Raw genomic sequence first — 47,886 nt, 5'->3', positions numbered from 1 at the left:
ACCTTCATGATGTCCGGCGCGTGCCCGCCGCCTACGCCGACATGTTCGGCCCGACCGTCGGCGACCGCATCCGCCTCGCCGACACCTCTCTCGAGATCGAGGTCGAACGCGATTTCACCACCTATGGCGAGGAGGTGAAGTTCGGCGGCGGCAAGGTCATTCGCGACGGGATGGGGCAGTCGCAGGTGACGAACCGCGACGGCGCCGTCGACACCGTCATCACCAACGCCGTGGTGCTCGATCATTGGGGCATCGTGAAATGCGACGTCGGCATCGTGAAGGGGCGCATCTTCAAGCTCGGAAAAGCTGGCAACCCGGACATCCAGCCGGGCGTCGACATCGTCGTCGGGCCGGGCACGGAGGTGATCGCGGGTGAAGGAAAAATCCTCACGGCCGGCGGCTTCGACAGCCACATCCACTACATCTGCCCGCAGCAGATCGACGAGGCGCTCTGCTCGGGCGTCACCACGATGCTCGGAGGCGGCACCGGGCCGGCGCACGGCACCTTCGCCACCACCTGCACCCCCGGCCCCTGGCACATCGCCCGGATGATCGAGGCGGCGGACCACTTCCCGATGAACCTCGCCTTCGCTGGCAAGGGCAACGCCTCGGTGCCCGGAGCCCTGGAGGAGATGGTGCGGGCCGGCGCTTGCGCGCTCAAGCTCCACGAGGACTGGGGCACGACGCCGGCCGCCATCGACACCTGCCTCTCGGTCGCCGACGCTCACGACGTGCAGGTGATGATCCACTCGGACACGCTGAACGAGTCCGGTTTCGTCGAGGACACCATCGCCGCCTTCAAGGGCCGCACCATCCACGCCTTCCACACCGAGGGCGCAGGCGGCGGGCACGCGCCGGACATCATGAAGGTGGCGGGGCTGGCGAACGTGCTCCCATCCTCGACCAACCCCACGCGGCCCTTCACCAAAAACACCATCGACGAGCATCTCGACATGCTCATGGTGTGCCACCACCTCGACCCGTCGATTCCGGAAGACCTCGCCTTCGCCGAGAGCCGGATCCGCAAGGAGACGATCGCGGCCGAGGACATCCTGCACGACCTCGGCGCGCTCTCGATGATGTCGTCGGACAGCCAGGCCATGGGGCGCATCGGCGAAGTCGTCATCCGCACCTGGCAGACCGCCGACAAGATGAAGCGCCAGCGTGGAGCCCTTCCCGGCGACGCGAGCGGCAACGACAATCTGCGCGCCCGCCGCTACGTCGCGAAATACACGATCAACCCGGCCATCGCGCATGGCGTCTCCCGACACATCGGCTCGATCGAGCCCGGGAAACTCGCAGACCTCGTGCTGTGGACACCGGCCTTCTTCGGCGTGAAGCCCGACCTCGTCCTCAAGGGCGGCATGATCGCGATGGCGCCGATGGGCGACCCCAACGCCTCGATCCCGACGCCGCAGCCGGTGCATTACCGCCCGATGTTCGGCGCCTTCGGCCGCGCGCCCTACGCCACCGCGCTGACCTTCGTCTCGAAGGCGGCCATCGAGGACGGATTGCGCGAAAAACTCGGGGTGCAGAAGCAACTCGTCGCGGTGGAGAATACGCGCGGCGGAATCTCCAAGAAGAGCATGATCCTCAACGATGCGACACCGGTGATCGAGATCGACCCGGAGACCTACGACGTGCGCGCCGACGGTGAATTGCTGGTCTGCGAGCCGGCCGAGGTGCTGCCGATGGCGCAGCGGTATTTTCTGTTTTGATGATCCGCGCCACCCGCATCATCCGTCGCAATGCCCTGAACGGCGGCGAGATCGTCGATCGGATCGTCCTCGACCACGGCGACCGGCATCGCCGCCGCATGGCGATGCAGGGCGTCGGCGGTCTGGGCTTTCTGCTCGACCTCGCCGAGCCGACTGTCCTCGACGACGGCGATGCGCTGATGCTGGAGGACGGCCGGCTGATCTGGGTCGAGGCCGCGCCCGAACGGCTTTTAGAGATCCGGGCCGGTTCGGATCATGCCCTCAAGCGGCTGATCTGGCATATCGGCAACCGGCACATCCCGGCTGAGATAACGGCGGACGCCGTCTACATCGCGAACGATCACGTGCTGGCCGACATGGTGCGGGGCCTCGGCGGCAGCGCCGAGCCGGTGCAGCGGCCGTTTCGCCCGGAAGGCGGCGCCTATGCCGGTGGCCATGGGCACAATGCCGGACATTCGCACGGCCACGCGCACGGCCATGGTCACCACGACCACAGCCATGATTGACGCGCTCCGGCTGATGGCGTGGCTGTCGCCGACCTATCCGATCGGCGCGTTCGCCTATTCGCACGGGCTCGAATGGGCGGTGGAGACGGGCGACATCCGCGACGAAGCGAGCCTCTCGCAGTGGCTCGACGACGTGGTCGAGCGCGGGGCGGGCCGCAACGATCTGATTCTGTGCGCAGAGGCCCACCGGACCGCGTCGGCCGGCGATGCTGTAGGGCTCGCCGAGGTCAACGATCTCGCCCTGGCGCTGGCGCCGTCCCGCGAACTCCATCTGGAGACGAGCCAGCAAGGCCGCAGCTTCCTCGATGCCACGCTATCCGCCTGGCCCTGCACGGCGCTCGATAGCGTCGGTGCCGTGCTCGATGGTGCCGTTGCGCTTCCGGTCGCGGTCGGCACGGCGTCGGGGGCACATGGCATGGCTCGCCCGCCGACGCTCGCGGCCTACGGCCTCGCCTTCGTCCAGAACCTCGTCTCGGCGGCGCTTCGCGTCGCGCCCGTCGGCCAGAGCGCAGGCACACGGATCATCGCGCGCCTCGCACCGCGGGTCGCCGCCCTCGCCGAGGCGGTGCAGGATCTCGGGCTCGACGGTCTTGGCTCGGCAACCCTACGCCTCGATCTCGGCTCGTTCCGGCACGAGACGCAGTATTCCCGGATTTTCCGCTCCTGAGGACGCCATGGCATCGTTGAACGGCCCGCTCCGCGTCGGTATCGGCGGCCCTGTCGGTTCGGGCAAGACCGCACTGATGGAGCAGCTCTGCAAGCGCCTGCGCGACAGCTACGACATCTGCGCCATCACCAACGACATCTACACCAAGGAGGATGCCCGCATCCTCACCGTCGCCGGCGCGCTGCCGGAGGAGCGCATCATGGGCGTCGAGACCGGCGGCTGCCCGCACACGGCGATCCGCGAAGACGCCTCGATCAATCTTGCCGCGGTGGCCGAGATGCGCCGGCGTTTTCCGAAGCTCGACGTGGTGCTGATCGAGTCCGGCGGCGACAACCTCGCCGCGACCTTCTCGCCGGAACTCGCCGACATCACCCTCTACGTGATCGATGTCGCGGGCGGCGAGAAGATCCCGCGAAAAGGCGGCCCGGGCATCACCCGCTCGGACCTTCTGGTCGTCAACAAGACCGACCTCGCTCCGCTGGTCGGCGCGGATCTCGGCGTGATGGAGGCGGATACCCGGCGCATGCGCGGCACCCGGCCCTACGTCTTCGCCTCGCTGCGCGACGGCCATGGTGCCGACGAGATCGCGCGTTTCGTGAGGACCGCGGGCGGTCTGGCCTGACCAGAGCCGGCGCGACCCTGCTACCGGGCGAAGGTTAGGGTCATGTCGGCAGATGGATCGCCCAGGGTGCGTCGAAGACGTATTCCTCGAGGTTCACGCCCGGACCGCCGCGGTCGACCACCCAAAAATCCTGTGGCGCGCCGAACGGGGTCAGCACGCCGTGCCAGGTGCCGATGGCGTAGCTGATCCCCTGCCCCGGCGCTGTGACGAAGGCCTGCGGCCGGCCGGGCTTTCCGCCCTCGTCCGGGCAGACCACGACGAGGAACGGCGCCGTGTTCAGGGGCACGAAGGCCTGGGCGCCGAGGGGGTGGCGCTCGACGAGGCTCAGGGACAGCGGCATCGGATAGGCCTGCGCTTCGACGAGGCCGATCACGACCCGGCTGTCCTCTCCCCTCACCTGCACCTCGGCGAGATCGTGGAATCTGCGCGCCTTGCCGGCATTCATCGGGCGCGGATCGACGGCCGCCTTGTCGATGACGGTGCCGAACGGCGCGAAGGCCTCGACGGTCAGGGCCTGCGCTGTGATGTGGCGGTCGCTCACCGGGGCGACCGATGAAGCTTCAGGGCGGCGTGCCGGTTGACGTCCTTGTAGAGCAGGTAGCGGAAGCGGCCGGGGCCGCCCGCGTAGCAGGCCTGTGGGCAGAAGGCGCGCAGCCATAGGAAGTCGCCGGCCTCGACCTCGACCCAGTCGCGGTTGAGCCGATAGACCGCCTTGCCTTCGAGCACGAACAGGCCGTGCTCCATCACATGGGTCTCCTCGAACGGGATCGAGGCGCCGGGCCGCATGGAGACGATGTTGACGTGCATGTCGTGGCGTACGTCGTCGGGCGCGACGAAGCGCGTCGTGGCCCAAGCCCCGTCCGTGCCGGGCATGGCCACCGGGTCGACCTCGGATTCGTGCACGACGAAGGCCGGGGGCACCTCGATTCCCGGCACGCGCTCATAGGCCTTGCGGATCCAGTGGAAGCGGGCGGGTACGGATCCGTCGTTGCGCAAAGTCCAGGCCGCGCCGGGCGGCAGGTAGGCGTAGCTGCCGGCGCGGAGGTCATGCGCCTCCCCGTCGAGGGCGAGATCCAGGGTGCCGTCGACCACGAAGAGTACGCCCTCGGCTTCCCGGTCGGGCTCGGGCCGCGCGCTGCCGCCGCCGGGGACTACCTCCATCAGGTACTGCGAAAACGTTTCGGAGAAGCCGGAGAGCGGCCGCGACAGCATCCAGGCGCGAGATCCCTCCCAGAACGGCAGGACGCTGGTGACGATGTCGCTCATCACGCCCTTCGGAATGACGGCGTAGGCTTCGGTGAACACGGCCCTGCCGGTCATCAGCGCGGTTTGGGGCGGCAAGCCCCCGCAGGGCGGATTGTAGCTGGCGGACGGCGTGGCAGCGCTCACGAAATCTCTCCAAGGTCTGGCCGGAAGGCGTCGGGGAGCAGTCCTCCCGCTCCGTTCAGCCCGGCGGGTGTTTCGCAATCCAGTGCCGGGCGATATCGATGCGCCGCGTCAGCCAGACGCCGTCATGCGCGGCGACGTGGTCGAGGAAGCGCATCAGCCCCGCGATCCGGCCGGGACGCCCGGCGAGCCGGCAATGAAGCCCGATCGACATCATCTTCGGCGTCTTGGCGCCTTCGGCATGGAGCACGTCGAAGGCGTCGCGCAGATAAGCGAAGAACTGGTCGCCCGAATTGAAGCCCTGTGCCACGGCGAAGCGCATGTCGTTGGCCTCCATCGTGTAGGGCACGATCAGCGCCGGACCCTTCGGCCCCTCCATCCAGTACGGCAGGTCGTCCGCGTAGGAATCGGCGAGGTAGGTGAAGTCGCGCTCCATCGCGAGTTCGCGCGTGTGGACCGAGAACCGGCCCGTGTACCAGCCGAGCGGGCGCTCACCCGTGACCTCGGTGTGGAGCCGGATCGCCGCGTCCATGTCAGCGGCTTCCGCCTCGCGTTCGAAGTGGGCGTAGTCGATCCACTTGAGGCCGTGGCTCGCGATCTCCCATTCCGCCTCGCGCATTGCTGCGACGGCCTCCGGGTTGCGCGCCATGGCCGTGGCGACGCCGAACACCGTCAGCGGGATTTTTCGCGATGTGAACAGCCGCCAAAGGCGCCAGAAGCCCGCGCGTGCGCCGTATTCGTAGACGGATTCGACCGTCATGTGCCGCTGTCCGGGCCAGGGCTCGGCGTTCACGATCTCGGTGAGGAAGGCCTCCGAGGCCGGATCGCCGTGCAGGATGCAGTTCTCTCCGCCCTCCTCGTAGTTCAGCACGAACTGCACCGCGATGCGGGCGCCGCCGGGCCAGTCGGCCTGCGGGGGCGTACGGCCGTAGCCGATCAGGTCGCGCGGATAGGTCAAACCGTTCGCCTCGTTGCGACGGCACTCCGTCGTCCGTCCCATGAACCGAAGACCGGTCGGCGACCGGTTCGTCAAGGCGCGAAGCCCTGCCGCACGTCTTCGACTGGTGGCTGCGTCGCGTGCCCGGCGACGGCCTCCATCACCTGCCGAAAGATCCGGTCCGGCGCGAAGGGCGTCGAAGTCAGCCGAGCGCCGGTGGCGTCGCGGATCGCGTTGGCGAGTGCCGGGGCGACGGGATTGTAGGGCGACTCGCTCATCGACTTGGCGCCGAGCGGGCCGATACGGTCGTAGGTGTCGGCGAAGAGCACCCGGGTGTCCGGCACGTCGGCGCAGGCCGGGATGTGATAGTTTCGGAACGTCTGCGTGATCACGCCGCCCGCCCCGTCGAAGCGGTAATCCTCGTATAGCGCCGCGCCGAGCGCCTGGGCGACGCCGCCCTCGACTTGGCCGCGGCACTGCATCGGGTTGATCACGACGCCGGCATCGACGGCCTGGATGCTCGACAGGATGCGCACCTCGCCGCTCGCCGGGTGCACCGCGACCCGGAACGCCTGGACGTTGAAGGCGACCGAACGCGGAGAGCCGTCGGCCTCGGCCCGCGCCTCCAGCGGTGCGAGGATCGTGAGCGGGATCGGGCCGATGGGCGTCTCCACGACCTCGCCCGACAGGCGGCAGGCCGCCGCTTCGACACCCATCCGGCTCGCAGCGTCGATGGTGATCGCCTCGGCCAATGCCGTCGCCGCGCGAAAATTCGCCTGGCCCGCGACGACGGTGCCGGTGCTGCCATAGGCGCCGGTATCGTGGGCGACGGCATCGGTGTCGGCCTGGATCAGCCGAATACGGTCGGGGGTGGTGGCGAGCACCTGCGCGGCGATCTGTGCGTGCACGGTGCTGGTGCCGTTGCCGAACTCCGCGGTGCCGATCGCCAGCGTGTAGCCGCCGTCGGTCTCCAGGCGGAGATGCGCGTGGGCGAAGTGGCCGCGCGGCGGGATCGTGTCGATCATCGCCATCGCCATGCCCTGCCCGATCAGCCAGTGCGGCCCCGGCGGTGGTTTGCCCGGATCCTCGGCGAGGGCGGCTTGGGCGAGGTCAAGGCACTGGTCGAGCCCGTAGGAGCCGTATGCGACGTCGTGCGGCTCCAGGCTGGTGGCGACCATCGGATCGCCCGGCCGCACGGCGTTGCTGCGGCGCATCGCGAACGGATCGATGCCGAGCCCGCGCGCCAGCTCGTCGATCGCAGATTCCACCGCAAAGATCGTCTGGCTGAGGCCGTAGCCCCGAAACGCGCCAGCCGGCAGGGTGTGCGTGTAGACGCTATGGCCTTCCACCCGCTTGTTCGGGCAACTGTAGGCCGAGATGCACTCGTTGCAGCCGTGATGCAGCACGCCGCCGGCATGGTTGGCGTAGGCGCCGGTATTCGCGAGAACCTTCAGCGAGATCGCCGTCAGCGTGCCGTCGGCTCGGGCGCCCATCTTCACGCGCACCCGCATGGCGTGGCGCGTGGTGGTTGCCGTGAACTGCTCCTGGCGCGTCAGTTCCCACCGCACCGGCCGCCCGGTCTTCAAGACCGCGAGGGCGACGAGATCCTCCGTCAGCATCTCCTGCTTGCCGCCGAAACCGCCGCCGACACGGCCGCACAGGACACGCACCTGGGTCCGGTCGAGGTCGAACAGGGCGCAGAGCGCGTCGCGCGTCAGGAACGGCACCTGCGTCGAGGACCGCAGAACGAGCCGGCCGTCCGCGTCGCGCCAGCCGATGGCGCCGTGCGTCTCGAGATGCGCGTGCTGTACGCGCTGCGAGACGTATTCTTCTTCGTGGATCAGGTCCGCTTGCGCGAACCCAGCCTCGACGTCGCCGATGGCGCCATGGACCTCCGCGGCGAGGTTCGGGTGTGGCAGGAGCGGCGGCGCGTCCGCGCCTGGCGGCGGCGATGTGCGGTCCTGCGGATCGTGCACCAGCGGCGCGTCCGGCCGGAGCGCTGCGTCCGGATCGAGCAGGGCCGGCCGCGGTGCGTAGGCCACGACGAGGGCGGCGACGCCCGCCTCCGCCGCGGCCTCGCTCTCGGCCAGCACGGCGGCGACGCGCTGGCCGACGAAACGGACGATGGAATCGAGCAGCAGCGTGTCGGGCGCGTCGTCGGCCGGGTTCTCGTGACGCCCGGTGGAGAAGCGGCGCGGCGGCACGTCCTCGTGGGTGAACACCGCGACGACGCCCGGAACGGCGAGCGCCGCGTCCCGGTCGATCCGCAGGATTCGCGCATGGGCGTGCGGCGAGCGCAGCACCTTGAGGTGCAGCAGGCCCGGCATCGCGATGTCGAGGGTGTAGGGCGCCGTTCCCGACACGACGCCCGCACTCGCCGGCGCGCGCAGGTTGCGTCCGACGGGCTCGCGACAGGTCTGCGGCGCCTCGGCATGAGCCGTTCCGGCCACCGCGTCGCGGATGGCCCGATAGCCCGTGCAGCGGCAGAGGTTGCCCTTCAGCGCCGTGCCAAGGTCCTGACGTTGCCCCTGGTCGAGGACCGCGGCGGTCATGATCATGCCGGGCGTGCAGAAGCCGCACTGGAAGCCCTGCGCATCGAGAAAGGCCTCCTGCATCGGATGGAAGTGCTCGGGCGGTCCGCTGCCGGGCGCGCAGGGGCCGGCGAGGCCCTCCACCGTGGTGACGGCGCGTCCCTCGGCCTTGAAGGCCGGCAGCAGGCAGGAATGCACCGGCTCGCCGTCGAGATGCACGGTGCAGGCGCCGCAATCGCCGGCATCGCAGCCTTTCTTGACACCGAACCAGCCGAGCTCACGCAGGAGAGTCCGCAGGCACTGGCCGGGCCGCGGCGCGGCGTGCTGCGCCTGTCCGTTAACGGTCAGGATCATCGGCCGAGCTCCTGTCGGATTTCCTCGGCGACAAGCAGCGTGACATGCCGCCGCCAATCCGGCGCCCCATGCACGTCGTCGTACCAATCGCCGCCGGGTATCGTTGCTGCGAGCCGCTGCTGCATGGCGTCCGCAACGGGCGGTGCCTCGAACGCGATCCGGACCGGGCGGCGCGTCGCGGCCGTCACCGTGAGGGTGAACCGGCCAGCCGCGTCCAGCGTGCCGATCACGAGCGCTCCGGAGCGGCCGTTCGGGCTCAGCGAAATCCGGCGGAATGCAGCCCGCCGGCGCAACGCCGCCACCGGCATGGAGATGCTGCGGAGGATCTCGCCGGGCTTCAGCGCCGTCCGTTGGGGGCCGAGCACGAAGTCGCAGACGGAAACAAACCGGTCGCCCCCACCCGGCGTAAGGATTGTGCACACTCCGTCGAGTGCGGCGGTCAGCGCGATCATCGGTCCGGCCGGCAGGGCCATGCAGAGATTGCCGCCGACGGTCGCCCGGTTCCAGATCTTGAACGAGCCGAGCAGAGCCCGACAGCACTGGCCGACGAGAGGCGTTGCGATCCAGTCCTTCGGCAGTTCGAGCCGATCGAGTTCCGCAATGGTGCAGGTTGCCGACACGGTCAGGCCGTCATCGGAGATCGCATGCATCGGCCAACCCAGGCCGGCGACGTCGATCAGCCTGCGAAGCCCAGGTTGCGGCTCCGAGAACAGCCACGTCCCACCCGCCAACCAGGCATCGCCGTCCTGCCAGTCGGGCAACGCATCGGCTTTCCCCAGGGCGATGACGGATGTGACGCAGTTGAGATCCATACCTCAACCTGCAAGCAAAACTCCGTCCACCCCTATCTGGCCCATCCGACGGTGGCGAGCATGACCTTGTGTTGCTCCCGGCCATTCGGGGGAAGCCCCTCAGATCGGCTGGAGGATAGTCACCCAGCCATCCGCGGGGGGCGCTGCCTCCGATCGTTCAATCGACCCGACCTGCGGCCGCTGCTGGCGGCCGGCCCGCGAAATCCAATCGTCCGTAAGACGGCGCCAGCAGGCCCTGCACGCGCTCGCGCAGGTTGCGCGGAGCCGAGAGCACGCGGATGCGGGTCGGAACGGGGGCCACGCGCTTCACGAGTCTCAACATGGCATCGAAGGCGAGCCGGAGGTTGCAGGGGCTCGGTTCGAGCTTTGCCGAGGACAGCGCGGCGGCCGCATCCTGCCAGAGCTGCGCGTGGGGGCCGTTCCGGGCATCGTCGATGCCGTGCCGGTTGAGCGCGGCCAGCCCGTCCGGGACCGTGGCGATGATCGTGGTGCCGAAGTCCGGCCGCGATGGATCGAGCCAGACGACGACCGGTGCCGGCAAGCTCTGCGTTGGATCGGTGACGATCTCGGTCATGCCTGTATCTCCGTCATCAGGCGCCAACTCTGATATGGCTGAACCCGATGTCCAGACAAGAGCGCTTGTAGACTCTTGTCGATGTCAGATCTGTGTACCGATGAACGGGTGGTGGCGTCGGTAGTTTCTGTCGGTTTTGAGAAAGATCTTTGATTCAGCTTTGATTCTTGTGTGGTCACCATGCATTAACTCTAATGGTGTGCTTGGAGCGAGACTGCTGCGACCGAGGCCGCGCCCGAAGATGTCGAGGACTTGACGGGGTCGCCTGATCGCGTGGTGATGAGGGTCCGCCTCGCGGCGCAGTCGTACGCGTAGGCGCCGAAACCGATCTCGATCCGCAACTGATCGAGATCGGGGGCAGCCGATGCAGGATGGGTCGCGTACCTGCGCAGGGCGTTCATCACGTCCTGTCCCTGTCGGCGCTCTCCCGATCGATCAGATCGCGCTTGCGCGCCACCCCCCAGCGATAGCCCGAGAGCGCGCCGTCCGAGCGCACGACCCGGTGGCATGGGATCGCCAGCGCGACCGGATTGGCCCCGCAGGCCCGTGCCACGGCCCGCACCGCCGCCGGCTCGCCGATGGCGCGGGCGACGTCCGTGTAGGTCGCCGTGGTGCCCGCCGGGATCGCCCTGAGCGCTTCCCAGACCCGCTGCTGGAAGGCCGTGCCGTGGATGTCGAGCGGCAGCGCGACGCTGCGGCCCGGCGCCTCGGCGAGGCCGATCACCTGCGCCACCAGCGCCTCGAAACCGGCATCGCCCCCGGTCAGCTCGGCCTTGGGGAAGCGGTCCTGCAGCTCCCGCAGCAGGGCGTCCGGATCGTCGTCCATCATGATCGCACACACGCCCCTGTCGGTGGCGGCGACGAGGATCTGCCCGAGGGAGCACGGACCGACCGCGAATCTGATCACCGTACCTGTGCCGCCCCGGCGATAGGCGGTGGGGCTCATGCCGAGCCGCTCGCCGGCATCGGCATAGAAGCGGCTCGCGGCATTGTAGCCGGCGTCGTAGACGGCTTCCGTGACGGTGCGCGCCTCGCGCAGGCCGGCGGCGACGCGGCCGGCGCGGCGGGCGCCGGCATAGGCCTTCGGCGTCACGCCGGTGATCCGCTTGAATGTGCGGTGGAAGTGGTAGGGGCTCATGCCGGCGGCCTGAGCGAGCGTGTCGAGGGCGGGCGGCGTCTCGGCCTCCTCGATCAGCCGGCAGGCGCGCGCGACCGCCTGCGCCTGGACCTCGTCGCGCGAGGTCTCGTTCGGCCGGCAGCGCTTGCACGCCCGGAATCCCGCCGCCTCGGCATCCGCGCAGGTCGCGTAGAAGCGGACGTTCTCGCGCTTGGCGCGCTTGGCCGGGCAGCTCGGCCGGCAATAGATGCCCGTGGTCTTGACCGCGGTGACGAAGCTGCCGTCCGCGCTCTTGTCCGCCGCGCTGAAGGCGGCCCAGCGGGCCTCGTCGCTGCCGTCCGTCGCGCGGATGTCGCGCCGGGGCGGATTCTCGGGCTCGCGAACCTGCATGGCTCGGGTCGGCATGGCTCTTGTCTCCTGGCCGGCGTCGGCGACGCCCGCGATCGGCGCATCCTGGCCGAGGCCCCCGCCCCCGGCATCCCGGCTCTTGCTCGGCAATCTTCCGGTCGTCCGCACGCCTCTCATCGCCCGACCTTCGCTGCCTCCCGCTCCGCATCGCGCGCCCAGAGATGCATCGCCGCATAGGCCCGGTACGGCCGCCACACCTCCGCCCGCGCGAGAAGTTCCCGCGGTGTCGGCCGGCCGGAGCCGGCATCGAGCGCGCGCATGAGGCCGATATCGCCGGCAGGGAGCGCGTCCGCCTCCTTCAGCGCCCTCATGGCGATGTAATGCGCAGTCCAGTCGCCGATGCCGCGCAGGTTCTTCAGGCGCGCGACCGCCGCTTCCAGACCTTGTCCGACACCGAACAGATCGGGCTCGGCGATGACGGCAGCGGCCACCGCCCGGATCGCGGCTCCGCGCGCCCGCGGCATGTTCAGGACGCGCGAAACGTCGGCCTCGACCAGCGCCTCGGGCGAGGGGAAGACGTGGGTCAATCCGAAAGCGCCCTGCCCCGGCAGTGGCGCGCCGAAGGCCGCTACCAGCTTGCCCGCCAGCCGGGTCGCCGCCGTCACCGAGACCTGCTGCCCGAGGATGCCGCGCACCGCCAGCTCGAACCCGTCCCACGCCCCCGGTACGCGCAGGCCGGGCCGCGCCGCGACGAGGGCGGCGACGGCCGGGTCGGCTTCGAGCCGCACGGCGATCGCATGCGGATCGGCGTCGCAATCGAACAGGTGCCGCAGCCGCACGAGGATGGCGGGACGTTCGTCGGTGTCGGGAAACCGGATTTCCGCTGCCAGCGCCTCGCCATCTGCGGAGGGCGTCACCCTGACAGTGCCGTAGCGCCCATCGAGCGAGACCGTCCGGGCATAGACGCCCGGCTCCGTCGTCTCGACGCCGGGAATCGCACGGACGGCGAGGAAGCCATGGAGGGCCGCCCAATCGTAGGGCGCACGGTAGGGCAGTGCGATGCGGTGGGCTCGATCGGCGCTCATCGCAGCGATCTTCCGGCCGTGCTGCCCTCGAGCGCAACCCGCGAGGCCCGCAACGGTGCCGATACCACCCCCTTACGGTCGACCTAAGAGGACAGGTCGACCGTAAAGGGGTGGTATCGGGGCCTGCGCTGCGCGAGGATCGCCACCCCTGACGCACGCGGCGGATCCCGATGGCCACAGGCGATCGAAGCATGGCGCGACGCACCGTTCTCGGCGGCGGCGCAGCCGCGCTGGCGATGGGCGCTTTCCCGTTTCCGGCCGGCGCGGCTTCGCCGTCGGACGGGCTGCCGGCCTCGAAAGAGGCCACTTTCGCCACCGACATCCGCCTGCCCGGCCTGCTCCAAGCCGTCGTCGCCCGCCCGCCCCTGCCCGGCTGGCGGCTTGCCGGTTTCGACGATGCTGCGACCCGGCGCATGGATCGCGTCGTCGGCTTGATCCGGCTGGAGCCCACGTTCGCGGGCGGCATCGTCCGGCTCGGCGGCGTGGCGGTGCTCGCCCGCGACACCTGGGCGGCGCTCCGCGCCCGCGACGCGCTGCGGCCGGTCTGGGAGGAGACGGCGGAGATCGGCGGCGAACCGGCGCAATCGTTTTTCGTGCCCGAGACGGCCGAGCCGCTGATGGAGCCGCCATCCGCCACGGTCCGGGCTGGTCGCGACCGTTGCGCCGTCTGGACCCGCACGCGCGACCCGCGACGTCTTCGGCAAGAGCTCTCCGCGCTGCTCGGCCTGGCGCCCGACGCCGTCGCGCTTCACCCGACCCCGTCGGCCTGCGGGCAGGACGTCTCGAACCCTGCCTACGCCGTCGAGGCGGCCCTGCTCTCGCGGGCGATGGGCGGGGCCCCGGTTTCGCTGGCCTGGACGGCGGCGGACGACCTTCCGTTTCGCCACCGGGCCGCCTGGGCTTGACCTGCCGCCGTCCAGCCCGTGCAAGGAACGCAGACGATGCCCGACCCGGTCGACCGGCGCGCCCCGCCGAAGGCGGAAGACTTCGTCGTCGTGCCGGGGTCGGAGGGGCCGCGCCGCGACTTCCGCATCGCCGTCGGATTGCGCGAGGGCTGGGACGAGGAGGGCCGCGTCTACGACGTCTCGGAGGCGGTGCGCACGGCGCGGGCCTGGATGCGCCGCCGCGTGGCGGCAGGCCTGCCCGCCCTCTCCGGCATGTTCGGCCGCGCCGAGGTCACCTATGCCTGGATGCGCCCCGACGGCAGCGTCGGCTCGGACCGCGAGCCTGTGGCGCTGTTCACCGGCGAGGCCGTGCACGCCTATCTCGGCCACCTGCCGGATGCCGCCCTCGTCGGCATGCTCAACGAACTCGCGACCGAGCTCGGCGCGGCGCTGGGCCAGGAGCGCATCTACGTCGCGTTCGCGGATCGGACATGGATCCTCGACGCCGAGGGACGCCATGGCAGCTGAGCCCGACCCGCCGGAGATTTACCACGGCGCGTGCCGACCTTCGCCGTCGCCCGCTGCGTGCTGGCGTCGGAGCGCTTTCGGGGCCGCTTCGGCGCCTGCGTGGGGGCGAAGACGCAGGGGTTGTGAGCCGGCCCTACTTCGCGCCATCCATCAGACCGGTCACATGGACGGCCGCGCAGGCCGCAAGCGTGTCGAGCTTGTAGCCGCCCTCCAGCATCGAGACGACGCGGCCGCCGCAATGCCGATCCGCGACCGCATTGATGAGGTTCGTCGCCCAGGCGAAGTCCGCCGCCTGCAGGCGCAGCCGCCCGAGGGGATCGTCGGCATGGGCATCGAACCCGGCCGAGACCAGGATCAGGTCCGGCCGGAAATCGTGCAGCGCCGGCACGATCCTTTCGCCGAGCGCCTCGCGAAACGCATCGCTGCCGTCGCCCGCCTTCAGCGGCGCGTTGTGGATGTTGCCCACGCCACGCTCCGAGACGGCCCCAGTGCCGGGAAACCACGGCATCTGGTGGGTCGAGCCGTAGAAGAGGTTCTTGTCGCTCCAGAAAATGCGCTGCGTGCCGTTGCCATGGTGCACGTCGACGTCGACCACCGCGACGCGCTCCAGCCCGTGGCGCCTGCGCGCGTACAAGGCCGCGATGGCCACGTTCGAGAACAGGCAGAACCCCATGGCGCGGTCAGGTTCGGCATGGTGCCCGCACGGCCGCACCTGGCAGAAGGCGTTGCGCAGGCCTGAGTCCGGATCGAGCACGGCATCGACGGCGCGCAGCCCCGCGCCGACGCCCCGAAGCGCCGCCTCCCAGGTGCCGGCCGACATTACGGTATCCGGATTCAGATGCGTCGGAAGCGCCGCCGGATCGGTGGCGAGCGCCCGGAGCCGATCGCGATAGGCGGGTTTGTGCGCGAGCAGGATCTGTGCCTCGACGTCCTCGCGCAACGGCGCTTCCTCCCGCCGCAGGCCGGCGAAGGCGGGCACGGCCAGCGCCCGGTCGATCGCCTCCATCCGCGCCGGCCGCTCGGGATGGGCGGAGCCGGTATCGTGCCGGGCGAAGGCCGGATGCGTGAGCAGCAGCGTCTGCATGAAGGCCCTCGCGCGCTCCCATCCACACCCGTGGCAACGCGTCGGCCGGCTCCTCGGCGCCCATGCGCCGAGAAGACACGGCGGAGTGGCTCGGCATCCGTTGACACCGCCGAGCCGCATTCCCTATATCGCCCCTGTCCCACCGACGACCCCGTTCCGACGGGATTGCCGGGCGCGGCGCGTGGCGGGGTAGCTCAGTTGGTTAGAGCAGAGGAATCATAATCCTTGTGTCGGGAGTTCAAATCTCTCCCTCGCTACCACTCATATCGATGACGTAAGCGATTGCAGCCCTGGCCTCGGCCGGGGGTTTTTGCTGTACAGAGCCGTCAGGTTTCCCCGCCGTTCGACGAGAGCCTTCTGGCATCGGCAAGCTCCGCCAGGAGGCGTGTGGAGAGGAACGGCTGTTCGCGGTTGCTCAGTAGGTTCGGACTCTGGAAGCCGAACTGCGGTAGGGCATCACGGTAGCGGTCCCGGACCTGATCCCGTTCGCGGTGGAATCGGATGTTGTCCTGGGGCGAGGCATCGAAAGCCCTGGTTGCTCCTTCGTGGTGGTAGAGTTCGGCGTGGGGCGTCCAGACGGTGCGGTAGCCCTTGTCACGGGTCCGCAGGCAGAACTCCACGTCGCTCCAGGCGACCCGCAAGCTCTCGTCGAGGCCGCCGAGTTCGTTGAATAGGCTTCGGCGGAAGGCCATGCAGGCCCCTGTCACCGCCGACACGGTGCGGACGATGCGAAGCTGGTCGAGGTAGCCCGGCTCGCAGCGCGGCGCACCGGTCCAGACGTGTCGCGAAGTCCCGTCGGACGCCATCTCGATCCCGGCATGCTGCACCCGATCGTCGGGATAAAACAGCTTTGCGCCGACAACCCCCACGTCGGGACGTAGCGCTTGGGACACGAGTTCGTAGAGCCAGTCCGCATCGATCACGGCGGTGTCGTTGTTGAGCAGCACCAGCACGTCGCCGTCCGTGCTGGCCGCGCCGAAATTGTTGATTTTCGCCCAGTTGAACACCCCCGGACAGGCGACCGAGCGGAATCGAGGGTCCGAGGCGGCACTCGCCAGGAGCGACCGCATTTCTGGATCGGAACTTTCGTTGTCGACCACGAGCACCTCGAAACGCGAATAGTGCGTTCGCGAGAGCAGACTGTCGAGGCAGGGCCGCAGCAGGTCGAGCCGGTCCCGGGTCGGCACGATGATGGACGCCTTCGCGTTCCGGCTCGGGTAGCGGCACCGCAGGATGCCGGGTGCGGAGAGCGCCACCTCGACAGTCGAATTCCGGTCGGTCTCAGCCAGGAATCGCTGGACCACCGCGTGCATCATCTCGGACAAGGCCGTGAGATCGCGCGAATAGGCTTCCCGCCGGTGAGCCACGACCCAGTGCGCGTTCCCGATGCGGGCTGCGTCCAGGCGATGGCCGAGGCGCAGCAGCAAATTCCACTGCAGCAGCCGGCAGGCATGTCCGACGACCGACGGCCCGCGCCAGCCGCCGCAGGCCTCGATCAGGCTGGACCGGAACAGGATCAGCGCCGAGGGCGGGCGGGCGAGGCAGGCATCGGGGTCCCAGCGGCCGTTGAAGCTCGGATCGTGCAGGTGGCCACCAGCAGACCGGACATCCTCGTCGCAGACGAGGATGTCGACCTGCGCGAGCAGGGGAAGCGTCCTGGCGATCCTCCCGGTCGGCACGAGGTCGCCGTGATCGATGACACAGGTGAAGCTTCCCCGGCAGCGCCGTTGGGATTGGCCGACTGCATCCGCGGCCGTCCGCGCGTTCCAGGCGCCGACCACCGGCAAAACCGGATCGGGCTGGCCCCTCGCCATGCCGAGACAGAACTGCGTGCTGGCGGCGCTGGTCGGAGCGAGAACGACCTGACCGAAAGCCGCGATCTCCTGCGCGAATTCCAGCAATCCGGCGCGCTCGGCCTGATCGAGTGGCCTGTCGATCACGATGATCACCGAGATGGACTCGTCGTGAGCCATATCGCTCGGCCGCGCCGGCGGGACGCCGTTCAAGCGCTCGCGCTCGTCCTCCCACCAAGCGTAAAGGTGAGGCGTACTCGCCGGCACGCCATCCGGGTAGACCGCCGCTAGCACGGAATGCCGCTCCGCCACCTCGGGCGAGCGGATCAGTTCGACGGCCAGATCGACCAGCGGAAGACCGCGCTCCCGTGCATCCGGCAGACGGCCGGCCGCCTGCCGGCACAGGATATCCGCACCGTCCCCCGTGCCTTTCCGCGCCTCGAACTCGGGCGAACGAAGGAAGTCCGCCACGAGCGATCCGAGGCCGCGTCCTCGGGCGAGGTCATCGTGGCAGGCTCTGAGTCCGCCCGGATCAGCATCGCGCCCCATGACGACCCGATAGAGCAGGGCCGGATCGGTGAACGACCTGCACTCGGCCGCATTAGCCGGATAGGCGAAGCCCAGCGTCGCCCGCGCGCCGAGATCCGCGATCACGCGATCCCGCATCGTCAGCGCGCGCAGGCCGAAGGCGTCGATCTCGCCGGCATCGACGCGGAGCCGGTCGAAATCTTCTTGCCGCTGCGCGGTCTCGTAGAGGATCTCCAGGGCGAAGTGATTGTATTCGACGCGGGGGCTCCGCCGCGCGAGTTCCGCGATCCGCACAGGCACCGGCATGTCTGGCGGGAAGGCTTCGCCGCTTCCTCCGCCCGGATCCGGGCCGAACACCTCGTCGAAGGTGGCGGCGTCGAGTCGGGCGAAGTGCCGCAGCAGCTTCGTCATCTCGAAGGCCGAGCGAAGATGCGTGTCCGTCCGGGGCGCGCTCATATTGGCATCGCCCGCGCGGATACGGAAGGCCGTCAGTTCTTCATCGAGTACGTGGATTGTGTGGCCCGCAATCAGCATGCGGATCCACATGTCGAGATCCTGATAGTTCGTCAGGCGTGGGTCGTAGACGCCGACTGCCGCATAGGCCTCGCGCCGGATCATGGCGGTCGGCGCGCACAGGCAATTGCCCTCGAAGAAGAACTGCCTCAACCAGCTGCGGCGCGAGAAGTCCCCGAGCTGAAGCGGTCGGCGAAAGTCGTTGTAGGCGACCGTCGGATCCCCCGCCTCGTCGACGGGCTGCGGCAGGCCGAAGACCAGGGAGACGTGCGGTTTCTCGTCGAGAAACGTCACCTGACGAGCCAGCCTTCCCGGAACGGCCCAGTCGTCGGAATTGAGGATCGCAAGATAGCGCCCGCGCGCCCGAGCGATCGTTGCGTTCATCGCGCCGGAGATGCCCAGATTGGCCGGTAATACCTCGAGGCGGATGCGCGGATCGTCGAAGCCGCGCACGATCTCGGCCGTGGCGTCGCGCGAGGCGTCATCGGTGACCACGATCTCAAAATCCTGAAAGGATTGGTCGAGCACGCTCGCGATCGTCTGCGCGACGTAGGGCGCGTGATTGTAGCTCTTGACGAGGACCGAAACGGTCGGCGCATCCGCTGTCCGGACCGGATACGATGCCGCCGATGTCACGCGCGAGCATTCGCCGCGAGCCTCCCACCAGAGCGGTCCAACGCAGGCCCGGTCGGGTGCGAAGCCGTCACGCGCGAGATCCGACGATTCTCGCTCCATCTCGTCCCAGAAGGTGCGCAGCCGCCCGCGGCCCCAGAGGTAGTGCTGGCCGTAGCCTTGGGCGACATCGGTGGTGCCCAGGCGCAGGGCCTGCGCTGCCTCTCTCTCGGCATTTCGCTCGAAGCCGAGATGCTTGTAATGCCACAGCATCATGGCGTCGCGCGCCGGCAGGCGCAAATCGCCGACCGGCTCGGCGGCGTGGCGCCCGGGGCCGAACCCGCTCTCGCGGACGGCGTCGGGATCGAAGAGGCTGAGCTTGTTGAACGCGATCCGCGGCCGCCCGCGGGTCACGCGCTCGGTCAGCAGGCCATGGTCCTCCGGCATCACCGGATGGTTCATGTCGAAGCCGAGGGCCGGGACAAGCGTCACCCCCCGCCGCTTCTGCTCGGCTAGGTACTCCGCCATCGCCCGCCCGCGGACGTGCAAATGCTCGTCGATGGCCGTGACGACAACCCAGTCCGCCCTGCTCCGGCTCTCCTTCCAGGCCTCGTCCTGGATGGCCTTGTGCGACAGCACGAAGGAGGCGGCATCGATCCGGTCGAAATCGCGCAGTTCGACCTTCGGATGCGCCGTCAGGATCTCGCGGGAGCCGTCCGTCGAGCCGTCGTCGTAGACGACGTAGCGGTCGACGAAAGCGTCGTAGTGCCGGAAGAAAAAGCCGAGCATGTCGGCTTCGTCCCAGCAGACCGTGTAGAGATGGACGACGGGCTTCGTCACGGAACGGGCAAGCCCTTGTAGCCGCCGATGTCACGGCGCACGATGCGTGCGGGATTGCCGAGGACGACGCAGCCATCCGGTACGTCACGGGTCACCACGGAGCCCGCGCCGACGACGGCGTTCCGGCCGATGCTTCGTTCCGGCAGGATGGTCGCGCCCGCACCGATCACAGCACCCGTCGCGACGCGGACCTGTCCCGCTATGACGACGCCCGGTCCGACCGACACGAAGTCTCCGAACTGCGCGTGATGGCCGATGCTGGCGCCACGATTGATGAAGGTGAAGATACCGAACCGCGAACTGCCGCCAAGGCTGCAGCCGGCGTTCACGTAACTGCCGGGGCCGAGGTCCAGCCGGCGCGGTGCGGCGACGCTCGGATCGATGAGGGTGAATGCTTCGCCGAAACCGGCCGCGGCGGCCTCTCGCGCGGCCGTATGGCGATGGGCCGGTGTGAAGAGCGGAACCAGGAACGGCACGGCCTTGAGGCTCGGATCGAGGTCGTCCGTCGTCAGGTGACGCAGATCATCGGGCAGGTAGCAGATGCCGGGGCGGTTGCGCACGCCGGCTTCGACCCGCAAGCCGGCCCGATGCAGGCTTTCGTCTACGTCGAGCAGCACCGGCGAGCCGGTCCCGAACAGGATCACGCCGCTCACCGTGCCGCGTCCTTCTGAGGACCGAAACGACGAACCGCCTCCGCGATGCGCTCGACGTTCCCCGAGGCGATCTCGGGCTGGATCGGCAGGCTGAGAAGCCGCGCGGAGAGAGAGTCGGTGATCGGCAGGGCGCAAGACGCCTGCGTTGCGAATGCGGGATGTCGCTGCAGTGGCGGATTGTAGTGAACGGCGGTTCCGATGCCGTCATCGGCCAAGTGTCGCGCCAATGCGTTCCGCTGCGGATGGGTGATCGCAAACTGGTGATAGACGCAGCCGGGATCGTCGGATGACATGTCGGCGCCGCAAGACGCAAGCATGGTCCGATATTGCGCTGCGATCTCTCGACGGTCTGCGTTGTACTTGTCCAGATGCTCGAGCAGCACGAGAAGGACGGCGGCTTGAACCTCGTCGAGGCGCGAATTGAAGCCGAGGCGCTGGCTGATCCGGGAATCGGCGCTCCAGCCATAGGCCCGAAGGGAGCGCACGCGCTCTGCCAGGGAGGGATCGTCGGTGATCACGGCTCCCCCGTCGCCAAGTGCGCCGAGATTCTTTGTGGGATAGAACGAGAAGGCCGCGGCGTGACCGAAGGTGCCGAGCCGTCGTCCGGCGAGCGATGCGCCATGGCATTGGGCGCAGTCCTCGATCAGGGCGAGGCCATGGCGGTCTGCAAGGCTGTGAAGCCGCATCACATCGGCGGCGCGACCATACAGATGCACCGGGACGATCGCGACCGTACGGGAGCTGATCGCGGCTTCCGCGGCTGCAGGGTCCATGCAGAAGGTCACGGGATCGACATCGACGAATCGTGGTGTTGCGCCGCAATGAAGGATCGCCTGCCCTGTGCCTGCGGCCGTCAGGGCAACGGTGATGACCTCGTCGCCAGGTTTGACGCCCGATGCGCGCAGGGCGAGCGCCAGAGCATCGGTACCCGAGTTCACGCCGACGCACTGCGAAGCGCCGATGTAGCCGGCAAAGGCTTGCTCGAATGCGCTCACCTTAGGACCGAGCACGAGACTGCCGCTCTTGGCGACCTCATGGATCGCATCCGCAATGCTCGGCCAGAACCTTGCAATTCTCCTGGCGGGGTCGGCTTGTGGGATCGGCGCGTCGGCGTAATGCGACATTATTTGTTCATAATTCCTGATCTGGCGCTTGCATAATATTTCGTCTCGGAGAACAGCTCCGACGCCAAGACTAGTAGAACAGTATTAGAAGTATTTCCTGTCATCCGGATCCACAATCCCGGCTTAAGCCACAGGGCTTGTCTGTCGGAGTGCAATTCAATTGTCGCCTGATGGAAACCGTCGTCAATGTCGATCGACACCATGCCATGAAGCACGACGATCATCTGTTCGGACGAGCAAGCGTGTTCCGCTCTGGGAATCCCTGGCGAGGGCATCTTGATGAAGAAAAACCTTCGCGCTTCGAACGGCATGTTCGTAACGTCATCAAAAGCGGTCAGCGAGCCGCGCTTATCTTCGTGGCTCGTCAAATCATAAAAACGAGCTCCGCTCGGTAACTTCATCGTTTTTCCGCAGGCTTGCATTTCGTGCGGGGGGGGCTCTGGGTTTGGGGTAGCGCTTATTAGAATTTACGATTGTCACGAAGCTTGCGCAATACGTTTGGCAACGTGCTCGCAAGCGCCGCCGACCTTGGTAGTATGGCAATTTTTATGGGATCATTTGGTATTTTTATTGCTGAATCATCCCAATTTTATCTGTCTTCTATACCAGACGGTGACGAATATCTCTTGTCGTCATCTTCTCGCGCGACGGCGCGGCCGGTTTCGTCCACCGAACGCATTGATCCCGACCACCGGTCGGGATCAATGCGCGCCCGTATTTGTGAGCCGGCTGTGAAAACGGGATGTGTCGGGGGTGCTGATCGGCAAGGACGTTCGAACGGGGAGGAAGCGATGTGGTCCCGGCTCAGCGCTGGCTCGGCCCTTTCGACGGTCATGGCCGGCGACCTGTCGGTCATCGCAGGCGATTCGATCGACGGCGCTAGCCATGAGGGGGCAGTAGCGGAACTGTTCCGTCGGGCCCGACGGCTCGGCACCTGAATGCTGCTGCCAAATTCGCCTGCGGCGTGCCTTGACCAAAGTCGTGCATCGGATGCGCACGATCCCGAAGCGCCGTCCAATGCGCGGCGTCATAGACCATATGCCGGTGCGCCATCAGAAAGAGATGGACGAAGCAATCGCCTGAGAGCGTATCATGTGACGACGAGCTGGTATCCTCTTTGTTGGAGGATACGCTAAGCCGGCTCGATCCATCGGAGTACGGCCGCAAGGCGCTCCGCCTGCGGCCGGGTCAGTCCCGAGGAGACGGTGTCGCCGTTGCGGAGGATCATGCAGGTGCCGTCGTCGGCCACTCGGATCTTGATCGAAGCCATGACGCGAACCCCCTGGCCGCTTCGCGACCGTTGGGCTGAAGCTTAACCGTTTCTGAATGGGAGGCCAGCCCAAGCGTGGCCATATTCGCTCTCGGTCCCGGGATTCTTGGGAGCGCAGGCTTCGGGCTGCATGCTGGCCGCCGCCGGTCTTCCGTCGATGGCGCGGTCGTTTCGACTGTGGATTCCGTCGCCGGGCCCGGCCTTGCGCGGCCGTGTCCCACCGGTGACGGGTGCGGTGCTCCGACGTCACCGGTCGTCTCACGCCTGCTGCGCCGGAACCCGGTGAATCGCCCGAATTCCGCGCCATGCCGGCGCTGCCTGCGTCTTCGCCCCGCCGGGAGGGATGCCCCTGCCCGGCCCCATCTGGCTCGGGCCACATGGCCGGCGTTGCCGACGTCATGGCGGAGACGGAATCCTGATCGAATCATGCGAATGCCTGGGTGGCGGTCCGATCCCAGGGGCTTGATTGTCCTTTTTCAGTCGTTGGCCGCCGCCACCCGAGGACACGCGCTCCGGAAAACGAAAAAAGGATTGCTCACGGGAATGTGAAAAGCCGATAGGACTATGCGGGAGCAGCAGCCTGGGACGCCGGACGCATGAAGGAAGTGACCGATACCGACCGCGCGATCGGCGAACGGATCACCGCGGCCCGGAAGATCGCGGGCATCTCGCAGACCACCCTTGCGAATGCGATCGGCGTGACCTTCCAGCAGGTCCAGAAATACGAGAAGGGGCTTAACCGCATCTCGGCCGGCAAGATCGTCGAGATCGCCAAGCTGCTCGGGATCAGCCATTCCGAACTGCTCGGCTCGCCGGACGATGCATCGGGGCTGCCCTCATTGTCGCGGGCGGCGGTCACCCTGGCTCAGGCCTTCGACCGTCTTCCCGAGAGTGCGAGTAAAACACAGTTGCGCCGGTTCGTCATCGCGCTGTCTGAAGATTTCGATAAGTAAAGCGGCGCCCGTCGAATTTTCAATCCCACGCCTTCGGATCGACCTTGCGATCGGCAGTGTCATGTCCCGACCTACCGGTCCGCCCCATCGCAATCCTGATGCTTCGCCGCCGCACGATTTGAGCATTTGATTGAGTTTTTAGTCTAGTACAATTATCTGCTAGATAATTTCGACGCGTTCTTGAGTCGTAATTAAATATAATAATGAATTTATACATTGTATTAATGAAAGTTGAATGAAAATATTCTGCAAAATGTGTCGAGTGAGCTTTGGATGATTGCGGCTCTGCGCAATCCTGCCCTGCTACCGGGAGCGATAACGCAGGCGGTTTTTCGATCGGTGCCGGGCCGGCCATGGCCTCGGCCTCCGTAAGCCTGCTGCGTCGTCGCCGAGCACTGGGATCGGGCTCCTTGCACGCGCTCCACCCGCCCATTCCATGCCCGCGGGACAGCGGATCCGATGAGGCTGTCGACGTTTCGACCCTGTGCCTTGCCGCGGATGCCATCGGTCGCTCGCGGGCGACACAGGACGTGGGCGACCTTGTCTGGACGAGGCACGGAGGCCATGGAGGACGAGGCGGCGTCTCGACCGTCGGCCGGCGAGGGCATGTACGGTTGCACGGCCCTGCGCGGCGTTCCGAAGTGTTGAACGTGAGCGCCGTTTTACGACCGCATGAAGGTTCGATTGGGCGCAGCCGGATCGAAAGTGGAAACGCAATCGCAACCGTTACTCGACAAACTGTCGCCGATTAGCCATGTGACTGTTCGGTGCGTCATCACGCGCCGGCCAATCTCAAAGACATTAGGGAAAGCATGACTCGCAATCGCGAGCGGCGGTCGTTCACCGTCGCAGCCAAGTCGAGCGGCCATCAAGGCTTCGTCTCCATTCCCGCCAAAGCGCCGCGGGTGCCGCAAGCCGCGGCCCGCAAGCCCGTGGCGCTCGATCCATGGGCCGTGCCGTCCGAGGCCGCGTTCGCATCTGTTCCGTCGGCTCCGGCCGATGCCGAGCCCCGGCGCATCCTGCCGAATCTGATCGCCTGGGAAGCTCCGCCTCCGGAGCCCGAGCCAGACGTCGCTCCGGAGCCGCCGCTCCCTCGAGTCCGGCGCGTCACGCCGCAGGGTATGATCGAGGGTGCTCCGCGCCCGAGGGGACGGCCGCGAAAGGTTCCGCTGCCCGTCGAGCCGCCGGCCCCCGTCATCCGTACGCCGGAGCCTGCTCCCGTTCTCGCCGCGCCCAGTGTCGCGCCACGGGCGCCGGCACCCGTGGCCGCCCCGCGCCGGGACCGGCCCGAGAGCCAGAATCTGCGTCTCGGCGAGCGCTGGAAACGCCGCCTCCCGCGCTCCTGCTGGTAGCCGCAGGCACTCCCTTCGGGATCGTCGGTGTTGGTGCGGACTGCGGGAGACCGCGTGTACCGCCCCAGTCCGTTGAGAACGTTGGCGTTCTCCGAGCGCTATCGAAGGGCTTTCTAGCGGGCGGCGAGGGCCGTTCGATGCGCCGAAGCATGCCTATGCGAGCGACTGCTCATCGTCGCTGAAATCCGTTGCGTGTTTATCGGTTGAAGAAAGCCGTTCGCAGACCTCGGCAAACCGTCTGAGTTGTTCCTCGGGCGTCAGTGTGGTGCCCCGGTCTCCGGTGCCTCCACGGATCGTCGCCAGCCCTACCGCTTTCAGCATAAGCCGAATCATCTTCCGAGCCTCCGCGAGTTCGCGTGGACCTTGCGTCGGTAACCGTTAACGATAGCGGCATGGGACGCGCCCGTTTTCATTGGCTATGGCGAGAGCAATCTACCGAAGAGTGAGACAACGACCGTGTTTCAGGTGAAGGGCATCGATCCGACCGGTCGCAGCGTGACATTCGCTTGCGGCACCGACGAGCAGGCAATGGAACGGACGTGGGACCTGGCTCGGCGTGGCTTCCGGGACGTCACGGTGGTCGATTTGAAGGGCAAGGAAACATCCGCTGCCGCCTTCGAGCAATCGCTGGACATCGATTGGATGACTGACTGAGGTCGCGTGTGCGGCTCATTGGTCATGGACGGCCCGACATCCGCTATCCGCCCTTCCTGATTGAAGGCGGCAACCTGTAGGGCGGGGCCGGCAGGTCGCGCGCGATCACAAAGGACGATGTTGCTCGAAAGTGGGCAGTCTCATTCGGACGTTGTCATCACGGATGAACGATCCAGGGCAGGCTCGTGGGTCTCACGGCTTCGCTCGCTGCAGCATGGCCTCGTAGCACCTCATCCTGTTTTCTCGGCGGGGACTCGCGCGTTCTGTAAGGTCGATGCCCGCACACATTTTTCCGGCAAAACAAGGCGTCGCTTAGTCGTGCGAGAGCGGACAAACTCCGTGCGCTACCCGAGGCGATGGGGCCTGCCTTTAGGTGCTCAGCTGCTCTACGCGACGCTCACACCACTCGGCCTGTTCCGCACAGGCCCGAGCCGCTTGGGCATTGCCGTCGCGTTTCCAATGGCGTTCCGCAAGACGCCAGTGCACTGCGAGGCGCTGGCAGGATTGGAGAATTTCGACTCGGCTCATCGCACTGCAACGAACTAGGCTGCAATTGTTTCCGATGCGGAGCTATCTCGCCTGTGAACAGGCTCAGCCCTAACGAATAATGCAGGGTGCCCTCCGCGATCGACCGAACCATCCTTGCCGTAGCGTGTTCTTCTTTTGTTCCAATCTGGATCGAGAGATGCGCTGTGCCGAGTACCGCCCCTGCCTGGAAGGATGCCTCTGCCTCGTGCCCGTATCGTCTTTCAGCGAGTACGCGGACACGAAGCCGAAGAAGACGCCCGTTTGGTTCTCTCTGAACGATGTTCGTCCGTTGTTCGCCTCCGCGGGTATCTGGAACGGCCGTTGGCTGATGAGATGATGAAGGAGGTCGCTAGAGCGCTTTCCGACCGAGTGGATGCCGGTCGGTCGTAAGAAAGCGCGTCATAACAATAGCCTAGAGCCGCCGGCCTGATGCAATCAGGTCGGATACGGCTCTAGGGGCGAGCAAAGGGGCGGCGACTGAATACTCGCCTGCCCCTCCCGGCAAAGCCTTTAAGCGGCCTCGGCCATTGGTGCAGGGGCCGGCGCATCCATCGCACGCAGATAGACCTCTAGTAGAGTCTCCTGCTCGTCGCGCTCATCCTTGTCCTGCTTGCGCAGCTTGAGGATTTCCTTGAGCACCTTCACGTCCAGGCCCTCACTTTTGGCCTCGGCGAAGATCTCCTTTTTCCCTTCCATCAGGTCCTTTATTTCCTCCTCGACGCGTTCGATGCGCTCGATGATGGTACGGATGCGCTCGCCCGCGACGCCTACCGTGTCGATGCTATCGGCCATGCCCTGCCCTCTGTTGGTTCGGGTCGGCAACGTCGCGGTTCGAGGTAAGCGGAGGGTTAAAGCCCCGTCGCCATTTGGCTCGGTCACTCGCCCTCTAACACATACCTCGGGAACAGCTTCAGTTCCTCGGCCGTGTCCTCCACAACCGGTGTCTCGTACCCATTGCTAACGTTATCGGATGTCCCTCGGGATGCCCTTGCGGACGAACCAATCCCCATTCGGGGCACGACTTCACGACGTCATCGGAATGGCCATTTGTCGCGAGGGGCGCCGAAAAACACCTGCGTGCCAGGATCCTGCTGGCGCTGTTCGCGATTTCAAGAGATTGGTGCGGACGGCGGGACTCGAACCCGCACGGCCTTGCGGCCGCAAGATTTTAAGTCTCGTGCGTCTACCGGTTCCGCCACGTCCGCGCATCGAGAGCGGTAGCGTCGGCGCGGCGCCAGATCAAGCTGGGAACGGTCAGGCTGTGTCGGGCGTCCAGCCGTAGAGCCAGGCGTAACGCCGGCTCATGCCGGCCGGGCCTAGGCGGCCGAGCACCGCGTTGCGAGCGAGGCCGACGAGCGGGCCGGCATGGTAGGTGCGGCCATTGGACTGCGCCGCCTTCCAGACCCGGCGAACCCGGGCCGAGCGTTCCCTGCCATAGGCGTCGAGCGCGTCCGGCACCTCTCCTGCAGCGCCCAGGCAGCGGGTGAGTACGGCCGCATCCTCGATCGCCATGGCGGCGCCCTGCGCCAGGAACGGCAGAACGGGGTGGGCGGCGTCGCCGAGCAGCGCCAGCCGGCCCGAGGCCATCGGGCGCGCCGCCGGGCGGTCGACGAGGGACCAGACCATCCAGGTGTCCGGCACGGTGAGCAACGCCAGGAGCGGCCCGGCCGCATCGCGAAAATGGTCGCGCAGGACGGCGGGGTCGCCGAGCCGCCCCCAATCGTCGTCGCCCTCGCGCTCGGGCACGATCGCGACGACGTTGAGCCGCTGGCCCGCTCCGATCGGGTAGTGCACGACATGGCGGCCGCCCCCGAGCCAGAGGCCGGTCTCCTCGCCCTGGAATTCGGGCGGAGCCGCCTCGCGCAGGATCGTCGCCCGCCAGGCGGCCTGACGATGCGTCTGGAGCGGGCGGGTGTCGAAGCGCTCGCGCAGGGTCGAGCGGACGCCGTCGGCCCCGATGGCGAGATCGGCCGCGAGCGTGTCGCTGCGCCCGCCGGCGACGCTCTCCAGGCTCAGCCTGACGTCATCGTCCGTCTCCGCGACCGCGACGACCTCCCGGCCGACGACGAGACGGATGCCGGGGCGTCCGCGCACGGCGTCGAGCAGCAGCGTCTGCAGGTCGGCCCGGTGGATGACGTAGTAAGGCGCGCCGTGCCGATCGCGGATCGCCGAGCCGAGCTCGATGCCGCCGAGCTTGCGCCCGCTGGCCAGCGCCCGGATCGCCACCCCCGGCGGCTCGTTGGCGGCGCGGCGCAGGGCCGGCCCGAGGCCCAGTTCGATCAGGATCCGGCTGGCATTCGGCGAGATCTGCAGGCCCGCTCCCACTTCCGAGAAGCCGGTTCGGCGTTCGATCAGGGTGACCGAGTGCCCTGCCCCGCTCAGGGCCAGCGCAGCCGTCAGACCGCCGATGCCGGCCCCGACGATGGCGATGGAGAGAGGCTTCACGACGGGGCTTTCCTATCGGCGGATCTCGAGACCGACGTCTCGAGATCGATCCGCCGCATCAGCGGCGACGCGCAGTCGCGCTTGCTCAACGGCCGCTTGCCGAACGGCCGATCGCTGGAAGAGTCGAACGTCACGTCCGTCGGTATCACTCGGCCGCGGCTCTCGCTTGCGGTGCGTCGTCGTTCCAGACGCAGGAGGCGGGCTCCGCCCCGTCCGGCTTCAGCTTGGGATCGTGCACGTACAGCGTCGAGCAGTACTGGCAGATGATCTCGTCGCCCCCGCCCATGTCGAGGAAGACGTGCGGGTGGTCGAAGGGCGGCAGCGCCCCGATGCACATGAATTCGCGTGCCCCGACCCGGACTCGCGCCACGCCGGCCTGATTGTGGAAATGAGGGACCGCCTTGTCCGCCATCGCGTCGTCCTGCTCTCGGGGCGGGGGCTCGCAGGAACCGCGGACCCCCGCGAACCGTCGGGATGAAGGTGCACGGGTCTAGCCCGTCGCCGGCCGCACGCCTAGGGGCGAGTGGTGAAACGGGACGGCGGCGAGACCTGCCCCTCGCTGTCCACCTGAGCACGAGCGCAACGAAAAAGCCCCCGGATCGGCGAGCGACCCGGGGGCTTCGTGGCGATGGGTCCCGAGGGACCGGGTCTCAGAAGGCGTAGCGAACGCCGGCCCGGCCTGCCTGGATCGTGTCGCTGGAGGCGAGTTCGGCGTCGTAGTTCACGAAGCCGGTCCAGCCGGGAGCCAGCTGCGTGCCGATGCCGACGCCGACGAGCGCCCGGTCGCGGTTGAGGCGGCGGCCGTCGACCGTGAACGGCACGGTCGGAGCCAGGACGAAGCTCGACTGGATCGTCCGGCCGATGTCGGCGAAGTCGTGGACGTAGGCCGCCCGGATCGCCAGCGTCACCGCCCGTCCGCCGAGATCCACCGTGGATTCAAGGCGGCCGCCGACCAGCGTGCGGGCCGAGAGGAAGTCCTGGGCCGCGACGTTCAGGTTGAACAGGCCGCCGGTTCCCTCGGTCACCCGGTCCTGACTGAAGGTCGAGACCTGGGCGCCGACGAACGGCGTGAGGATCAGGCCCGGGGTGTAGGCGTAGCGGTAGCCGGCCTCGGCGGAGGACAGGAACTGGTCGCCGCCGATGGAGCCGCTGGCTCCGCCCGGCTGCAGGACCTGCAATCCGGCGAGCGAGCGGTTGAGCCGGCCGTCGGCGTGGGCGTAGCCCACGGTGGCGATGGCGTAGGCCGGGCCGTTCGTGATGCCGCCGTAGACGGCGACCTGGGCGTTGTCGGTATGCGCCCGCTCACCGGTCCGGTTCACCGACACGTCGACCGAACCGTAGCCCGCCGAGATGCCGAGCACGGTGCCGGCGCCCGGATGGAAGTCGATGCCGCCGGCGAAGCCCGCGATCGTCTCGTGGCGGCCGGCCGCGTTGGCGGTCGAGTCCACGGTGCCGACCTGGCCGTAGCCCGTGGCCCAGATTCCGTAGCCGCGGGTCGCCTCGATGAAGCGCGGCTCCGGCACCGGCCCGCGGGTCGGCAGGTCGGCGGCGTAGACCGCCGGGGGCAGGGTGAAGCCGGTCGGGCCGGCCTCGAAGAGGGCGGAGTACGCCCGGCCCATCACCGCGTCAGTGAAGGCGCGGCCGGCCCGGAGCTGCGGATCGGCGACGGAGGTGTAGCCCTGGCCTGCGACCCGGTCGAGAATACCCGCCAGCGCCTGGTTGCTCTGGTTGTCGAGGAAGGTCAGCGCCGCCGGGTTGGCCGCGAGCAGCGCATCGACGCCGGTGGCGGCGTTACGCTGGTTTTGGGTCTGCGCCACGCCGGTGAAGCTCTGCTGGGCGAGCGTCACGTAGGCGTTGTTGGCGTCTGTCGAGGCGACCGGCCGCAGCAGGAACGGCAGGTTGCTGGCCGTGGCCGAGGTGAAGGTGCCGGCCACGCCGGAATTGGCGGTCAGCACCGTGTAGCGGCTGTTGGCCGTGTAGGTGCCCGGAGCGGTGTTGAGCGCGACGGCGCCGGACAGGTTGGCGAAACCGGTGACCTGGAGCTTCGAGGAGGCGCCGGCCGGGTTCACGTTGACCGCGAGGGCTCCGGTCGACGACTGTGCGTAGTTCCCCGCGACCGTCAGGACGCCGTAGGGCGACGCCGCGGTGCCGGGGGCGACGATGCCGGCGTTGCCGAGGTTGCCGTTGATGCGGCCGACGCCGCCGAGCGTGCCGGCCACGCCAACGGCGGTGTTGGCGTTGAGCGTCGAGTCGACCTCGAGACGACCGCCCGACACGGTGGCACCGCCCGAGAAGCTCTGCGTCGAGCCGGAAGCCAGCGTCCAGGAGCCGTCCGCCTGGGACAGGGTCGTGAAGCCGGCGACGTTGCTCGTCAGCGTGCCGGTACCGGTCAGGACGAGGGCGTTGGTGCCGAGGCCCTGCGCGGTGATGTTGCCGCCGATCGACGAACCGGTGCCGAGGGTGAGGCGGTTCACGGTGCCGGCTGCGGCCCCGGCGGCTGCGACATCGAGGAAGTTCAGGCCGCCGCCGATGCGACCGGTATTGGTGACGGTCTGGTTGCCGTTGCCGAAGAGCAGGCTGCCGTTGATGGTGCCGGCATTGGTGAGCGTCCCGGAACGACGGTTGGCGGCGGTCACGACGCTCGCGGCGGTCTGGTTGTTGACGTCGGTGATGCGCACGTCACCGGTGATCACGCCGCCTGCGCGGTTGGTGAGCGTGCTGACGCCGCGGCCGTTGGTGGCGACGGCGACGCCGCCCGCCGGCGACGTGATCGTGCCCGCGTTGTCGATGGTGTAGTTCTGCGCCTGGCCGGCGATGGCGCGGGCGCCCGTACCCGTGGCGACGATCTGGCCGCCGGCCCGGTTGGTGACCGTGTAGGCGAGGGTGTCGTCATCGGCATCCACGGCCGAGACGGCTTGGGCGCTGCCGGTCGCGATCGCGGTAGCGCTGCGCGTCGCCGAGATCGTACCGCTGTTGACGACGCTCATCGAGGTGATGTTCTCGCCCGCATAGACGGCTTGGGCACGTGCGGCCCCGTTCTCCGTGATGGCGATGGTGCCGTTGTTGACGACCGAGACGTTGGCGTAGGCGGCCGGATCGGCGGCGCTGCTGATCACGGTGCGGAGGCGGCCGGCGGTCGTGGCCGCGGCCGTATCGGACTGCGTGATGGTGCCGTTGTTGACCAGCGTCGTGTTCGAATTCGACAGGTTCACCGTCTTGTTCGCGATCGTGTTGTTGACCGTGAGCTGAGCGCCGGAACCCGTCACCTGGATCAGGCCGCCGACGGTCTGGGTCGTACCGGCGCCGAGCGTCAGGTTGCCGCCTGCCACGGTGAGGTTCCCGGAGATCATCTGCGTGGCGTTGTTGCCGATCGTCCAGGCACCGGCGGTCTGGGTGATGTTGGTGAAACCGGTGACGTTGCTGGTCAGCGTGCCGGTGCCGGAAAGGTTGAGGTTGTTGGTACCGAGCCCGCGCGCGGTGATGTTGCCGCCGATGCTCGACCCTGTGCCGAGGTTGACCGTGTTGACGGTGCCGGCGATTGCGCCGGCGGTGGCCACGTCGAGGAATGAGATATTGCCCGAGATTCGGCCGGTGTTGGTGATGGTCTGGTTGCCGTTGCCGAAGCTCAGGTTGCCGTTGATGGTGCCGGCATTGGTCACCGTGCCGGAGCGGCGCAGGTTGACCACGGTGGCGCCCACCTGCAGGTCTTGATCGAAGTTGCGCACGTCGCCGTTGATGACGCCGGTTGCGGTGTTGGTGACCACCGTATTGTAGGCGCGCAGCGTGGTCGCGTCGCCGGCATTGCCCGCATTCAGCGCGAAGGTGGCGATCGCCGCCTCGCCGGCGGTGGTGTTGCCGATCGTGCCGCTGTTGTTGATCTCGTACTGGGCGGCACGGCCGCTGATCGCGCGGGTGTTGGTGCCGGCGGCGGTGATGCGCCCGGCCGCGGCGTTGTTGACCACGAGCCGGTCGGTGTCGTCGTCGGAATCGACGCCGGCGACGACGGTGGTGCTGGCCGTTGCGGTCGTGCCGCGCGTCGCCGAGAGCAGCCCGGTGTTGTTGATCGTGAACAGCGTCGTGTTCTCGCCCGAATAGATGCCGCGGGCGATGCCGTTGCCGTTCTGGGTCACACTGATCGTGCCGCTGTTGTTCATCGTCGTGCTCGCGTATTGCGCGCCGCCCGGCGCGCTCGAATACGCGCCGTAGACGCGGGTCGTCGTATTGCCGGCCGGTGCCGTCAGAGTGATCGTACCGGTGTTGTTGAGCGTCGACAGGTCGCCCGCCAGGTTCACACCGAAGTTGTCGCGGTTCAGCGGCGTGGTGTTGGCGATCGTGCCGGCATTGTTGACCGTGCTCGTGCCATTGACCCGAACGTTGGTGAAGCTCGGGTTGGCTCCGGCGCTGGTCTGCTGCGATCCGACGGTGGCGCCCGTCTGGATGTTCACGGTCAGCCTGGTGACGCCCGCAGGAGCGACGAAGCCGGTCGGCGTGGCGTCCGTGCAGGTCACGGTCTGGCCGTTCGCGGGAATGGCAGGCGCGCATGCGGCATGGGCCCCTGCGACGGCGACGGCCCAGACGGGCACGCTCAACAGCAGAGACCTGCGCAGAGATACTGCAAACCTGTTAGGATTCACGACACTTCCCCCGACGTTGATTGATTATTTCGAGTCACGCCCGGCGGCAATGTACGCACGGAGGTCGCTCGCTGCCTGAAGCTTAAGCATGCAGTCGTATTTTATTCCAGGGACCTATTGAGTTTTGCATAAGAGGATTCGTCGAGGTTGCAAAAATGAAACAACGGCACCGGCTTTTTGAAGAATAGCAAAAGTATTCGGGAGGTATAAGAAAGTTACTCTGGAAAATAGGAAGATAAAAACGGGATATTTAGGCAATCCTACGCGGGGGCGCGGAGGTCGCACGATCGGCATCCGGGCCGGGCACGGCGGCTGCAGCCCTCCCCTGCCCGCGATGACAGAAACCGGCTCGCCCGATTCTCGCCTCAACAAAACGCGGTTCCGCTCAGGATTCGTCAACCAAATGCCTTCTATGGATCGGCATAGCTGAGCGACTGCACAGACGACGTGGAGACGACAACGCTTTCCAAACGGATCGGATGATCGATCACCGATCGGCAGAGCCGGTCGTCACTCTATTTCGTCGCTCAAGGTGTTCCTCGTGAGTTTCATCGTTACCGCGCGCCATACCGCCCGCGACGTCAGCTTCCAGCGCGGCTCGATGCTTGCAGCGCTGGAGCAGGCCCTGACCCTCGTCAGCTCCGGCATGGAGGGCGTCCTCATCCGAGACAGCAGCGGCCGCAGCCACACCCCGGCCGAATTCAGCCGCGCTCTCCTCGATGCCCGCACGGGCAAAGAGACGGCACGGCCGATCTCGCGCGCGGCCTGAGCCTGCGCCGGTTTTTCCCGCACCGCCGTCCGGACCGTTCGGCTGCCCGCTACAGGTGGCCAGAGCTTGGTAGCGCGTCGCGCTTGGCGGGAGACATGCTGCCCCACGGTTCGGGCAGGGGCCTGGCGTTGAATCCGTCGACCCATGCGGGGGTAGCGAACGCGACGGTCATGGCGCTCCGCTCGGCGCTGCGGCGATGAATCACCTCGGCCTTGTAAGAGACCCGTTGATCGTCTCGGCAAGCACGGCACCGCCGAGCATGGGCTCGGCCGTCCCGCTCTGTGACAACATCAACAGGCGCTGGACAGCCTCGGACCATGGCCCCGTCGTTGCCCACGCTCGTGATGACGCGGGCGGCAGACGCCGGCCGTCAACGAGGGTGCCGAAGACGCCGGTTCCGGTGAGGGAGCGCCTCGGCTCCCATCAGAGAAGCCGCGTGGGCTCATGGCGGTGGTGATCCGCGCTCGGCGCTGCACTCGCCTGCGTCGCCTCCACAGGGGGGGGCGGTGCCTCGGGTTCCTGAGAGGTGGGCGCGAGCGCGGGCGCAGCGTATGCACCCACGCGTCCCTCGGCCAAGCCGTGGTCCAGGTAATGGACGAGCGGGTTGACATTGGCAGCCTGGACGTCGGGGTTCAGCGCGAGATAGCGCTGCCCGTTGAAGCCCATGCTCGGCTCCCGCCCCTCGCGCCACCCATGCTCCAGATAATGCGCGAGCGGATCGGCCCCGCTCGCGGCGACGTCGGGGTTGTGGGCGAGGTAGAAGTCGGCGTCGAAACCGGGCATTCCGACGGGCTGAACCTGAACAAGGGGCGCCTCTTTCCGGCGGCCAGTCAAGCGGGCGAAAATCATGCCGAGTTTCCTAATGCAGAAGGCGGGCATTTTCAACTACACCCCGGCGTCAAATCGAGATGAAAAGAAATACGTCGGATCGCCTTAGATTTAATATCTAAAAAATTTCAATTCAAGACAATGGAAGAAAACGGACGTATAAATACATACGGTAACAAATTTGCATCAGATCTAAATTCCAATCTCAGTGGAGTATCGTCAGAAAAAATATTTACAGTGAAAGTAATCCAAGATTCGACGCCGCGGTTGATTTGGGATCGGAATGAGGTGTTGCTTGAAAGAGCTGAGCCTACAATGAGTTTGAGTTCCATATTGAAAGCAACATCACCATCGTCTTGCCGAAGAATGCCGACTTCATATACACCTGCAACTAGACGAAATTCGCCTGTTGATCTTTGAGAAAAATCTTGATTATCAACGAGTGAGTGCACTTTGTTTAAATCAACCAACAGCCCATATTCGTTTTTATAATCCAGCGCAGATTTGAGCTCAGCTATCGGGTCCCACCACATCTTATTAGATAAAATATTCCAGATTTCTTTTTTAGATGAAAACTCATTTGTGAATAGATCTGTATCTGGAAGATACGACACGAACCGCGAATGCCCCCCTAAAAGACTTATTATAAAATTCTGCATTTGTAGATTTTGAAAATCATTATTAATCTTACTTCTGATAAGTTTAGCGCAACCGCTCTGAAGGTGACGACGCCACGCTTGATCGACTATAAATCGCTCAAATTTATCTTTAAACTCGTCGTCAGAATCAAAAAATATACAGCTCTCGTCATCAATTAGCCAATTTATGTAAGTCTGATACTTTATAAATGGCCTATAAACAAATACAGGGCGTCCGCACGCAAGACTTTCGATGACTGAGTAACCATAGCCTTCGTTCGGTTTAATAGATAGAGTCGCAGATGCATCGTTCAGCAACTGACGTACCGCTATAGGTGGAAGCCATTCATAGTTTTCTAATACCCCTTCAGGTTGCGTTTCTACTAAACGCCTGAACATATCCGGTAGCGGTGCAGGTCTCTGATCGAGGCTGTTGCAAAACATTCGAATTAAAATGGTTTCTGGTTCGGTTTTAGGAGGAGACCAAAAATCAAAATCGACCCAAGGCCAATAATGAATCGAAGGAATCCCAAAACTTTGAGCTCGAACATAAGATGGATAATCAACAGCAATCAGTGCATCGAAATATCGAAAATCGTGGGGTATTGAAAAACCTTGCGTATATCCGCATAGTAACACAGGTTTGATTTCTTTCATACGATTCGCATGATTCCGCATTACTTCTTGACAGAATGGATGAGTGCAAATCAGCATATCGGGCGGAGATCCAAAGTATTCCGCCTCTTCTATGACTTCAAGCTCGATCCCCATATCGGCCAAAGCCGTCGGCTCGACATTGAAATTCCCATAATGCAAATGTTTTTGAAGGGTCTTACCTGGGACCTGAATACGGATATCCATGCCACGAGTTGCCAGAGCAACACTTTGGAGGGCGCCAAAATGAGTTGTCAGAAAGAAAACATATTTCATGTTGGGCCGCTCGATTTTATCAAAAAAATGATGTGATCGCACTTTTATATAGCAGATTATGCTTTTGATAAAACTTGATGTCCTGCAATATTTACATATTTCCACATACCATCGTGTATTTCAGATCCGATACGTTGTTCTACAAGCGCGCGAAATTTGTTAGAAATATTTCCATGTTCAGAGAAAGTCGTCAAGAACAACTTATTTTGAAAAAATAGAAACGGAACCAATCGTCTATTGTTATTATTCATGAAAGTAAAATAGCCTTCTGTTACTTCCGGCCAATGTGGACCGAAGAAATCATCAAGTATCGCGACGCCGCCGGCAGATAGTACATTTTGAGCTACCGATAGGTCATTGATGACATGCGTACGCGTGTGTCCTCCATCGATTGAAAATAAACGTACATTGTTTGGAAAATATTTCTTCAGATTTAGAGGGGTAATATTGAGACTATCTTCTGATTTAACAATAAAACTTTCACTTATTCCTGGATAATATTTTTCTATTGCAGCGGTGAATATTTCAAGTGAGCCTTGTCCAGATTTATCAAGATTTAAATCTTGCCGATCGAAAAGGTCGAATGCGCGGATAGTTTCATGATCCTGTCGAACTGCAGCTAAAAGCATAAGAAAGAGACCATGATGAACACCGATCTCGGCTATGTCGCCTACAACGCCAAGATCGCGCTGTATCTCATCGATTAAATCAATGATCATAGGCTGCCTATCTCCAACCCACCCCTGAAGTTGATGGCGAATTTCATCCAAGTAAATCTGAATCTCAATCCGCATTGTCTACTCCGTTCGACTGGATGGCCTCGGATATATGATGTATCATTCGGCGAGCTATAAATAATTTACTGTATTTATTTTGGGAATGATAATGGTTCAGAACTCAAAAATCTTTCGAATCTTATTGCGATGCTTCGCCAATCAAATTCTGCTAGTGCTATTTGTCTCGCTGTCGCGGAAACATTAACGCCAGCATCAGTTTTTCTGGTAAGATTTTCTAGAGCAGTAGCCAGTTCTTGAGCATCTTCGGCAAACAAACACCAGTTATCATGCGAAACACCTCGCCGACCGAATTCGTTGGCGAGGATAGGCACGCCTGCCCCCATGTAATCGAACATTTTAAGATTGGTGCCGGCTCCGGCAAAAATGAGATGTAGAGCAAAATCGGCCGTAGATAGCAAAACGTCGCGCACCTCCGAATCCACGAAGCCCAGCCAACGCTCTTGAAAACCGACGTCGGGCCAGCAGTCGCGATCGGCTTCCGCAATTGATCCCACTAAGAGCATTGTTCCACGAAACTCTGCGGCATGCAGCATTTCGCGTCCTCGTTTATAAGATTCTACGTTAGCTGCGTAAGAGCTCCCAAGAAAGATCCCGACCAACCCGCTCTTGATTCCAAGCGACGCTCGGACCTCGTTGCTTTCTTCGAGGCCAAGCAGGTTTGAAGGGCGAATATTTGCTCCGTTAGGAACTGTAGTTATCGGTTTAGTATGGAGGCCATATAGTTCATAGAGGCGTATCTTGTCGTCTTCGCTAACTGTCGTGACAAGATCCGCCTGCCTTGCGGCAAAATCTTCTCCATATTTTACTGCTTCAAGAAGCTCTCGAGTCAATGATGTATCTCTGCTGGATCGAAAATAGTTAGATTTAATGTCAAGCTCGACATTGTGCCCCTCATAGACGCGGGTCACGCGACTTGAAGCTATGGGGAAAGCAACTTTGGCTAAATAGGGATGCGATGCCACCAAAACGTCGCACTGGCTCACCTTTTCAGAAAGTCGCCTCAAAAATGAGGGTGAAAAACTATAATCAGTCAGACACAGCACATCGTGCAGCCAGAGCCCGGTGCGGTTTTGCATATAGTGGAAGTGCCGGGCGTCACCATAGCTCGCCGGTGGGACAATTACCTCCACGTGGTCGGCCAACCGATAGCGGCGTTCGCCGGCGAGGTTCCGGAAATCGTAGGCGAGGATCGTGATCTCGTGTTCCGTGGAGAAATTGCACCACAGATTCACGTAACGATTCTGGCCGCCGTCGCGCGGCGGCCAGACGTCGAAGGTCGACAACACGAGGATCCGCATCGCCTTATCGTCCGCCGACGACGTCGAGGAACCGGCGCGCCGTCGTGTCCCAACTGAATTGTTGCCGTTGCGAAAGGCCGCTTGCGGCCAGACGGTCACGCAGCACGCCGTTCGTCATCAAAGTGTAGAGACCGCGAACGAGGCTTTCGACCGAGGTCGGGTCGACCAGCAGCGCGGCCTCGCCAGCGATTTCGGGCATGCTCGACCGGTCGGAGGTCATCACCGGGCAGCCACAGGCCATGGCCTCGAGGACGGGTAGCCCGAAACCCTCGTAGAGGCTCGGATAGGCCGTGAACAGGGCTCCGGAATAGAGTGCCGCCAGGTCCTCGTTCGGCACGCCAGTTAGCACGTGGACCCGCCTTGCCAGCCCGAGACGCGCGATCTGCTGCATCAGCCCGTCCGTGCCCCATCCGGGCTTGCCGATCAGGACGAGGTCACAGGCCGGAGCTTCACCTGTCACCAGGGCCGAGAAAGCTTCGACGAGCCGCGCATGGTTCTTGCGCGGCTCCAGCGTGCCGACCGTCAGGATGTAGGGCCGCTGCTCCAGGCCGTAGCGACGGCGGGCGTCTACGATCTCTTTGCCGGGTCTGCGGGCGAAGGCCGGGTCGATGTCGATCATCATGGCGGTGACGCGGTCGGCTGTGACGTGCGTCGTGCGGACCAAGTCCTGCCGACTCGTCTCCGAGATGCTGAAGACATGGTCGGCATTTTCGAAAACGGCGACGTTGTTCGCGAAGTTCTGGCGCGCATCCGCGAAGAAGAACTCCGGAAACAAGACAGGGATCATATCGTACAAGATCGCATAACCCGGCAAGCGTTCGAAGCGTACCGGTAGGAAGTGGTTGGCCACGTAGGCGCTGACGCCCTGGCGCATGAGTTCGTGTTCCAGCTCGGCGGTCGCGGTTCTCAGCGTGAACCGTGCGGCCCGGGCGGCGACCCGGGCGAGGCTCGCATCGAACAGGCCATCGGCCAGCCGGTAGGTCATGGTCGATCCGATGCCGACCGTGACCTCGATATCGCCGTCGCCTGGCGGAAAAAGGTCCGTCGGCAGCTCGGCCGCGCCATCCGTCCAGCGCGCCAAGCCTTCCAGACCATGGACACCCCGCCTGAGCCAGGGGTGGTCGAGCCCGATGCAGGCGAGCTGTGCCCCAGCCTGGATCGCGATGCGGTCGATCAGCACGCCCAGGCGTCGCTCGTCGCCCTGTCCGCGGGTCATTGAGGGCTTGTCGGCTCGGCTCAGAATACGAAAGGAGCGCACCGGAGCGGGACCCTCGTAGACGACCTTGCCATCGACGATGGGGGCCGGGGTGACGAGACCGTCCACCTCGAAGCGAATGTTCGGCTCGTCCGTGGTGAGGGCTCGCTGCGACCGCCCATAGGCGGGCCCGACCTCTCCATGGACGATGTCTGGCCTGACCGAGAGACGATCCAGCAGTTCCTCTCGCACCGGGCCGAGGCGCGGGTCGGCAACGAGGACGAAACCGATGTCGGGCCGCGCCTGTACCACGGCATTCATCAGCCCGACCGCGACGTTGAAGATGCCGGCTGCAATTCCCTGCTGGAAGGCACCGCCGTCCATGGCGAGCTTCATGCCTGGGCCTCGGGGCGCTGCGGCTCGATATCTGCCTGGGACATGGGGAGACCTGCCTGCATCAGAAGGCTGCCGATACGTTGCGGATCGTTTCCGTCCAGCGCCGTGCGACCCGGGAGGGCCTGAAATCGGCCGCACGCCGCGCCTGCCCGGCCACGACCCGCGAACGTAGGTCGCGGTCCGTCGTGATCATATGCAGGATACCCGCCGCGAAGGCTGGATCCGGAGCGCTCATCAGGAAGCCCGCCCCGCCCATGGTCTCTCCGATCGCGCCCGCATCGGCCGCGATCACCGGGCAACCGGACGCAAAGGCCTCGACCAGCGGCACCATGAATCCCTCGTGGTCCGACATCGATACGAACGCGTCGGCGGCGGCGTAGAGCGTGCGGAGGCGAAGCGGCTCGGCATTGGTATGGAGCTGGAGGCTCTGCTCGATCCCGGCATCGGCTGCATGCTTCATCAAGGCGGCGAAGTATGCCCCGTCCCACACCTTGCCGACGAGATGGAGGCAGACCGTCGGCGCGAAGCCGTTCTTGAACGCGCCGACCATCGTCATCACGCGTTCGATGCGCTTGTTGGGGACGAAGCGGCCGACGAACAGGACGTTGACGTCGGCGCGCTCGCGGACCGAGAGCAGCAACTCGGGATCGATCCGTTCGCTGCGGAAGCTCGACGCGTCGAACAGGATCGGGATCGTCTTCACGTTGCGGTAGCCGCTCGCGGTCAATTCCTGGCAGTTGTAGTCGGAATCGCCTACTGCGGCGTCGAACAGGGACGACATGCGCGCGAGCTGTTCGCGCCCCCGGTCGCAGCCGTCGCCGAGCCAGCCGAGCCCGACTTCGTGAAAGAAGTGCCCGGGTGTGATGTTGTGGTAGACGATGATGCGGCGGAGCGGCAATTGCGCCAGCTTCTCGGCCGTGTCGTCCAGGAAGGAGAAGTGGATCAGCAGGACGTCGTCCTCACCGAAGGTCTGGCCCATCCGGCCGTTCAGGATCGCCGAGGCCGGCAGGACGCCCGGGGCTGCCGATTTGAGATGTGCGTCGGCACAGGCCACGAAGCTCGCCACGCCCTGCGCGATAAGCGATTCATGCAGCAGGGTGATCGACGTTCCGATGGCATCGCCGGTCACGACCGACGAGTGATACTGGATGACTTTAGCCACGCTGGACAGCGACCGCCGGATGATCGGCGCTTTTCGCCGAGTCGTTCGAAGCGCGCAGAAAAAGCAGCGCATCGACCCGTTCCAGGGCCTCCTCGATCCGAGCCGCAGCCGTTTCGGCGAAGGCGGAGGCCGAGAGGTCGAGTTCGTCGCGGTGCTGTTGAGCCGAGCGATCGAGTCCCTCGTCACGGTCCTGCAATCCCTGAACCTCACCCTCAAGACGCGCGACGCGCGATTCCAGGCGCTCGACCGTCGTGAGCACGGCGTTCAGCGTTTTGGACCAGTCCCGGCCAATCGTCTCCATCCGCTTCTCGAGTTCGAGAAGTCGAAGTAGCCGGCCATCCTCTGAGAAATGATCGGTCCCTTCTGTCGTCTCGCGCGATTTAACGCCGTCTGCCGTCGCCCGCGTACTGCGTTCGACGAGCCTGCGAGCCAGCTGCGAGAGGGAGGTCTTCTCAGTGGGATTCAGATCTATGGTGTCCATCCGGAACCCTAGTTGCGATCACCGTCGGGGGGAGCACTAGCCCACGAACGGTCGATCCGCCAAGTCTCCCCTAGCGGAAAGAACATTCGCTCTCACCCAGGGTCCACTCGAACCCCACGCTTGCCAGGCTGATCACCCGCCATGGCGAGACCCGTGAGCAGCGGTGCGATTGCGACGCCATCGTGACGTCCCGCTTCACCACCGCGGCGGGCGACGGCACCAAGCGCCCGATCAATCTGAAAGCAGTCGGAACCGCCATGATCTCACTTCTGCCGGAGGCAGAAAAGTCGAACAATCTGGCCACGCAGTCGATGGATATACTGATTAGAAAAACTATGGTGCCCAGGGACGGAATCGAACCGCCGACACTGCGATTTTCAGTCGCATGCTCTACCAACTGAGCTACCTGGGCGAGCGGCGGAGCGGCTGAGGCCCCGCGGCTGGAGCGGCGGTATAGTCAAGCGTCGGAGCGGTGTCTAGCGCCTCCGTGGCTCAATGTGAGCCGTCGGCGTCAGGCCCCTCCTCCGGCTCGTCTTCGGGGCCGGGAATGATGTAGCGGTCCCCGAGCCAGCGGCCGAGATCGACGTCCGCGCAGCGCTGCGAGCAGAACGGCGCGAAGGCCTCCTGCGCGGGCTTGCGGCAGATCGGGCACGGCGCGGCGGCCTTGCGTTTCCCGGAGCCGGTCGCGCCCGTCATGCCGGGGCTCCCCAGCCGCGGCGGACCGGAAAGCCCTCGCCTTCGAGGAGGCTCATGGTCTCGTAGAGCGGCAGGCCAACGACGGCGCTGTGGGAGCCAACGAGCTTGATCACGAAGGCGCCGGCGAGCCCCTGGATGGCGTAGCCGCCGGCCTTGCCGCGCCATTCGCCCGAGCCGAGATAGCCCTCGATCTCGCGGGACGAGAGCCGCTTGAAGCGCACCCGCGCCTCGACCAGGCGCTCGCGCTGGCGGTCCTTCGGCGAGAGGATGCAGACGGCGGTGTAGACCCGGTGCGGGCGCCCCGAGAGCAGCCGGAGGCAGTCGGCCGCCTCGTCGAGGCGCTCAGCCTTGGGCAGCACCCGACGCCCGACGGCAACCACCGTATCGGCAGCGATCAGATAGGCGTCGCGCAGGGTGTCGTTGCGCCGGGCCGCGTCGCGCGCGACTTCGAGCTTGGCCCGGGCGAGGCGGCGGGCGAGTTCGCGCGGCGATTCCGACTTGCGCGGCGTCTCGTCGACGTCGGCCGGCAGCAGCGCATCCGGCTCGATGCCGATCTGCTGCAGCAGCGCGAGGCGGCGCGGCGAGGCCGAGGCGAGCACGAGCTTCGGGACGGCGATTCCGCCCGCGGCTCCCGGCCTCGCGCCCCTCGCGGCATCCGTGGCGGCGGCTGGCTCGGTGGCGGATTGCGTCGTCACGGCGCTCATTCGGGGGTTCGCAGAAGGGGATGGAGGCCCGGCGCCGGAGGGGCCGGGGCGGCGCGGACGCTAGCGGAAACGGGTTGGCATGGAAACGCCGCAACGCCCTCGCGCTCCGTGGACAATCGAAACGGCTCTGCTATGGTTCGCGCCTGCATGAGCCGATGCAGGCGGCCTCCCCCCGGCGGGAGCCCGGCGCGGGCGTAGTTCAGTGGTAGAACGTCAGCTTCCCAAGCTGAATATACGGGTTCGATTCCCGTCGCCCGCTCCAAACGATGGTATTGAGGCAGATCTGTCGCGGGCCGCTCCCAGGATTCGGTGCGGCAGCCCGATGTCTTCACTTTGATGTTCGGTCGTGTTCTCGCGGTAACCAGAATTCGAGCGATCCAGGGTTGCGGATCTGTTCGGGCGCACGTGGAAATTCTACAATCCATCGTGTTGGCGGGTCTCGCATTTCTCCAGTCGCTGCCCTAATCTTTCTCGTAACCCGCTCGTTCGAAGGGGGTGCCAGGGAGAAAACCGATGGAGCGCAGTCGCGACCTTGATCCGGTCGAGACCCGGGAGTGGCTCGATTCGCTGGACGGCGTGCTGGATGTCGAAGGGCCGGACCGGGCGCACTTCCTCATCGGGCAGGTGGTCGAGGAGGCGCGCAAGCGCGGCGCACCGGTCCCGTTCTCGGCGAACACCGCGTATCTCAATACGATTCCCGTCGACAAGCAGGACCCGCATCCCGGCGACCGGGCGATCGAGCACCGCATCCGCTCGGCGATCCGCTGGAACGCCATCGCGATCATCCTGCGGGCGAACAAGGACTCGTCGGAGCTCGGCGGCCACATCGCGAGCTTCCAGTCCTCGGCGACGCTCTACGACACCGGCTTCATGCATTTCTGGCACGGCGACTCGCCCGAGCGCGGCGGCGACCTGATCTACGTGCAGGGCCATTCCTCGCCCGGCATCTATGCCCGCGCCTTCCTCGAAGGCCGGCTGACCGAGGAGCAGCTTCTCAACTATCGCCAGGAGGTCGACGGCAAGGGGATCTCGTCCTATCCGCATCCCTGGCTGATGCCGGATTTCTGGCAGTTCCCCACCGTCTCGATGGGCCTCGGCCCGCTGATGGCGATCTATCAGGCGCGCTACCTGCGCTACCTGCACCATCGCGGCCACGCCAACACCGACGGCCGTAAGGTGTGGGCCTTCATGGGCGACGGCGAGATGGACGAGCCGGAGAGCCTCGGCGCTATCTCCATGGCCGCGCGCGAAAAACTCGACAACCTCGTCTTCGTCATCAACTGCAACCTGCAGCGCCTCGACGGGCCGGTGCGCGGCAACGGCAAGATCGTCCAGGAGCTCGAGGCCGATTTCCGCGGCGCCGGCTGGAACGTCATCAAGTGCCTGTGGGGCTCGGGCTGGGACGCGCTGCTGGCGCGCGACACCACCGGCATGCTGGCGCGGCTGATGGAGGAATGCGTCGACGGCGAGTACCAGGACTTCAAGTCGAAGAACGGCGCCTACATCCGCGAGCACTTCTTCGGAAAATATCCCGAGACCGCGGCGCTGGTGGCCGACTGGAACGACGACGACATCTTCCGCCTCACCCGCGGCGGCCACGACCCGTCCAAGGTGTTCGCGGCCTATTCGGCGGCCTCGAAGCACAAGGGCCAGCCGACGCTGATCCTCGCCAAGACCGTCAAGGGCTACGGCATGGGCGAGTCGGGCGAAGGCCAGAACATCACCCACCAGCAGAAGAAGATGGGCGAGGCGGTGCTGCGGCAGTTCCGCGACCGCTTCCAGATCGATCTCACCGACGCGCAGATCACCGAGATGCCGTTCATCCGCTTCCCCGAAGGGAGCCCGGAGATGAACTATCTCAAGGCCCGGCGCGCGGCCCTCGGTGGGCCGCTGCCGGCGCGGCGGCGCAAGTCGATCGACCTGAAGATCCCGCCGCTCTCGGCCTTCAGCGCGCAGCTCAAGGAGACGGCGGGTCGCGAGATCTCGACCACCATGGCCTTCGTGCGGGTGCTCAACACGCTGCTGCGCGACAAGAACATCGGCAACCGCATCGTGCCGATCGTGCCCGACGAGAGCCGTACCTTCGGCATGGAGGGCATGTTCCGCCAGTTCGGCATCTTCAGCCAGGTCGGCCAACTCTATCGGCCGGAGGATGCCAACCAGCTGATGTACTACAAGGAGGACGAGAAGGGTCAGATGCTCCAAGAGGGCATCAACGAGCCCGGCGCCATGTCCTCGTGGATCGCGGCGGCGACCTCGTACTCGACCTCAAATGCGCCGACGATCCCGTTCTACATCTACTACTCGATGTTCGGCTTCCAGCGGGTCGGCGACCTCGCCTGGGCGGCGGGCGACAGTCGGGCGCGCGGCTTCCTGATCGGCGGCACCGCCGGGCGCACCACGCTGAACGGCGAAGGGCTGCAGCACGAGGACGGGCACAGCCACCTGTTCTCGGCGACGATCCCGAACTGCGTCTCCTACGACCCGACCTTCTCGTACGAGGTCGCGGTGATCGTGCAGGACGGCCTCAGGCGGATGTTCGCCGAGCAGGAGGACGTCTTCTACTACATCACCGTGATGAACGAGAACTACGAGCACCCCGGCATGCCGGAGGGGGCCGAGGCCGGCATCCTCAAGGGGATGTACCTGTTCCGCGAAGGCACGGGGAAGACGGGCGGGCCGCGCGTCCAACTGCTCGGCAGCGGCACCATCCTGCGCGAGGTGATCGCGGCCGCGGAAATCCTGGAGGCGGAGCACGGCGTCGCCGCCGACATCTGGAGCTGCCCGAGCTTTACCGAGCTGCGGCGCGACGCCATGGCCGTGGAGCGCTGGAACCTGCTCCACCCCACCGAGACGCCGAAGACGTCTCACGTCGAGACCTGTCTCGAAGGCCGCAACGGGCCGGTGATCGCCTCCACCGACTACATGCGGCTCTTCGCCGACCAGATTCGGCCCTACGTGCCCGGACGCTACCGCGTGCTCGGCACCGACGGCTTCGGCCGCTCGGATTACCGGGTGAAGCTGCGCGACTTCTTCGAGGTGGACCGGCGCTGGGTCACGGTGGCGGCGCTACATAGCCTCGCCGCCGAAGGGACGATCCCGATGACCAAGGTGGCCGAGGCCATCGCGAAATACGGGATCGACCCCGAAAAGCCCGGTCCCTGGACCGTGTGACGTCCGCTCCGTCGCCTCGGCGGGCCGCCGGGGCGATCCTCTCGATCGCGCTCAGACATCAGACCAGGGCCCGGCAGAGGCCCGTCGGCTAGGGAGATTGCAAGTGGGTATCGAGGTCAAGATTCCCGACATCGGCGATTTCGCGGACATCCCGGTCATCGAGATCTTCGTGAAGGAAGGCGACACGATCGGGCCGGACGACCCGCTGGTGTCGCTCGAATCCGACAAGGCGACGATGGATGTGCCTTCGCCTCAAGGAGGCGTAGTCGAGAAGATCCTGATCAAGATCGGCGACAAGGTCAGCGAGGGCGCCCCGATCCTGATGCTCAAGGGCGAGGCCGCGACGGCCAAGGGTCCGGCCTCCGCTGCCGCCGACACCGCCGCGGTCGCCGTCAAGCAGGAGGAGCCGGTCCCCACGGCGTCGGCGCCGCCCTCGGGTCCGGTCGCCCAGCCCTCGGCTTCGGGTGCGCCCGACTTCTCGAACGTCCACGCGAGCCCCGCCGTGCGGCGCATCGCCCGCGAGATGGGCGTCGACCTCAACGCGGTGAAGGGCACAGGCGAGAAGGGCCGCATCACCAAGGACGACGTGAAGGGCAGCCTGACCCGCTCGGCCCCGGCTGCGGCCGGCGGCGGCGCGGTCATGGCGTCGGGCGGCATGGGGATTCCCGAGATCCCGGCGGTCGACTTCTCGAAGTTCGGTCCGATCGAGATCAAGCCGCTGGCGCGGATCAAGAAGATCTCCGGCCCGCACCTGCACCGGGCCTGGCTCAACGTGCCGCTCGTCACCCATCAGGACGAGTCGGACATCACCGACACCGACACATACCGCAAGGAGCTCGACACCGCCGGCAAGGAGAAGGGGTATCGCGTGACGCTGCTGTCCTTCCTGATCAAGGCGGCGGTCTCGGCTCTGCGCCAGCACCCCGAGTTCAACGCATCGCTGAGCCCGGAAAAGGACGCGCTGATCCTCAAGCGCTACTACAATATCGGCGTCGCCGTGGACACGCCGGACGGCCTCGTGGTGCCGGTGGTGAAGGATGCCGACCGCAAGGGGCTGGTCGAGATCAGCCGCGATCTCGGCGACCTCTCGAAGAAAGCCCGCGACGGCAAGCTCGGCGCGTCCGACATGCAGGGGGCGACCTTCACCATCTCGAGCTTAGGGGGCATCGGCGGCACCGCCTTCACGCCGCTGGTCAACGCGCCCGAGGTCGCCATCCTCGGCGTCGTGCGCTCGAAGATGGCCCCGGTCTGGGACGGAGCTGAGTTCAAGGCCCGGCTGATGCTGCCGCTCTCGCTGTCCTACGACCACCGCGTCATCGACGGGGCGCTCGCCGCGCGCTTCTCCCGCCACCTCTGCCACACCCTGGAGGACGTCCGCCGCCTCGTCGTCTGACGGGTGGTTCGAACGACAACCGGATGCGGATAAGGCGTGAGGTGAGGCCATGAGCAACGACGTCAAACTGCCCGATATCGGCGACTTCAAGAATATCCCGGTGATCGAGGTGAGCGTCAGCCCCGGCGATCAGATCTCGGTCGACGACGTGCTGATCGTGCTGGAATCCGACAAGGCGACCATGGACATCCCGTCCCCGGTCGCCGGCACGGTGGCCGAGGTGAAGGTGAAGCCCGGCGACACCGTCACCCAGGGCGACGTGATTCTGGTGATGGCCGAGACCGCCGGAAGCGGGGCGGCCAAGCCTGCGGCTGCCGCCGCGCCTCCGGCCGCCGGCAGCCACGGTGCCGGCGAGGGACAGGCCGGCTACGGC

The 47,886-nt window shown here is 65.6% G+C and carries 40 protein-coding genes, 4 tRNA genes and 4 pseudogenes; 17 read left to right on the top strand and 31 right to left on the bottom strand.

Annotated elements, in window-relative coordinates; translation table 11 throughout:
- Window positions 1-41 precede the first annotated feature (41 nt).
- Genes ureC through ureG form a run of 4 tightly spaced genes read left to right on the top strand, consistent with a single transcriptional unit; the run spans window position 42 to window position 3,513 of the window.
- Complete coding sequence (gene ureC / locus FV217_RS09845) at window positions 42-1,718, top strand: urease subunit alpha (RefSeq protein ID WP_187272510.1); 1,677 nt, start codon at window positions 42-44, stop codon at window positions 1,716-1,718.
- A complete protein-coding gene (locus tag FV217_RS09840; protein WP_147817011.1) occupies window positions 1,718-2,224 on the top strand; it encodes an urease accessory protein UreE in 507 nt (168 codons plus the stop codon). Before ureC ends, FV217_RS09840 begins: the two co-directional genes overlap by 1 nt.
- The gene (locus FV217_RS09835; protein WP_246682752.1) at window positions 2,163-2,891 is read left to right on the top strand and encodes an urease accessory protein UreF; all 729 of its coding nucleotides are present in this window, start codon (window positions 2,163-2,165) and stop codon (window positions 2,889-2,891) included. The genes FV217_RS09840 and FV217_RS09835 overlap by 62 nt, the downstream gene beginning before the upstream one ends.
- Before the next feature lie 7 nt (window positions 2,892-2,898).
- Complete coding sequence (gene ureG / locus FV217_RS09830) at window positions 2,899-3,513, top strand: urease accessory protein UreG (protein ID WP_147817010.1); 615 nt, start codon at window positions 2,899-2,901, stop codon at window positions 3,511-3,513.
- A gap of 40 nt (window positions 3,514-3,553) precedes the next feature.
- On the opposite strand, the gene FV217_RS09825 is transcribed toward ureG, so the two are convergent.
- From FV217_RS09825 to FV217_RS09790, 9 genes and pseudogenes are all read right to left on the bottom strand, one after another.
- Complete coding sequence (locus FV217_RS09825; protein WP_147817009.1) at window positions 3,554-4,054, bottom strand: ureidoglycolate lyase; 501 nt, start codon at window positions 4,052-4,054, stop codon at window positions 3,554-3,556.
- Window positions 4,051-4,833, bottom strand: a complete 783-nt coding sequence (locus FV217_RS09820; RefSeq protein WP_246682754.1) for a bifunctional allantoicase/(S)-ureidoglycine aminohydrolase — start codon at window positions 4,831-4,833, stop codon at window positions 4,051-4,053. The genes FV217_RS09825 and FV217_RS09820 overlap by 4 nt, the downstream gene beginning before the upstream one ends.
- A gap of 133 nt (window positions 4,834-4,966) precedes the next feature.
- Window positions 4,967-5,857, bottom strand: a pseudogene (gene puuE / locus FV217_RS09815) (allantoinase PuuE); the annotation flags it as partial.
- 71 nt (window positions 5,858-5,928) lie between these two features.
- Window positions 5,929-8,721 (bottom strand): molybdopterin cofactor-binding domain-containing protein, encoded by a 2,793-nt coding sequence (locus tag FV217_RS09810; protein WP_147817006.1) that lies wholly within the window; start codon window positions 8,719-8,721, stop codon window positions 5,929-5,931.
- Complete coding sequence (locus tag FV217_RS09805) at window positions 8,718-9,533, bottom strand: FAD binding domain-containing protein (protein WP_147817005.1); 816 nt, start codon at window positions 9,531-9,533, stop codon at window positions 8,718-8,720. The genes FV217_RS09810 and FV217_RS09805 overlap by 4 nt, the downstream gene beginning before the upstream one ends.
- Before the next feature lie 157 nt (window positions 9,534-9,690).
- Window positions 9,691-10,107: a hypothetical protein gene (locus tag FV217_RS09800; RefSeq protein WP_147817004.1), complete on the bottom strand. Its 417-nt coding sequence runs from the start codon at window positions 10,105-10,107 to the stop codon at window positions 9,691-9,693.
- A gap of 191 nt (window positions 10,108-10,298) precedes the next feature.
- Entirely contained in the window at window positions 10,299-10,508 is a 210-nt protein-coding gene (locus tag FV217_RS22830) for a hypothetical protein (protein ID WP_187272508.1), read from the bottom strand.
- A complete protein-coding gene (gene ada / locus FV217_RS09795) occupies window positions 10,508-11,629 on the bottom strand; it encodes a bifunctional DNA-binding transcriptional regulator/O6-methylguanine-DNA methyltransferase Ada (protein WP_246682751.1) in 1,122 nt (373 codons plus the stop codon). The genes FV217_RS22830 and ada overlap by 1 nt, the downstream gene beginning before the upstream one ends.
- Window positions 11,630-11,745: 116 nt before the next feature.
- A complete protein-coding gene (locus FV217_RS09790; protein WP_147817003.1) occupies window positions 11,746-12,657 on the bottom strand; it encodes a DNA-3-methyladenine glycosylase in 912 nt (303 codons plus the stop codon).
- 191 nt (window positions 12,658-12,848) lie between these two features.
- Between FV217_RS09790 and FV217_RS09785 the strand changes: the two genes are divergently transcribed.
- Complete coding sequence (locus FV217_RS09785; protein ID WP_147817002.1) at window positions 12,849-13,562, top strand: hypothetical protein; 714 nt, start codon at window positions 12,849-12,851, stop codon at window positions 13,560-13,562.
- A 36-nt stretch (window positions 13,563-13,598) separates the two neighbouring features.
- Entirely contained in the window at window positions 13,599-14,069 is a 471-nt protein-coding gene (locus FV217_RS09780; RefSeq protein ID WP_147817001.1) for a hypothetical protein, read from the top strand.
- A gap of 133 nt (window positions 14,070-14,202) precedes the next feature.
- On the opposite strand, the gene FV217_RS09775 is transcribed toward FV217_RS09780, so the two are convergent.
- On the bottom strand, window positions 14,203-15,153 hold the full coding sequence (locus tag FV217_RS09775; protein ID WP_147817000.1) for a histone deacetylase family protein: 951 nt from the start codon (window positions 15,151-15,153) through the stop codon (window positions 14,203-14,205).
- 183 nt (window positions 15,154-15,336) lie between these two features.
- Between FV217_RS09775 and FV217_RS09770 the strand changes: the two genes are divergently transcribed.
- Window positions 15,337-15,413: transfer RNA gene (locus FV217_RS09770), tRNA-Met, on the top strand.
- A 66-nt stretch (window positions 15,414-15,479) separates the two neighbouring features.
- On the opposite strand, the gene FV217_RS09765 is transcribed toward FV217_RS09770, so the two are convergent.
- From FV217_RS09765 to FV217_RS09750, 4 genes are read right to left on the bottom strand one after another with little or no spacing between them, the layout of a single operon-like run.
- The gene (locus FV217_RS09765; RefSeq protein ID WP_147816999.1) at window positions 15,480-19,439 is read right to left on the bottom strand and encodes a glycosyltransferase; all 3,960 of its coding nucleotides are present in this window, start codon (window positions 19,437-19,439) and stop codon (window positions 15,480-15,482) included.
- The gene (locus tag FV217_RS09760; protein ID WP_147816998.1) at window positions 19,436-20,092 is read right to left on the bottom strand and encodes an acetyltransferase; all 657 of its coding nucleotides are present in this window, start codon (window positions 20,090-20,092) and stop codon (window positions 19,436-19,438) included. Before FV217_RS09760 ends, FV217_RS09765 begins: the two co-directional genes overlap by 4 nt.
- Window positions 20,089-21,216, bottom strand: a complete 1,128-nt coding sequence (locus FV217_RS09755) for a DegT/DnrJ/EryC1/StrS family aminotransferase (RefSeq protein ID WP_147816997.1) — start codon at window positions 21,214-21,216, stop codon at window positions 20,089-20,091. The genes FV217_RS09760 and FV217_RS09755 overlap by 4 nt, the downstream gene beginning before the upstream one ends.
- Window positions 21,216-21,617, bottom strand: coding sequence for an FdtA/QdtA family cupin domain-containing protein (locus FV217_RS09750; RefSeq protein WP_187272507.1), 402 nt, complete (start codon window positions 21,615-21,617; stop codon window positions 21,216-21,218). Before FV217_RS09750 ends, FV217_RS09755 begins: the two co-directional genes overlap by 1 nt.
- Before the next feature lie 84 nt (window positions 21,618-21,701).
- Here FV217_RS09750 and FV217_RS09745 point away from each other — a divergent pair, with 84 nt between their 5' ends.
- Window positions 21,702-22,154 carry a hypothetical protein gene (locus FV217_RS09745; RefSeq protein ID WP_147816995.1) on the top strand — a complete coding sequence of 151 codons (453 nt, stop codon included), beginning with the start codon at window positions 21,702-21,704 and terminating at the stop codon, window positions 22,152-22,154.
- Window positions 22,155-22,348: 194 nt separating this feature from the next.
- On the opposite strand, the gene FV217_RS22825 is transcribed toward FV217_RS09745, so the two are convergent.
- Window positions 22,349-22,486, bottom strand: coding sequence for a hypothetical protein (locus tag FV217_RS22825; protein WP_187272506.1), 138 nt, complete (start codon window positions 22,484-22,486; stop codon window positions 22,349-22,351).
- A 596-nt stretch (window positions 22,487-23,082) separates the two neighbouring features.
- Here FV217_RS22825 and FV217_RS09740 point away from each other — a divergent pair.
- The 4 genes and pseudogenes from FV217_RS09740 to FV217_RS23380 all read left to right on the top strand — a co-directional run.
- A complete protein-coding gene (locus FV217_RS09740) occupies window positions 23,083-23,439 on the top strand; it encodes a helix-turn-helix transcriptional regulator (RefSeq protein ID WP_147816994.1) in 357 nt (118 codons plus the stop codon).
- An 812-nt stretch (window positions 23,440-24,251) separates the two neighbouring features.
- A complete protein-coding gene (locus FV217_RS09735; protein ID WP_147816993.1) occupies window positions 24,252-24,791 on the top strand; it encodes a DNA-binding protein in 540 nt (179 codons plus the stop codon).
- A 456-nt stretch (window positions 24,792-25,247) separates the two neighbouring features.
- A complete protein-coding gene (locus FV217_RS09730; protein ID WP_147816992.1) occupies window positions 25,248-25,445 on the top strand; it encodes a hypothetical protein in 198 nt (65 codons plus the stop codon).
- A 700-nt stretch (window positions 25,446-26,145) separates the two neighbouring features.
- Window positions 26,146-26,286 (top strand): annotated as a pseudogene (locus tag FV217_RS23380) (SOS response-associated peptidase); the annotation flags it as partial.
- Between the two features lie 197 nt (window positions 26,287-26,483).
- Here FV217_RS23380 and FV217_RS09720 read toward each other — a convergent pair.
- The 5 genes from FV217_RS09720 to FV217_RS09700 form a co-directional block, all read right to left on the bottom strand.
- Window positions 26,484-26,765 (bottom strand): GapR family DNA-binding domain-containing protein, encoded by a 282-nt coding sequence (locus FV217_RS09720; RefSeq protein ID WP_147816991.1) that lies wholly within the window; start codon window positions 26,763-26,765, stop codon window positions 26,484-26,486.
- Between the two features lie 326 nt (window positions 26,766-27,091).
- Window positions 27,092-27,178: transfer RNA gene (locus tag FV217_RS09715), tRNA-Leu, on the bottom strand.
- 49 nt (window positions 27,179-27,227) lie between these two features.
- On the bottom strand, window positions 27,228-28,418 hold the full coding sequence (locus FV217_RS09710) for an FAD-dependent oxidoreductase (protein ID WP_147816990.1): 1,191 nt from the start codon (window positions 28,416-28,418) through the stop codon (window positions 27,228-27,230).
- Between the two features lie 145 nt (window positions 28,419-28,563).
- Window positions 28,564-28,830, bottom strand: coding sequence for a zinc-finger domain-containing protein (locus FV217_RS09705; protein ID WP_147816989.1), 267 nt, complete (start codon window positions 28,828-28,830; stop codon window positions 28,564-28,566).
- Window positions 28,831-29,068: 238 nt separating this feature from the next.
- On the bottom strand, window positions 29,069-33,001 hold the full coding sequence (locus FV217_RS09700; RefSeq protein WP_246682753.1) for an autotransporter domain-containing protein: 3,933 nt from the start codon (window positions 32,999-33,001) through the stop codon (window positions 29,069-29,071).
- A 592-nt stretch (window positions 33,002-33,593) separates the two neighbouring features.
- On the opposite strand from FV217_RS09700, the gene FV217_RS09695 reads away from it, so the two are divergent.
- The gene (locus FV217_RS09695; protein WP_147816987.1) at window positions 33,594-33,821 is read left to right on the top strand and encodes a hypothetical protein; all 228 of its coding nucleotides are present in this window, start codon (window positions 33,594-33,596) and stop codon (window positions 33,819-33,821) included.
- Window positions 33,822-33,870: 49 nt separating this feature from the next.
- Here FV217_RS09695 and FV217_RS23375 read toward each other — a convergent pair.
- The 11 genes and pseudogenes from FV217_RS23375 to FV217_RS09645 all read right to left on the bottom strand — a co-directional run.
- A pseudogene (locus tag FV217_RS23375) lies at window positions 33,871-34,064 on the bottom strand (hypothetical protein); the annotation flags it as partial.
- A gap of 180 nt (window positions 34,065-34,244) precedes the next feature.
- Entirely contained in the window at window positions 34,245-34,670 is a 426-nt protein-coding gene (locus tag FV217_RS09690; RefSeq protein WP_187272505.1) for a hypothetical protein, read from the bottom strand.
- 107 nt (window positions 34,671-34,777) lie between these two features.
- Window positions 34,778-36,217: a glycosyltransferase gene (locus FV217_RS09685; protein WP_147816986.1), complete on the bottom strand. Its 1,440-nt coding sequence runs from the start codon at window positions 36,215-36,217 to the stop codon at window positions 34,778-34,780.
- 56 nt (window positions 36,218-36,273) lie between these two features.
- The gene (locus tag FV217_RS09680; RefSeq protein ID WP_147816985.1) at window positions 36,274-37,011 is read right to left on the bottom strand and encodes a class I SAM-dependent methyltransferase; all 738 of its coding nucleotides are present in this window, start codon (window positions 37,009-37,011) and stop codon (window positions 36,274-36,276) included.
- A gap of 74 nt (window positions 37,012-37,085) precedes the next feature.
- A complete protein-coding gene (locus FV217_RS09675; RefSeq protein ID WP_187272504.1) occupies window positions 37,086-38,297 on the bottom strand; it encodes a glycosyltransferase in 1,212 nt (403 codons plus the stop codon).
- 19 nt (window positions 38,298-38,316) lie between these two features.
- On the bottom strand, window positions 38,317-39,903 hold the full coding sequence (locus FV217_RS09670) for a glycosyltransferase family 1 protein (protein ID WP_147816983.1): 1,587 nt from the start codon (window positions 39,901-39,903) through the stop codon (window positions 38,317-38,319).
- 61 nt (window positions 39,904-39,964) lie between these two features.
- A complete protein-coding gene (locus tag FV217_RS09665; RefSeq protein WP_187272503.1) occupies window positions 39,965-41,065 on the bottom strand; it encodes a glycosyltransferase in 1,101 nt (366 codons plus the stop codon).
- Window positions 41,058-41,546 carry a hypothetical protein gene (locus tag FV217_RS09660; RefSeq protein ID WP_147816981.1) on the bottom strand — a complete coding sequence of 163 codons (489 nt, stop codon included), beginning with the start codon at window positions 41,544-41,546 and terminating at the stop codon, window positions 41,058-41,060. Before FV217_RS09660 ends, FV217_RS09665 begins: the two co-directional genes overlap by 8 nt.
- 336 nt (window positions 41,547-41,882) lie before the next feature.
- Window positions 41,883-41,958, bottom strand: a tRNA-Phe gene (locus FV217_RS09655).
- 80 nt (window positions 41,959-42,038) lie between these two features.
- A complete protein-coding gene (gene yacG, locus FV217_RS09650) occupies window positions 42,039-42,242 on the bottom strand; it encodes a DNA gyrase inhibitor YacG (protein ID WP_147816980.1) in 204 nt (67 codons plus the stop codon).
- Complete coding sequence (locus FV217_RS09645) at window positions 42,239-42,946, bottom strand: Maf-like protein (protein ID WP_147816979.1); 708 nt, start codon at window positions 42,944-42,946, stop codon at window positions 42,239-42,241. Before FV217_RS09645 ends, yacG begins: the two co-directional genes overlap by 4 nt.
- 188 nt (window positions 42,947-43,134) lie before the next feature.
- Between FV217_RS09645 and FV217_RS09640 the strand changes: the two genes are divergently transcribed.
- The 4 genes and pseudogenes from FV217_RS09640 to FV217_RS09625 form a co-directional block, all read left to right on the top strand.
- A tRNA-Gly gene (locus FV217_RS09640) sits at window positions 43,135-43,208 on the top strand.
- A 251-nt stretch (window positions 43,209-43,459) separates the two neighbouring features.
- The gene (gene aceE, locus FV217_RS09635; protein WP_147816978.1) at window positions 43,460-46,120 is read left to right on the top strand and encodes a pyruvate dehydrogenase (acetyl-transferring), homodimeric type; all 2,661 of its coding nucleotides are present in this window, start codon (window positions 43,460-43,462) and stop codon (window positions 46,118-46,120) included.
- A gap of 22 nt (window positions 46,121-46,142) precedes the next feature.
- A pseudogene (gene aceF, locus FV217_RS09630) lies at window positions 46,143-47,513 on the top strand (dihydrolipoyllysine-residue acetyltransferase); the annotation flags it as partial.
- A gap of 49 nt (window positions 47,514-47,562) precedes the next feature.
- On the top strand, window positions 47,563-47,886 hold a 324-nt coding region (locus tag FV217_RS09625), incomplete at its 3' end, for a biotin/lipoyl-containing protein (RefSeq protein WP_147816976.1).

It is taken from the genome of Methylobacterium sp. WL9, assembly GCF_008040035.1.
In the GTDB taxonomy this organism is placed as follows: Bacteria; Pseudomonadota; Alphaproteobacteria; order Rhizobiales; family Beijerinckiaceae; genus Methylobacterium; species Methylobacterium thuringiense.
Note: the sequence above shows the minus strand (reverse complement) of the source record. Positions and strands in the feature narration are given on the sequence as shown.

Excerpts from the sequence above, each read along its gene's own strand:
- ureC (WP_187272510.1), top strand. The coding sequence starts at position 42 with ATGTTCGGCCCGACCGTCGGCGACCGCATCCGCCTCGCCGACACCTCT.
- FV217_RS09840 (WP_147817011.1), top strand. The coding sequence starts at position 1,718 with ATGATCCGCGCCACCCGCATCATCCGTCGCAATGCCCTGAACGGCGGC.
- FV217_RS09835 (WP_246682752.1), top strand. The coding sequence starts at position 2,163 with ATGCCGGACATTCGCACGGCCACGCGCACGGCCATGGTCACCACGACC.
- ureG (WP_147817010.1), top strand. The coding sequence starts at position 2,899 with ATGGCATCGTTGAACGGCCCGCTCCGCGTCGGTATCGGCGGCCCTGTC.
- FV217_RS09820 (WP_246682754.1), bottom strand. The coding sequence starts at position 4,833 with ATGACCGGCAGGGCCGTGTTCACCGAAGCCTACGCCGTCATTCCGAAG.
- FV217_RS09810 (WP_147817006.1), bottom strand. The coding sequence starts at position 8,721 with ATGATCCTGACCGTTAACGGACAGGCGCAGCACGCCGCGCCGCGGCCC.
- FV217_RS09805 (WP_147817005.1), bottom strand. The coding sequence starts at position 9,533 with ATGGATCTCAACTGCGTCACATCCGTCATCGCCCTGGGGAAAGCCGAT.
- FV217_RS09800 (WP_147817004.1), bottom strand. The coding sequence starts at position 10,107 with ATGACCGAGATCGTCACCGATCCAACGCAGAGCTTGCCGGCACCGGTC.
- FV217_RS22830 (WP_187272508.1), bottom strand. The coding sequence starts at position 10,508 with ATGAACGCCCTGCGCAGGTACGCGACCCATCCTGCATCGGCTGCCCCC.
- ada (WP_246682751.1), bottom strand. The coding sequence starts at position 11,629 with ATGCCGACCCGAGCCATGCAGGTTCGCGAGCCCGAGAATCCGCCCCGG.
- FV217_RS09790 (WP_147817003.1), bottom strand. The coding sequence starts at position 12,657 with ATGAGCGCCGATCGAGCCCACCGCATCGCACTGCCCTACCGTGCGCCC.
- FV217_RS09785 (WP_147817002.1), top strand. The coding sequence starts at position 12,849 with ATGGCGCGACGCACCGTTCTCGGCGGCGGCGCAGCCGCGCTGGCGATG.
- FV217_RS09780 (WP_147817001.1), top strand. The coding sequence starts at position 13,599 with ATGCCCGACCCGGTCGACCGGCGCGCCCCGCCGAAGGCGGAAGACTTC.
- FV217_RS09775 (WP_147817000.1), bottom strand. The coding sequence starts at position 15,153 with ATGCAGACGCTGCTGCTCACGCATCCGGCCTTCGCCCGGCACGATACC.
- FV217_RS09755 (WP_147816997.1), bottom strand. The coding sequence starts at position 21,216 with ATGTCGCATTACGCCGACGCGCCGATCCCACAAGCCGACCCCGCCAGG.
- FV217_RS09750 (WP_187272507.1), bottom strand. The coding sequence starts at position 21,617 with ATGAAGTTACCGAGCGGAGCTCGTTTTTATGATTTGACGAGCCACGAA.
- FV217_RS22825 (WP_187272506.1), bottom strand. The coding sequence starts at position 22,486 with ATGGCTTCGATCAAGATCCGAGTGGCCGACGACGGCACCTGCATGATC.
- FV217_RS09740 (WP_147816994.1), top strand. The coding sequence starts at position 23,083 with ATGAAGGAAGTGACCGATACCGACCGCGCGATCGGCGAACGGATCACC.
- FV217_RS09735 (WP_147816993.1), top strand. The coding sequence starts at position 24,252 with ATGACTCGCAATCGCGAGCGGCGGTCGTTCACCGTCGCAGCCAAGTCG.
- FV217_RS09720 (WP_147816991.1), bottom strand. The coding sequence starts at position 26,765 with ATGGCCGATAGCATCGACACGGTAGGCGTCGCGGGCGAGCGCATCCGT.
- FV217_RS09705 (WP_147816989.1), bottom strand. The coding sequence starts at position 28,830 with ATGGCGGACAAGGCGGTCCCTCATTTCCACAATCAGGCCGGCGTGGCG.
- FV217_RS09690 (WP_187272505.1), bottom strand. The coding sequence starts at position 34,670 with ATGATTTTCGCCCGCTTGACTGGCCGCCGGAAAGAGGCGCCCCTTGTT.
- FV217_RS09685 (WP_147816986.1), bottom strand. The coding sequence starts at position 36,217 with ATGAAATATGTTTTCTTTCTGACAACTCATTTTGGCGCCCTCCAAAGT.
- FV217_RS09680 (WP_147816985.1), bottom strand. The coding sequence starts at position 37,011 with ATGCGGATTGAGATTCAGATTTACTTGGATGAAATTCGCCATCAACTT.
- FV217_RS09670 (WP_147816983.1), bottom strand. The coding sequence starts at position 39,903 with ATGAAGCTCGCCATGGACGGCGGTGCCTTCCAGCAGGGAATTGCAGCC.
- FV217_RS09660 (WP_147816981.1), bottom strand. The coding sequence starts at position 41,546 with ATGGACACCATAGATCTGAATCCCACTGAGAAGACCTCCCTCTCGCAG.
- yacG (WP_147816980.1), bottom strand. The coding sequence starts at position 42,242 with ATGACGGGCGCGACCGGCTCCGGGAAACGCAAGGCCGCCGCGCCGTGC.
- FV217_RS09645 (WP_147816979.1), bottom strand. The coding sequence starts at position 42,946 with ATGAGCGCCGTGACGACGCAATCCGCCACCGAGCCAGCCGCCGCCACG.
- aceE (WP_147816978.1), top strand. The coding sequence starts at position 43,460 with ATGGAGCGCAGTCGCGACCTTGATCCGGTCGAGACCCGGGAGTGGCTC.